We start from the raw sequence: 57671 nt of genomic DNA, 5'->3' as shown, positions 1-57671 counted from the left end.
GCCACGTCGAGGAGTACGTGCTCCGAGCCCGGCCGTGCCACGAGCTGCACGGCGCACGGAGCACCGGACGGCAGCGTCCCGAACGGGACCGACATCGCGGGCCAGCCGGTGAGGTTCCAGGGTGGGGTCAGCGGCGAGCAGGCCGTGTTGACGGCCAGGTTGCGCAGCCAGCCCCGCTCGTGCCAGGCCGCCGCCACCGGTCCGCGCCGGGCGAGCGCCGGGGTGAGCAGCACGTCGTGCTCCGCGAAGAACGGTTCCAGGCGGCGGCGCAGTTCCGTACGGCGTTCTCCGCCGCGGACGCTCCGCACGAAACGGCGTCCCACCGCCGCGTGGACACGGGTGCGGCGGGCGAGTCGCCGCGCGTCGAGATCCTCCGCGTCCACGGCGGTGCCCGCGGTCCAGTGGGCCAGTGAAGTGGTGCCGAGCCACCACGGGTACGGGGGATCCGCGGGCCGGACCGGGTGACCCGCCCCCGTCAGCAGTTCGGCGGCCTCGCGGGCGGCGGTCGTGTACGGCCGGGTGACGCCCACCCCGAGGAGGGGGCTGCGCAGGGAGAGGGCGATCCGGCAGGCCCCGGCCTCCGTCGGACCGGGGGCGTCGGCTCCCGTGCCGGGGGCGGCCCCGCCCGCGAGGACCGCCAGCATCAGGCGGGCGTCCTCGACGGTGGTCGCGAGGGGCCCGTTCTCCGACATGCCGAACCAGTCGCCGTGGCCGATACCGGCGGGGACCACGCCGTGGCCGGGCTTCAGGCCGACGAGCCCGCAGTGGGCGGCCGGGATGCGCAGCGAGCCCATCCCGTCGTTGCCGAGGGCGAGCGGCACCAGCCCGGCGGCGACCGCCGCCGCGCTGCCGCCCGACGAGCCGCCTGCCGTGCGCGAGGTGTCCCAGGGGTTGCGCGCGATGCCGTGCACCCCGTCCGTGGTCCCGAAGACGCACAGTTCCGGCACGTTCGTCACGCCCACCACGACGGCGCCCGCGGCGCGCAGCCGGGCCACCGTGACGTGGTCGTGGCCGGCGGGGGTGTCCGGGGTCGCCGCGGTGCCGTTGCGCGTGGCCTCGCCGCGTACGGGCAGGTTGTCCTTGACCGCCACCGGGACGCCGGCGAGGGGGAGTTCGGGCAGGTCCGGGCGGGCGGCCAGCTCGTCGGCCTCGGCGAGCGCCGCGTCCGCGCGCACCGTCCGGAAGGCGCCGACGCGGGAGTCGAGGTGCTCGATCCGGGCGAGGTGCGCGGCCACCACCTCGCGCGGGGTGACCCGCTTCTCGCGTACGGCGGCGGCGATCTCGGCGGCGGTCCGGCCGACCCAGGTGGTCACGGGCGCTCCTTGTCGGTGGGTGCGCCGCGCGGTGGGGCGCGGCGGGGTCCCACTCGGCGAGCGAGGGTGCGTACTCGCGAGTAGTAAAAAGCACTGTGCCCGGAGAGGAGCCCGCGCGTCGAGAGCTGCCGCCCGTTCATGTGTCCAGGGCCCCGCGACCGTCGTCACCCGGACGGGGTCCGCCCTCCGCGGGGGCCCGTGCTGTCCCGCTCGATCAGGCGCGGCACCGGCACCTGGACCGTGCGCGCCGGACCGCCGTCCAGCAGTGCGGTCAGCTCCTGCGCGGCGGTCCTGCCGAACTCCACGGTGTCGCGGGAGAGCGCGGAGAGCCACGGCTTGACCATGCGGCACAGCGCGGAGTCCTCCCAGGCCACCACCGAGACGTCGCCGGGAACCGAGAACCCCAGCTCCGCGGCGGCGGCCACCCCGGCGACCGCCATCACGTCGTTGTCGTAGACCAGAGCGGTCGGCGGAGTGTCCTGTTCCAGGACGCGGCGGGTGACGGCCGCGCCCTGCGCGTCCGAGTAGTCCGTGGTCACCGAGCGGACCTCCGACAGCCCGCGCCGGCCGGCCTCGGCGCGCAGGGTGCGGATCCGGCGCTCGGTGTGGGCGAGGCCGGGCAGGCCCGCGATGTGCACGATCCGGCGGTGCCCGAGCGCGTACAGCTCGCCGACGACCGCGGCCATCGCCCCCGCGTCGTCCGCCCACACGACGGACAGCCCGGGGTGCCCCGCGTCGGGCACCCCGCCGATGACCACGGCGGGCAGGCCCAGTTCGTCGAGGAGGTCCGGACGGGGGTCGTCGGTGCGCGGGTCGACGACCAGGACGCCGTCGACGCGGTGCTCGGCCCACCACCGCCGGTACACCGCGCATTCGGCGGCCACGTCCTCGACCACCTGGAAGAGGAGGCCGAGATGACGCTCCGCCAGCACTTCCTGGATGCCCGAGATCAGTTGGAGGAAGAACGAGTCGACGCCCAGGGTGTCCGCCGGTCGCGCCACCACCAGGCCGACGGTCGCGGCGCCCTCCCCGGACAGCTGTCGGGCCGCTGTGCTGGGCCGCCAGCCCAGTTGTTCGGCGACCCTGCGGACCCGGTCGCGGGTGACCTCGGAGACACCGGGCCGGTCGTTCAGCGCGAAGGAGACCGCGCTCTCGGAGACCCCGGCACGCTGCGCGATGTCCTTCATCGTCGGCCGGCGCGCGGGGGATCGCTTCGCTGACACACCAGGCCCCTTTCCCGTGGCTTGCGGCCGTCAGCGTACCGCAGAGGCCTCCGCACTAAAGCGCTTGAGTGAATCTCCGCTAAAGCGCATTAGTCAGGAGTCAAGATGGCATCGTAGACTGGCTCTGACCTGGTATTTCGCTTGCCTCGTGAATTTCGTGCGGGCGAATGCATTGACTTCCCGAGGAGCGTGCGTGCAAGGTCTGCGACGGCACCCGTTCATCCCCCGGCGAAGGAGCCCCATCCGTGCGTATCCCCCGCAGAGTCCTCGCTGTCGCCGCCGCCGTCGCCGTCGTCCTGCCGCTGAGCGCCTGCGGGTCCGGCGACGGCGGCAGCGGCCCGGCCGACGCCTCCGGCAAGATCGAGGGCGACATCACCTTCCAGACCTGGAACCTGCGCGCCAACTTCAAGCCGTACTTCGAGGGCGTGATCGCCGACTTCGAGAAGAAGTACCCCGGCACGCACGTGAAGTGGGTCGACCAGCCCGCCGAGGGCTACGCGGACAAGATCAGCGCGGACGCGGCGGGCGGCACCCTGCCCGACGTCGTCAACGTCTCGCCCGACCTGGTCGCCCCGCTGGCCAAGGCGGGCCTCGCGCTCGACCTCGACAAGGCCGCCGCGAAGTACCGCGAGGAGTACCTGGACGGCGCCTGGGCCAGCCACCGGATACCGGGCATGACCGGCACGTACGCCTTCCCCTGGTACCTGAACACAGGCCCGCTGTTCTACAACAAGAGCCTCTTCGAGGAGGCGGGGCTCGACGCCTCGAAGCCGCCGACGACGTACGACGAACTCTTCGCCGACGCGCTGCAGCTGGCGAGGAAGAGCAAGGGCAAGGTGGCCACGCTCGCCAACGTGCCCACCATCGAGGACTTCGGCCGGTACGGCGTCCCGCTGATGAACAAGAAGGGCACCGCCTTCGCGTTCAACGACGCCAAGGGCGTCGAACTCCTCACCAAGTACAAGGAGTTGTACGACGCCAAGGCGCTCGACCCGCAGGCGCTGACCGCGACGCCGGAGTCGTCCGGCAAGAAGTTCCTCACGGAGGCCGTCGCCATGAACCCCGGCAGCGCGCTCGATCTCGGCAACTTCAAGAAGCAGGCGCCGAACCTGTACAAGAACATCGGCATCACGGACCAGATCACCAGCACCGGCAAGGTGAACATGTACGTGATGGGCGTGATGGTCAACGCGCGGACCAAGCGGACGCCGGCCGCGGTCGCCTTCGCGCACTACGTCACCGACGCGAAGAACCAGATGGCGTTCGCCAAGAAGGTCGCGATCTTCCCGAGCACCGCCGGATCGCTCGACGACCCGTACTTCACCCGGCAGGACGGGACCGACGAGACCCGGGTGCGGGTCGCCGCGGCCCAGTCCCTGAAGAACGCGGTGAACTACACGCCGGTGCTGTTCAGCGAGCAGATGAAGACCGCGCTGCGGAACGAGGTCGCCAAGGCGCTCCAGGGCAAGCAGAGCCCGAAAGCAGCTCTTGACAACGCTGTCGAGGCCTGCGACCGGCTCCTCCAGCAGCAGGGCTGAACCGGCATGGCGAGTTCCACGGTCTCCCGGACGACCCGTCCGGCACCCCTGCCGCACCCCGCCCCCGGGGGCCGTCCGCGCCGCGTGCGACGCCATCTCCCGTTCAGCCCCTGGCTGTTCGCCGCCCCCGGGCTGCTGATCACGGGCGCGTTCATCCTCTATCCGTTCGTTTCCACGCTGGTCAACGCCTTCACCGACCGCCGGACCCTGATCCCCGGCCGGTTCGTGGGCCTGGCCAACTTCCGGGAACTGCTGCACGACGAGATGTTCTGGATCGGGCTGCGCAACAGCGCGCTGTACGTCGTCGGGGTCGTCCCCGCGCTCGTGCTGCTGCCGCTGCTGCTCGCGCTGCTCGTCCGGAAGAACATCCCCGGCATCACCTTCTTCCGGTCGGCCTTCTACACCCCCGTCGTCGCCTCCATCGTGGTGGTCGGACTGATCTGGGTGTGGCTCCTGGACGAACGCGGCCTGGTGAACTCGCTGTTGGAGGCGGTCGGGGCAGGGAAGGTCGGCTTCCTCAGCGACCAGTGGCTGCTGCTGCTCAGTGCCATGGCCGTCACGGTCTGGAAGGGCCTCGGCTACTACATGATCATTTACTTGGCCGCACTCGCCAATGTGCCGCGCGAACTGCACGAGGCCGCAGCCGTCGATGGTGCGGGCGCGGTGCGCCGCTTCCTCACGGTCACCGTGCCCGCCGTCCGCTCCACCATGGTCCTGGTCGGCGCGCTCTCCTCGGTCGCCGCCTTCAAGGTGTTCTCCGAGGTGTACCTGATGGCGGGGCCCGACGGCGGTCCGGCGGGCGAGGACACGACTCTCGTCATGCTCGTCCAGCGCACCGGTACCGGCCTCACCGGCCGGGTCGGCTACGCGTCCGCCATCTCCGTCGTCGTGTTCGTCGTCACCGTCGCGCTCATGCTCCTGGTGCTGCGCGCCGACCGGAAGGAGGACGCGTGACCACCGTCGACAAGACACCCGAGTCGGGCCGGGCACCCGCCGCCGCGCCCGCCCCGCGGCGGCGCGTCACCGACGAGCACGGGCGGCGCATCCGCTTCTGGGAACTGGCCCTGCGCTACCTGCTGCTGCTCGCCGTCCTCGCCCTCACCGTCGGCCCGTTCGTCTGGCAGCTGTCCACCTCGCTCAAGGGACCCACCGAGGACATCCTCGGCTCGCCGCCCCGGTTCCTGCCGAGCGACCCGACCCTGCACAACTACGCACGGGTCGCGGACACCATCCCGGTCTGGGACTACGCCCTCAACTCCCTCAAGGTCGCCGCCGCGAACGTCGTCACCAACTGCGTGGGCGCGGCCCTCGCCGGCTACGCGCTGGCCCGGCTGCGCTACCGGGGGCGCCGGGCCGCCACGCTCGTCTTCATTCTGGCGATGCTCGTCTCGTCGAGGGCATCATCATCGCCCAGTTCACGACCATGCGTGAACTCGGCCTGAACAACACCCTGATCGGTGTCGTCCTGCCCGGCTGCATCGGCGCGATGAACGTGCTGCTGATGCGCAACGCCTTCCTCAACCTCCCCTACGAGATCGAGGAGGCGGCCTTCGTCGACGGGGCGAACACCTGGCAGCGGTTCCTGCGCATCGCGCTGCCCTCGGTGAAGGGCACTCTCGCCGTCGTCGCGATCTTCGCGTTCATGGGTGCGTGGGACGACTTCCTGTGGCCCCTCATCGTGCTCAGCGATCCCTCCAAGTTCACCCTGACCATCGGCCTCAACTACCTCCACGGCACCTTCGCCAACGACGAACGGCTCGTCGCCGCCGGCACGATCATCGCCGTGGCACCGCTCATCGTGCTCTTCGCCTGCCTCCAGCGGTTCTTCTTCCGCGGCGTCGGCGAGGGCGCGGTGAAGGGCTGAGCCCCCTCACGCTCACGAGTGCCCGAGCCCCAGGCCGCGCCCCCACCCCCGATTCGCAAGGACCCCGTATGCCTTCTGCCGTGCGCTTCGGCGTCAACTACACGCCGAGCCAGGGGTGGTTCCACCACTGGCTCGACTTCGACCTGGACGCCGTCCGCGCCGACCTCGACTCCATCGCGCGGCTCGGCCTGGACCACGTACGGGTCTTCCCGCTGTGGCCCTACTTCCAGCCCAACCGGACCCTGATCCGCCCGCGCGCCGTCCAGCAGCTCGTCGCCCTCGCCGACGCCGCCGCCGAGCGGGGCCTGGACGTCAACGTCGACGGTCTGCAGGGCCACCTGTCGAGCTTCGACCACCTGCCGGCCTGGACCCGCACCTGGCACCGCCGGAACATCTTCACCGACCCGGACGTGGTCGAGGGCGAGGCGGAGTTCGTGCGCACCCTCGCCGCCGCGCTCGCCGACCGGCCGAACTTCATCGGCATGACCCTCGGCAACGAGATCAGTCAGTTCGCGGCGGCTCCGCACCCCGACCCCGACCGCGTCACGTCCGCGGAGGCGGAGACCTGGCTCCGGACCCTGCTGGCCGCCTGCGCGAAGGGCGCGCCGGACAAGCTCCACCTGCACGCCTCCTACGACGCCACCTGGTACCAGGACGACCAGCCCTTCACCCCCGCCCACGCGGCCCGGCTCGGCGCCGTGACCGCCGTGCACTCCTGGGTGTTCAACGGCACGGCCCAGCGGCACGGCCGTACGGGCACCGCCACCGAGCACCATGCCGCCTACCTGGTCGAACTCTCTAAGGCGTGGGCGGACGACCCCCGGCGGCCCGTCTGGCTCCAGGAGGTCGGCGCGCCCGCCCCACTGATCCCGGCCGAGCACGCGGCCGCCTTCGCGGAGGCGACCGTCGCCAACGCGCTGGACTGCCCGGACCTGTGGGGCGTCACCTGGTGGTGCTCGCACGACGTGAGCCGGAGCCTCGCGGACTTCCCCGAACTCGAATACGGGCTCGGTCTGTTGACGAACGACCGGCGGACCAAGCCCGTGGGGGAGACCATCGCGCGCATCGTCGCGGAGCGGCGGACCGGGCAGCACCCGGCGCCGCGCACGACCGCGCTCGTCGTCGACACCGGCTCGGGCCGCTCCGTCTGCGCGCCCGGGGGCCCGGTCTTCGAGGCCTTCGCCCGGCTGGCCGGCGACGGTGTCCGTCCCACCACCGTGCTGGCGAGCCGCGCCCGGGACCAGGAGCACCTCACGGCTCGCGGCATCACCGAGGTCGTCACCCCCGACCAGGTGACCGCGTAACCGGCCCGCTCCCCGCGTCGCGTCACCCCCGGCCGGGCCGCCGCGCGGGCGGCGCACCGCAGCAGCGCCGAGGGCGTCGGCCCGCGGAACCAGGTCACCGCCTCACCGGAGGCACCCCGGCACCGAAGCCGTCACCCCGCGGGACGTGGCCGCCGCACCACCGGCCGCACCGCGGCAGCACCTCCGCACGCACCGTAGTCCGTCCCCCAACGTTACGGAGCACACCGTGAACCTCAGCCGACGTACCGTCCTGCTCGCCGGCGCCGGCGCCGCCGCGGGGCTCGTCCCCGGCCTGTCCGCCCCGGCTGCCGCCGCCGCCCGGGACCTCCGGCCGTACGCCGCGTACTGGTACCCCGACTCGCTGCCCGCCGGCACCCCCGGCCCCGGCATCACCTGGCGGAGCCTGAAGGCATGGCGGGCCGAGAGCGACCCGGACCTGGCGTTCAACGCGGCCTCCGTGTCCCTCGCCCCCCGCTTCACGCCGACGCCCGCGAACCGGACGGCCCGCTCCGGCCAGGCCCGCATCCAGTCCCTCGTCTCCTTCGGCCCGACGGCGGGCAACCCTTCGCAGGGCGCGGCGACGGCCGACTACTACGCCCTCAACCACTGGTCGTACATCGACGAACTCGTCTTCTGGGGCGGCTCGTCCGGCGAGGGGCTGATCCTCGCGCCCAACGCGCCGATCGTCGACGCCGCCCACCGCCACGGCGTGCCCGTCCTCGGCAACGTCTTCCTGCCGCCCGTCGCCTACGGCGGACAGCTGCAGTGGACCCGCGACCTCGTGCAGAAGGACTCCGCCGGACACCATCCGCTGGCCGCGCAACTCGTCGCCGTCGCCGCCGCGTACGGTTTCGACGGCTGGTTCGTCAACGCCGAGACCGGCGGCGGCGACGCGGCCCTCGCCGGCGACATGCTCGGCTTCCTCCACGAACTCAAGGCACTGGGCGCCGCCCGGGGGCAGCGCGTCACCTGGTACGACTCGATGACCGTGAGCGGCGCGGTCAGCTGGCAGGGCGCGCTGAACAACCGGAACAAGGCCTTCTTCCAGTCGGCCGACTCGATGTTCGTCGACTTCCGCTGGACACCCGGCAGTCTCGCCTCCTCGGGCACCACGGCCAGGCAACTCGACCGCATCCGCTACGAGTTGTGGGCGGGCGTCGACGTCGAGGCGAACGGCACGAACACGTCCGTCGACTGGGACGCGATCGTGCCGGCCGACCGCGCCCACGTCACCTCCCTGGGCTTCTACCGGCCCGAGTGGACCCGCAACCACCTGCCCGCGAACCGCACCCCCGGTGACTTCCACCGCGCCGACGACCTCTTCTGGACGGGCGCCTCGCTCGACCCCTCGAAGCCCGCCACGGCAGCGGGCTGGCGGGCCCCGGCCGTCTCCGTCGCGGACCGCTCGACCGTCACCGTCGTTCCCTTCGCCACCACCTTCAACACCGGACACGGCCTGAAGTGGTACGACGGCGGCCAGGTCGCCTCGGACACCGCGTGGCACCACCTGGGTCTCCAGGACCGGCTGCCCTCCCGCCGCTGGGTCGTCCGCACCACGGGCCGCCGACCGTCCGTCGGCTTCGACTTCGCGGACGCCTGGCGCGGCGGAAGCAGCCTGCTCGTCGACGGCCCCCTCGACGCACCGGTCACCCTGGACCTGTACGCGACCAGGCTCCCCCTCGGCCCGGACACGGTGGTGGAGCTGACCCACCGCACGGACGCCGGCGCCGTACGGATCGAGCTGGCCGTCGCCACCGCCGAACCCGGCACGGCGGGCGGCGCGCCCCCGTACACCTGCTTCCCCGTCGAAGCGGGCGGCGGCTGGCGGACCTCCACCGTCCGGCTCTCCGGCCTCACCGGAAACGTGCGCGCCCTCGGTGTCCGGCTCACCCGGACCGGCTCGGCCCCGGTGCGGCTGCGTCTGGGCGGCCTGGCCGTCCGGAACGCGCGGGAGACCCCCGCCGCGCCCGCCGGCCTGCGTGTCACGGACGCCGAGGGCGGCAGCCTGCGCCTCGCGTGGCAGGCGGCACCCGGCGCCGTACGGCACTACGAGCTGTACCGCGCGCTTCCCGACGGCACCCGGCGCTTCCTCGGGGGCACCTGCCAGCGCGCATACCACCTCCAGGGACTCGCCCCCGAGCAGGGGGAGACCGCCGCACGGTTCGAAGTGCGCGCGGTGGGGGAGCTGTTCACCATCTCGACCGCCGCCACGACCACCCACACCTGGTAGCCCGCACCCACACCCACGGAGCACTCTCATGCATGACGACCGCACCCTGGTCGAAGCCCGACTCAAGCGCGTCCTCGACGAGCGCATCCGCCCCGCCGTGTATCCCGAGTCCGTACCGCTGGACGTGGCGGTGTGGAACGCGCCGGGCGAGCCCGTGCCGGTTGCCGAAGGCCTGGCGGCCGAGGCGGAGCCGATCGGGGTCGGAGCGCGCTGGGGTGCTCCGTGGGGCACCAGCTGGTTCCGGGTCACCGGCACCGTCCCGGACGCCTGGGCGGGCAGGACCGTCGAGGCGATCCTCGACCTCGGCTTCGACGAGAACATGCCCGGCTTCCAGTGCGAGGGCCTCGTCTACCGCCCCGACGGCACCCCGGTGAAGGGGCTCAACCCCCGCAACCAGTGGGTGCGGATCGGCGCTCCCGTCGAAGGGGGCGAGGAGGTGCGGCTGCACATCGAGGCCGCGTCCAATCCGGTGATCCTGGACTACCACCCCTTCGTACCCACCCCGCTCGGTGACAAGGAGACGGCCGGCAGCGAGCCGCAGTACACCCTCGCGCGCATGGACCTGGCCGTCTTCGACGAGACGGTGTGGCAGCTGGTGATCGACCTGGAAGTGCTCGGCGAGCTGATGGCCGAGCTGCCCGTGGAGTCCGCGCGGCGCTGGGACCTGCTGCGGGCGATCGAGCGCGCCCTGGACGCGGTCGACCTCCAGGACGTGAACGGCACGGCGGCCGCCGCACGCGAGCGGCTCGAAGGGGTGCTGGCCGACCCCGCCGTGCCCTCCGCGCACCGCATCAGCGCCGTCGGGCACGCGCACATCGACTCGGCGTGGCTGTGGCCGCTGCGCGAGACCGTGCGCAAGGTGGCCCGTACGACCTCCAACATGACCGCGCTGCTGGAGGACGAACCCGACTTCGTCTTCGCCATGTCCCAGGCGCAGCAGTGGGCCTGGGTCAAGGAGCACCGCCCCGAGGTGTGGGCGCGCGTGAAGAAGGCCGTCACCGACGGGCGGTTCGTGCCCGCCGGCGGCATGTGGGTGGAGTCCGACACGAACATGCCGGGCTCGGAGGCGATGGCCCGTCAGTTCGTGCACGGCAAGCGCTTCTTCCTCGACGAGTTCGGCATCGAGAACGAGGAGGCGTGGCTGCCCGACACCTTCGGGTTCGCCGCGGGCCTCCCGCAGATCATCAAGGCGGCGGGCTCCAAGTGGCTGCTGACGCAGAAGATCTCGTGGTCGCAGACCAACAAGTTCCCCCACCACACCTTCCAGTGGGAGGGCATCGACGGCACGCGGATCTTCACTCACTTCCCGCCCGTCGACACCTACAACTGCTCCATGAAGGGCAGCGAGATCGCGCACGCCGCGCGCAACTTCAAGGACAAGGGAGTCGCCCGGCACTCCCTCGCGCCCACCGGCTGGGGAGACGGCGGCGGTGGCACGACGCGCGAGATGGTCGCCAAGGCGGCCCGGCTGCGCGACCTGGAGGGGGCCGCGACCGTGGTCTGGGAGACCCCCGAGGCGTTCTTCGAGAAGGCGCAGGCCGAGTACCCCGCCGCACCGGTCTGGGTGGGCGAGCTGTACCTGGAGCTGCACCGGGCCACCCTCACCAGCCAGGCGAAGACCAAGCAGGGCAACCGCCGCAGCGAGCACCTGCTGCGCGAGGCCGAACTCTGGGCGGCGACCGCCGCGGTACGCACCGGCTTCGCCTACCCCTACGAGGACCTGGACCGCATCTGGAAGACGGTCCTGCTCCACCAGTTCCACGACATCCTGCCCGGCTCCTCCATCGCCTGGGTGCACCGGGAGGCGCAGAAGACGTACGAGAGGGTCGCCGAGGAGCTGAACGCGGTCGTCGAGTCCGCGCAGCGCGCGCTGGCGGGGGAGGGGTCGGCGCCGCTGGTGTTCAACTCGGCCCCGCACAGCCGCGACGGGGTTCCGGCGGGCGGTGCCCGGACCCCGGCCGTCCTCGGCGAGACGGCCCTGGAGCCGCGTCCGGACGGCGGCTACGTCCTGGACAACGGGATGCTGCGGGTCGAGATCGACGCGCGGGGGCTGGTCGTCTCCGCCTACGACCTGTCCGCGGACCGGGAGACCGTCGCGCCGGGGCTGGCGGCGAACCTGCTGCAGATCCACCCCGACTTCCCCAACATGTGGGACGCCTGGGACGTCGACGAGTTCTACCGGAACACGGTCACCGACCTGGTGGACGCCGACGAGGTGGTGCCCGGCGAGGACGGCGTCTCGGTGCGGGTCGTCCGCTCCTTCGGCGCGTCGCGGGTCACGCAGGTGCTGTCGCTGGCGCCCGGGGAGCAGCGGCTCGGCATCGACACCGAGGTCGACTGGCACGAGACCGAGAAGTTCCTCAAGCTGGCGTTCCCGATGGACGTGCACGCCGAACGGTACGCGTCCGAGACCCAGTTCGGGCACTTCCACCGGCCGACGCACACCAACACCAGCTGGGAGGCGGCGAAGTTCGAGGCCTGCAACCACCGGTTCGTGCACGTCGAGGAGCCCGGCTGGGGGGTGGCGGTGGTGAACGACTCGACGTACGGCCACGACGTGACGCGTACCGTGCGCGACGGCGACTCCGGTACGACCACGACCGTACGGGTGTCGCTGCTGCGTGCGCCGCGTTTCCCGGACCCGGAGACCGACCAGGGTGTCCACCGGTTCCGGCACGCCCTCGTACCGGGCGCGGCGATCGGCGACGCGGTGCGGGAGGGCTGGCGGATCAATCTCCCCGAGCGGCGGGTGACGGGCTCCCAGGAGGTCGTGCCGCTGGTGACCGTCGAGCAGGACGCGGTCGTGGTGACGGCGGTCAAGCTGGCCGACGACGGGAGCGGGGACGTGGTCGTCCGGTTCCACGAGTCGCGGGGCGGTCGGTCGCGGGCCACGCTCACGGTGGGCTTCCCGTTCGAGGAGGTCACGGTGACGGACCTGCTGGAGCGCCCGCTGGCCGGGGCGGCGGCGCCCGAGCGGGACGGGGGGCGGCTCCGGCTCCCGCTGCGGCCGTTCGAGCTGGTGACGCTCCGGCTGAAGCGGAGCTGACCGGCCGACGTGTGGGCCTCCGGGAGTGCCCCGGGGGCTCGTTCGCTCCCTCCGGCCCCTCTCCGTCCCAGGACGCGCGCCGTTCCGGGTCGGCTGCCGCGGGACCGGAGGGGCGAGCCGTGAGGTCGTCCGGACCAGGGTCTCGCTTACGACCTGGTGGTCCTGCCGGGTCAGCTCCCGGCCTGCGTGGCGGCGGCCGCGTCGCTCCCGGAACTGATGTGCGTGCTGGACCACTTGAGCAAGCCGATCGCCTCCGGGGAGACGGAGCCGTGGGCGTCCGCCCTTCGGGAGCTCGCCGCGCTCCCCAACACGGTGGGCAAACTCTCCGGGATGGTGACCGAGGCGGATCCGGCGACGTGGACGACGGAGAGCCTGCGCCCCTATGCCGACACCGTCCTGGACGCCTCCGGGCCCGGCCGCCTGATGTTCGGCTCGGGCTGGCCGGTGTGCACGGTCGCGGCGACGTACGCGGAAGTCGTCGCCTGCGCCGACGGGTTGACGCGTCGGCTGGGCGGCGACGAGCGCGCCGCCGTGCGCACGGACACGGCGACCCGCGTCTACCGCCTCCGAGCCACCGAGTCCAGCCGCGTCGGTGGCAGGAACTCCCGTACGCAGGTCCGCTCCCAGCACGCCCCCGTGTCCCGCAACTCCCGCCAGGTCGTGTAGCGGTAGCGGAAGAGACGGGCGCGCACGAAGCGCGGCGGGGCGTCCGCGGGGAACGGGGAGCGGCGCAGCAGCCGCAGCGTGTCGCGGTCGTTCTCCAGGAGCCGCTCCACCAGCGCGCCGAACCACGAACCGGCGTAGGCGGGGGAGAGGGCCGCGAACCACATCATCCAGTCGAGCCGCAGGTGGTACGGGGCGAACTGCCGCGGCCACCGCCGGGGATCGCCCGGTTTCCCCTTGAACTCGTACTCCCGCCAGTCCGAGTCCTCGCGTGCCGCCTCGTCCGCCGTGCCCTCGACGACCACTTCGTAGCGGACGCGGCTGACGCTGCCGAACGCCCCGTAGGTGTTGACCAGGTGCAGCGGGTCGAACGAGCGGTTCATGACCTGCCGGCGGGAGACGAGGTTGCGGGCGGGACGGTAGCTGAGGCCCACCAGGCCCGCGGCGACGGCCAGCACGACGACCTGGTACCAGAGGGGGGCGGCGGGGACCGGATCCGGTGCGGAGGCCGGCAGCCGCACGGCGGACAGCGCCAGCACGATCGTGATCCAGTTCAGCCAGGAGAAGTTGCCCGACAGGATCAGCCACAGCTGGGTGACGATCATCAGCGCCGCGGCCGCCGTCGCCACCGGCTGCGGGGTGAACAGCAGGTCCGGAACCACGAGTTGCGTGAAGTGGTTGGCGGCCACCTCGATCCGGTGCACCGGCTTCGGCAGGTGGTGGAAGAACCAGCTCAGCGGACCCGGCATCGGCTGCGTCTCGTGGTGGTGGTCCAGGCACGTCAGCTTGCGCCAGCACGCGTCGCCCCGCAGCTTGATCATGCCCGCACCGAACTCCACCCGGAACAGCACCCAGCGCAGCAGGAACAGGACGACGACCGGCGGCGCCACCTCGTCGTTGCCCAGGAACACCGCGACGAAGCCGACCTCCAGGAGCAGTGACTCCCAGCCGAAGCCGTACCAGGTCTGCCCGACGTTCACGATCGACAGGTACAGCGCCCAGGGCACCAGCCACAGCAGCATGCCGCCCCACAGGGGCAGGTATCCGTCGAGCCCCGCGAGCAGGGCCACCGACACCGCGCACCCGGTCCAGGACCAGGCGGCGAAGAACCGGTCGGAGTAATGGGCGTGGAACACGCTCGGTGCCCGGCGGAACGGCACCCGGGCGACGAAGCGCGGCACCGGCAGCATGCCGCGCTCCCCGAGCAGCGCCCGGAACTGCAGCGCCGCCGTCAGGAAGGCGATCAGGTACACACCGGCCAGGGCCCGCTGGAAGACCACCCGGCTCAGCCAGTACTCGGGTGCCGTGAACCACTCCACGTCGGCCTCCTCACTCCTTCCAGTGTGACGCTGCGTTACCGTGAGCGACACCGGCACCCGTCACCCGGACGCCGCAACCGGTCCGGCCGTCCTCCCGGGAGCTTCCCGGCGCGGCCCGCGCGGGCCCCCACGAGTCGAATAATCGGGCAAATCCTGGCAAGGTGGGCCCATGGTTGATCGGGGAGCGAGCGCCCTGTCACTCCCGGACGACTGGCCCGCCCGCCCGGATCCGATCATGGCGCTCAACCGCATGGGTAGCTTCGACTGGGACCTGGACACCGCCGTGATGTACATGGACGCCCAGGCCCTCGCCGTGTTCGACATGAGCCCGGAGGAGTACGACGGCGAGCCGCAGACCCTCGGTGCGCGCGTCCCGCCCGTCGACGCCCACGGACTCGACACCATGGTCGCCCAGGCACTCAAGGACGGCAGCGCCAACTACGGCGCCTACTTCCGCGTCCGCCACCGGGACGGCTCCCTGCGCTGGACGCACACCCAGGGCTACATCCACCGCGACGCCACCGGCCGTCCCCGCCGCATCCTCGGCATCGTCCGCGACGCCACCCAGGAGCTGAGCGAGAGCGCCGCCCGCCGTGAGCAGGCCGCCGAGGACGAGGCCCGGCGCCAGCAGACGAGCGTCGTGCAGATCACCACGGCGGCGCTCGCGCACGCCCGCACCGTCCAGGACGTCATCGACGTCCTGGAGGACACCCACGGCGTCACCCACCTCGGGGCCACCAGCCTGGTCATGGGGCTGCTGGAGGCCGGGCGGGTCCGCCTGGTCGCCGCCGGCCCCGAGTACAGCTACGTGCCCGGCACCCGGGTCACCCGCATCGACGAGCAGTTCCCGATGAACGAGGTCGTGCGGACCCTCGTACCGCACTTCATCGAGTCGCCGGAGGAGTTCGCCGAGTCCTACCCCCTGCTCTGGCCGAACATCACCGACCTGAAGATCACCTCCGCCGCCTACCTGCCGCTCATCGTGCAGGCCCGGCCCATCGGCGCGATCGGGCTCCTCTACAACGACCGGCGCGGCTTCTCGGCGGAGGAGCGCAACGTCCTGGTCGCCCTCGGCAGCAGCATCGCGCAGAGCCTCCAGCGAGCCATGTTCTTCGAACAGGAGAAGGACCTCGCCCAGGGCCTGCAGCAGGCCATGCTGCCGCGCTCCATCCCGAGCGTGCCCGGCGCCGATCTCGCCGTCCGCTACCGCTCCGCGGCCCTCGGCCGGGACATCGGCGGCGACTGGTACGACCTCATCCCGCTGCCGGGCGGACGCGTCGGCGCCGTGATCGGCGACGTCCAGGGCCACGACACGCACGCCGCGGCCGTCATGGGCCAGCTGCGCATCGTGCTGCGCGCGTACGCGGCGGAGGGGCACACCCCCGCCACCGTGATCGCCCGCGCCTCGGTCTTCCTGCACGAACTCGACACCGACCGCTTCGCGACCTGCCTGTACGCCGAGGCGGACCTGTCCACGGGAGTCGTCCAGGTGGTCAGGGCCGGCCACATCGACCCGATGGTCCGGAACACCGACGGCACCTGCCGGCGCCTCCCCGTCGAAGGCGGGCTGCCGCTCGGCCTGTCCGCGGAGTTCGGCAGCCTCGAATACCCCGTCGACACCCTCGAACTCGACCCCGGCCAGACCCTCCTGCTCTACACCGACGGACTCGTCGAGCAGCCCGGCGTCGACCTCGACGACGGCATGCAGACCCTCAGCGAGCTGGTCCGCTCGGGCCCGGACGACGTCCGCGAACTCGCCGACCGGCTCATCGACGTCGCCGAGGAGCGCGGCGGCGACGACGACGTGGCCCTCCTGCTGCTGCGCCGCCGCGGCCCCACCCAGCAGACCGGCGGGCGGCTCCAGCAGCACGTCGCGCCCGGCGACCCGGAGGCGTTGACCGAGGCCCGCCACATGATCCGCGCCGCCGTCCGCGCCTGGGGCGCCGGCGACCGCGCGGACGAGATCGAGCTGGTCGCCGACGAACTGATCACCAACGCCCTCATGCACACCGAGGGCGCCGCGGTCGTCACCCTGCGCGCGCTGACCGGTCCCGGCCGCAGGCTGCGGGTCGAGGTGGAGGACTCCTCCAGCGCACTGCCGCGCCGCCGCGAGGCCGGCGAGTCCGGTGTCTCGGGCCGCGGCCTGCTCCTGGTGGACCTGCTCACCGACGGCTGGGGCGTGGAGGCCCGGGGCGGCGGCAAGTGCCTGTGGTGCGAGTTCGCGGTCCCGGAGCGGGACTGACGGAACGGCTCTCCCCTGGCGCTGTCGGCGCCGGGTGGCACCCTGGACGTATGCCGGAACTGCCCGAGGTCGAAGCGCTCAAGGACTTCCTGGACGGCCATCTCGTGGGCCGGGAGATCGTCCGTGTCCTACCCGTCGCGATCAGCGTCCTGAAGACGTACGACCCTCCGCTCACCGCCCTGGAGGGCCGCGAGGTCACCGCCGTGCACCGCCACGGCAAGTTCCTGGACCTCGACGCGGGCGGCGTGCACCTCGTGACGCACCTGGCCCGCGCCGGCTGGCTGCACTGGAAGGACAGCCTCCCCGACGGCCCGCCCCGGCCCGGCAAGGGGCCGCTGGCCCTGCGGGTGGCCCTGGACACCGGGCAGGGCTTCGACCTGACGGAGGCGGGCACCCAGAAGCGGCTCGCCGTGTACGTCGTCCACGACCCGGCCGTGATCCCGGGCGTGGCCCGGCTCGGTCCGGACCCCCTCGCGGCCGACTTCGACGAGACCCGGTTCGCGCGGATCCTCGAAGGCGAACGGCGCCGGCTCAAGGGCGCGCTGCGCGACCAGAGCCTCATCGCGGGTGTGGGGAACGCCTACAGCGACGAGATCCTGCACGCGGCGAAGATGTCGCCCTACAAGATCGCTTCCACGCTGACGCCCGAGGAGAGCCGGCGGCTGTACGAGGCGCTGCGCAGCACGCTCACCGAGGCGGTCGAGCGCTCCCGCGGGGTGGCCGCGGGACGGCTCAAGGCCGAGAAGAAGAGCGGCCTGCGGGTGCACGGCCGCACGGGTGAGCCCTGCCCGGTGTGCGGCGACACCATCCGTGAGGTCTCCTTCAGCGACTCCTCGCTGCAGTACTGCCCGACCTGCCAGACGGGCGGCAAACCGCTCGCGGACCGCCGGTTGTCGCGGCTCCTCAAGTAGGGCGGTCCGGCCGGTCGGCGCGTCCGCCGGTTCGGCGGGCCGGCCCGTACCGGGCGGAGCGCCCGGCCGGCCCCGCGTCGCCGGGACGGGCGGGCCGGCCGCGCCGGAGTTGCGGCACGGTGTCCGGCGACCGTCGCCGAACACCGAACGCCTGTCGGCCATTCAGCGGGGGTCGAGCGTCACGAGCCGTTCGCCGTCCTTCGTGCGGACCTCGAACCGGCTGATCTCGCGCGGTTTGAGCGCGGCACCGCCGTGCAGGCTGGACGCACCGGAGGCGTGCGCGGGGACCATCCAGCTCGTCACCGTCTCCTCCGTGCCGTCCTTGCCGACCGCGACCAGCCGGCAGGCGCGCGGCCCTCCCGAGTCCTTGACCCGTACGTCGAGTTCGCTGCCCCAGAGCCGGTCCGCCCACGTGACCTGGGCCCACACGCCACTGTGCGCGTCGGTCGCCGCGACCCGGTCCGACGGCGCGTCGTGCGCCGTCACCGCCGCGACCGCGGGCCCGCCCACGGCCAGGACCACGGCCGCCGCCACCGCGTACAGCCACCGCCTGCGCCCGGTCCGGTGGCGCGCGGCGACCTCGCCGAGCAGCCGGTCCAGGAACCGGGGCCCGGGGGCCGCGAAGGGATGCACGGCACGCGGTGTCGCCCGCCTGTACAGCATCAACTGCCGTGCTGCCGGGCGGAATTCACTCACCTGTGCGGTGCAGCTCGGACACCCCATGAGGTGGTCCTCGAAGCGGAAGGCATCCGCTTCGTCCAGCACGCCGAGCGTGTAGGCGCCGACGTCGCGATGGCGTTCCAGGGACCTCATACCAAATCCTCGTGCCGGGGGGCGGGGTGGGGGTGATGCTGCTGTTGCCCACCGGTACGGACCTGGCCGCCGAATCACTCAAGACCCCCGGGGAAACGGGGAGAGATATTCGGAGCGGTGAGGCCCGCGGATTGGTCGGAGTCGGAAAACTTTCCGTCCTCAGAAGAGATGGATCGCCAGGTGCCCCAGCGGCAGCCCCAGCTGCCAGGCCGGGGTCCACACCTTGGGCCCGTCGTCCTCGCCCGGAACCGAGCCTCCCCCGGGGACCGCGTCGAGGTCGGGGGCGAGCAACTCGGTCTCCTCCAGCCAGCGCCAGGCCGCCGCCGCCAGTGCCAGGTCCGGTGCCGGGCCGCCCGCCGTGGCGGCCTCCCTCTCCAGCCCCGCCATCCGCTCGCGCACCCAGTCCTGCCACGGCTGGTCGTAGGCGGTGAGCGACATCCACGTCTCCAGCTGCGAGACGACGCGGATGCCGGAGAGTTCGCCGCCGGTGTCGGACAGGAAGATGGTCAGCGCCAGGGCGTCGCGCCCGGCCCGGAACTCGAAGGACGTCGGTGGCATCAGGTCGCCGGTTCTCAGCAGTTCGTCGGCGATGTATTCGGCGTACAACCACGCCATGGGGACGGCCAGTTCGCCGCCGCCGGTGCCGCCCGTGCTCTCTTGACCTCTGTGCAGCATCCCTTCCTGCCCTCCTCCGGTGCGTGCGCGTCGCCCGACCCCGGGTCCCAGTCCGGAAACACGGATGAGGACAGCTGATGGCCCAACCATGGTCCTCAGCAAGGCGCTTTACGGAGGCTTGACTGATCCTTCGGTTTCACCGCAGGTCGGCCGCGTATCCCGGAAGAACCCGGCGCAGGGCGCGCAGCGCGTAGTACGCGCGGGACTTCACGGTACCGGGCGGGATCCCGAGCACCTCCGCGGCCTCCGCCACACTCGCCCCCCGGAAGTACACCTGCACCAGGACTTCACGGTGCTCGGGAGTGAGTGTCTTCACAGCCTCCCGCACATCGAGCGTCGCGGCGGACCGTTCGGCGTGATCGGCGCACACCCGGGCGCTCTCCAGCACCTCGTCCCCGACCTCGGCGGGACGCGCCTGGCGCGCTCGCCGCGCGTCGATGGCGAGTCGCCGTCCGACGGTGAGCAGCCAGGGGCGCACGGAGGTGAAATCGTGCGCGCGCAGGGCCTCCGGGTGCTGCCAGGCGCGTACGAGGGTCTCCTGGAGCAGGTCCTCGGCGCGCTGGCGGTCTCCGTCGGAGAGCCGCAGCAGCAGCGCGAACAGCGGTCGGCCGTGCTCGCGCTGCAGCGCGGCCAGTTCGTGCTCCGCGGTCGTGCCGCGGGTGATGGTGGTGGTTCCGGCCGTCATGGCCTGTATGCCAGCGGGTGGGGCTCCGCGGGGACAGGGGCGGGGCATGGGTGTGCGGTGGGCGGTCGATGCGGTCGGTGAACGGTACGACGAACGGTCCACCGGGGGTGGGAGTCCTCCTACCGGCCCGGGGCCGGGATCGTGCGCGGAATGCCGGCCGGGGGTGGCCGACGCGCCCGCTCGCCCCGGCGGGCTCGTCCTCGGGGTCCGGACGGTCTGGGCGTCGTCCGCGCTCGTCCCCGGCGCCGCGGGCGGGGTCCTCCGTACCCGTCCCCGGCTGCGGGGCAGGGGCTCGCGCGTTCTTTCCGATCGGTGTGCTCCGTTCGGGCCAGCGGGTGTGGTGGGTCGTTGACTTTGGTTCGTCCCTGTATGTGCATGTGTGTCAATAAATATGATCGTCCGATTGCATCGGGGCTCGATATGACCACACGTGCGCGACTGGCCGGCATCGGTCTCGCGGCGGTACTCGTCGCCGTGGCCGCCGCCTGCCAGAACGGGGAGCCGCCGGCGTCGCGGGCCGGCCACCCGGCGGCGCCCCCGGCGTCCCGGGGGTTCACACTCGTCGCCTCCGGTGACGTCCTGCCGCACAGCTCGATCATCGCGCGGGCGCGGGCCGACGCGGGCGGCGGCGGATACGACTTCGGGCCGATGCTGTCGGGGGCCCGGCGCGTCGTGTCGGGAGCCGACCTGGCGATCTGTCACATGGAGACGGTGTACGGCGCCGACGGCGACTACAGCGGCTACCCGGCCTTCAAGTCCCCGCCCGAGGTGGCGAAAGGCCTCGCCGCCACCGGGTACGACGGCTGCTCCACCGCCTCGAACCACAGCCTGGACGACGGCGCCCCCGGCATCCACCGCACCCTCGACGCCCTGGACCGGGCGGGCGTCCGGCACGCCGGGTCGGCCCGCACCGCCGCCGAGGCGAGCAGCCCCACCGTCCTGCGGGTGGGCGCCGCCGCGGTCGCCCAACTCGCGTACACCTACGACACCAACGGCTACCCGCTGCCGGACGGACAGCCCTGGGCCGTCAACCTGATCGACCGGGACCGGATCGTGGCCGACGCGCGGGCCGCCCGGGCGGCGGGCGCCGACGTGGTCGTCGTCTCGGTGCACTGGGGGACGGAGTGGCAGGACGAGCCGGACGAGCGGCAGTTGACCCTGGCGCGGGAACTCACCGCCTCCCGGACGGGTTCGCGCCCCGACATCGACCTGATCCTCGGCACGCACGCCCACGTCCCGCAGGCGTACGAGAAGGTGAACGGCACCTGGGTGGTGTACGGCATGGGCGACCAGATCGCCGGCGAGATGTTCAATCACGACGGTGTCCGGGACCCGCGCGGAAACCAGAGCAGCGTCGGCCGCTTCACCTTCACGCCGCCCGCGCGTCCGGGCGGGCGCTGGGAGGTGGCGAAGGCCGAGTTCCTGCCCCAGTGGTTCGACGTCGCGTCCGGCCGGGTGACCGGGCTCGACGGGGAGCCGGGGCGCACCGCCGTCCGCGACCGGATCCGGGACGTCGTCCTGAGCCGGGGCGCGGCCCAGGACGGCCTCGTCATGGGGAAGTAGCCGCAGGGCAGTCGCCGACCGGGCACGCCGGTACGCCCGGACGCGGCCGACCGGACCCACGGCTCCGCAGGTCCGCCTGCGGCTACGGCACCACCGTCACCGGCCAGCGTCCCGCCTTCACCAGGCGGATCGCCACCGAGCCGACGATCCGGTGCCCCGCCTGCTCGGAGGCGCCGACCACCACGGCGTCCGCCTTGAGTTCGTCGGCCGCCGTCACGAGACCGTTGTACGGGTCGCCGCGGAAGGTGTGGAACTCCCAGCGCACGTCGAATATGTCCTTGACCCGCTCGGTGGCCTCCCTGATCTGCGCGATCAGATCCTCGGCGATCTCGTCGGTCGTCTCGCCGACCGGCACCCCCAGCGCCGCCCCCGCGGCCATCACCGGCTGGATGTAGACGACGGCGAGCAGCGCGCGCTGCCGGCGTGCGAGGCCACCGGCATATGCCGCGGCGCGCAGCGAGGAGTCGGAGCCGTCCACCCCGACGACGATGACCTTGGGGCCGTCGGTGCCCCGCTCGAAGCGATGCGAGTGCTGCTGATCCGTCACGGCGGTGAGGTTATCGGAAGCCCTTCGTCCGGAGCCGGGCGGGCACGTGCGACAGCCGTCCCCCCGGCTCGCGCGGAGCCGCTCGACGGGCGGCGCGGGCCAGGTCTTCCTACAGTCGGAAGCATGAGTGCCACCGTCCAGGCCACCAGGCCGAAGGGTGCCGCGGGCCCCGCACGGCCGTCCCGGGGCGGTCTCCTCGGCAAGGTGCCCGACGGCTTCGCCGTCTTCTTCGGCGCGCTCGGTCTGCTCTGCGCCCTGCTGGCCTTCATCGCGCCGCTGCGCCGGCTGCTGCGCCCGGTCGTCCGTTTCCTGGACCTGCTGACCGTGCCGGTCAGCGCCAACCTGGCCTACGCCGTCTTCCTCTTCCTGCTGGCCGCCGCGACCGCGGCCCGCAAGAAGGCCGCCTGGTGGCTGGTCGTCGTCTATCTCGGACTGCTGGTCCTCGCCGACGTCCTCGGGGTGGCGCTGGGCCTGTACGCCGAGTCGATCCCGTCCCTGTGCGTCTGCGGGCTGGCGCTGCTGCTGCTCCTCGCGGCCCGCCGGGAGTTCTACGCCGCTCACCGCCGCGCCGCCGCGCGGCGGGCCCTGGCGGTGCTGGTCGCGGGTCTCGCCGCGGCGATCCTGATCGGCTGGGGGCTCGTGGAGCTGGCCCCCGGCGGACTGCCGCGCGGCCAGCGCCTGCTGTGGGCGGCGAACCGGGTCTGCGGCGGCCTGGCGTCCGGACGGTCCTTCGACGGATACCCGCCCCGCTGGCTCTTCTTCCTCCTCGGCCTGCTCGGCGCGCTCGCCCTGCTCAACGCGGCCGCCACGCTCTTCCGCTCCCAGCGCATGGAGGCGGCCCTGCACGGCGACGAGGAGTCCCGCATCCGCGCCCTCCTCCGGGCCTACGGCGCCGAGGACTCGCTCGGCTACTTCGCCACCCGCCGGGACAAGGCCGTCGTCTTCTCGCCCAGCGGCAAGGCCGCCGTCACCTACCGCGTCGAGGCGGGCGTCTGCCTCGCCAGCGGTGACCCGGTCGGCGACCGCGAGGCCTGGCCGCACGCCATCGACGCCTGGCTGGACGCCGCCCGGCGCCACGCCTGGGCGCCCGCCGTGATGGGCGCCTCGGAAGAGGGTGCCAAGGCGTTCGCCCGCGCCGGGCTCGGCGCCCTCCAGCTCGGCGACGAGGCGATCCTGCACGTCGCCGACTTCGACCTCGGCGGGCGCGAGATGCGGGTCACCCGGCAGGCCGTCAACCGGGTCAGGCGCTCCGGTGCCACCTGCCGGGTGCGCCGCCACTCCGTCCTCACCGACACGGAGATGTCGGAGATCGTCGCCAAGGCCGACGCCTGGCGGGACACCGAGACCGAGCGCGGCTTCTCCATGGCCCTGGACCGCCTGGGCGACCCCGCGGACGGCGACTGCCTGCTCGTCGAAGCCCTGGACGGCGACGGCGGACTCCTCGCGCTGCTCTCCTTCGTGCCCTGGGGCCGCGACGGCGTCTCGCTCGACCTGATGCGCCGTGACCGCAACGCCCCCAACGGCGTCATGGAGTTCATGGTCGCGGAACTGTGCGCGGTCGCCGGGAAGTCCGGCGTGCGCCGCATCTCCCTCAACTTCGCGGTGTTCCGCTCCGTCTTCGAGGAAGGCGCCCGGATCGGCGCGGGCCCCGTCCTGCGGCTGTGGCGCCGGCTGCTGCTCCTGTGCTCCCGGTGGTGGCAGCTGGAGGCGCTCTACCGCTCCAACGCCAAGTACCACCCCGAGTGGTACCCGCGCTTCCTCTGCTACGGCGACGCCGGCGCCCTCGCCCGCATCGGCCTGGCGTCCGGGATCGCCGAGGGCTTCGTCTCCGTCCCCACGCTGCGCGAACTGCGGAACCGGGGGAGGCGCAGGACCGAGCCGCGGCCCGCCACGACCGAGGGACTGCCGTCGCTGCCGGCCCTCGGCCTCGACGGAGGGGACGAGGCCGGGGCCGACGATCCGGCCGCGGGCCTGCCCGAGCAGGTGCGCGTCCGGCACCGCACCCTCGACCGGCTGCGCGCCGAGGGCACCGACCCGTACCCGGTCGGCGTCCCGCCGCGCACCCACACCGCCGTCGCGGCCCGTACGGCGCCCGCGGGCGAGGAGGTCACCGTCGCCGGCCGGGTCATGCTGGTCCGCGACTTCGGCGGCATCGTGTTCGCCGTGCTGCGCGACTGGTCGGGCGACCTGCAGCTCGCCCTCACCCGCTCCGGTTCGGGACCGGCCCTCGGCCGCTTCACCGCCGACACCGACATCGGCGACCACATCACGGCCACCGGCGAGCGGGGCACCAGCGACAAGGGCGAGCCGACCGTCTTCGTCACGTCCTGGCAGCTCACCGGAAAGTGCCTGCGCCCGCTGCCGGACAAGTACCGGGGCCTGGCCGACCCGGAGGCGAAGGTGCGCCGCCGCTACGTCGACCTGGTGTCCAGCCCCGACGCACGCGACGTCGTCCGGGCCCGGTCCACCGCCGTCCAGGCCCTGCGGCAGGGGCTGCTCGACCGCGGGTACCTGGAGGTCGAGACCCCGATGCTCCAGCAGATCCACGGCGGTGCCAACGCCCGCCCCTTCACCACCCACATCAACGCCTACGACCTCGACCTCTACCTGCGCATCGCCCCCGAGCTCTATCTCAAGCGGCTGTGCGTCGGCGGCCTGGAGAAGGTCTTCGAAATGGGCCGCACCTTCCGCAACGAGGGCGTCTCCTACAAGCACAACCCCGAGTTCACGATGCTCGAGGCCTACCAGGCCTTCGCCGACTACGACGTGATGCTCGACCTCGTCCGGGAACTGATCCAGGGGGCCGCCACCGCCGCCTTCGGCACCCCCGTCGCCCGCAAGGGCGGCACCGAGTACGACATCTCCGGGCCGTGGCCGGTCAAGACGGTGTACGGGGCGATCTCCGAGGCGCTGGGGGAGGAGATCGGCGCCGGGACCCCGCTCGCCGCGCTGCACCGGCTCTGCGACCGCGCGGGCGTGCCCTGGACGGCCGACGACGGCCACGGCGACGTCGTGCTGGAGATGTACGAGCGGCTGGTCGAGGAGCGCACCGAGCTGCCCACGTTCTACAAGGACTTCCCCACCGACGTGTCCCCCCTCACCCGGCAGCACCGCACCGACCCGCGGCTCGCCGAACGCTGGGACCTGGTGGCCTTCGGTACCGAACTGGGCACCGCCTACTCGGAGTTGACCGATCCCGTGGAGCAGCGCAGGCGGCTCACCGCGCAGTCGCTCCTGGCCGCCGGGGGAGACCCCGAGGCGATGGAGCTCGACGAGGACTTCCTCGACGCGCTGGAGTACGCGATGCCCCCCACCGGCGGCCTGGGCATCGGTGTCGACCGACTCGTCATGTTCCCCACCGGGCGCACCATTCGCGAGACCTTGCCCTTCCCCCTGGTGCGTCGCCGCTGACTGGTTCCATCGGGTGCATTCGGGGGCCCGCAGCCGTGTTGCTGGGCTGCGCCGACGGTCAAATGGGCGACTGATGAGTCATGAAAAAGGATCAGCTGCTCACGCGGCGCACGGCGTTGCTCGCCGGTGCCGCGGTGCTGGGCGCGGCCGGGGCGGCGGGCTCGGCCCGGCTGCTCACCGCCGACCCGGGCGCGCACCCGGTGCCGCGTCCCGCCCCGGTCTCGGGCCCTCAGGCGCGCCGCGCGCTGAAGCCCTCCGCGTACCGCCTCCAGCCCATCACCGGCTACGGCCCGCCCCACGGGGGGCCCGCCAAGACCCTCGTCCGGCACGAGCCGTTCCTGCGCATGTCCGGACGCGGGCGCAGCATGGTGCTCACCTTCGACGACGGACCCGACCCGCGCTACACCCCCGACATCCTGCGCACGCTGCGCACGCACGACGTCCGCGCGATGTTCTTCGTGTGCGGCGAGATGGCCGCCTACAACAAGGACCTGCTGCGGGAGATGGCCGACGACGGGCACATCGTCGGCAACCACACCTGGACCCACCCGCTGCTGACCCGGCTCTCCCGCTCCGCGATCCGCTCGGAGATGGAGCGCACCAGCGAGGTCATCGACAAGGCGTACGGCGAGCCGCCCGTGTGGTTCCGCGCCCCCTACGGCGCCTGGAACCGGGCCGCCTTCCAGCTGGGCGCCGAATTGGGCATGGAGCCGCTCGCCTGGACGGTCGACACGCTCGACTGGACGACGCCGGGCACCCGGCGGATCACCGACCGGGTGGAGCAGGGTGCCGCCCCGGGGGTCGTGGTCCTCTCGCACGACGCGGGCGGCGACCGTTCGCAGAGTGTGCAGGCGCTGCGCGACTACCTGCCGCAACTGCTGGACTCCGGCTACCACGTCACCGTGCCCCGCAGGCAGTACACGTAGAAGGGGCGACCGGGCCGGGGGCGCCCGGTCCGCCGACGGGCCTCGCCCGGCCGGGGAACGCTCAGCGGACCTCGGCCAGGCGGGCGAACACCACCACGTTCCCGTTGTAGCCCTGCTGCTTGGAGAAACCGCCTCCGCAGGTGATGACGCGCAATTCGGGAGTTCCCTTGGTGCCGTAGACGCGGTCTCCGGGGAAATTGCTCTTCTCGAAGACCTCGATTCCGTAGATCTCGAATACGGCGGTCTTCCCGTCCTTGCGCTGGATTTCGACGCGGTTGCCCTTCTTCAGCGCGCCGAGCCCGTAGAAGACGGCGGGCCCGAGTTTGTTGTCGACGTGGCCGACGACCACGGCCGTGCCCTTTTCGCCGGGGGAGACCGCGCCGGTGAACCAGCCGGCGAGGTTGGGGTCCTCGGGGGGCGGCGCGTCGACCCAGCCTTCCGCGTCGAGGCCCACGGGCATGGCGGGGGCGTCGACCTGGATGGCGGGAATCCTGACCCGGTCGACCTCGGAGTAGGCGAGGGGGCCGGGCGCGGCCTTCCGGAACGTGCCGCCGTCCTTGACGTGGCTGTCCGCGGCCGCCGCCGTCGCAGGCTGCGGCGGTCCGACGTCGAACTCTCCCGAACCGTTGCGGATGAGAGCGAGGCCGGTCAGCAGCACAAGCGCTATCACGCCCCACGGCGCGCGCTTCTTCTGCCGCTCCTCCTCTTCGGCGAGCTCGGACGCGTGCATTCGCAATCCCCTCTCGACGCGGCCGTCGCCGCGTCCGTCGCGCATATGAGAACGCTAAGCGCAGCTCGCCCGGCGGGCGACGGGGAAACGTGCGAACGGGTGGTGCCCGACACCGGCGTGAGCCATCCGAGTCGCGCTGCGCAGGAAATTTCTGACGGTCCGTGACCTGCAATGACATCGCTCTGCGCGGAATTCTTCCGGCGTGTCCGCTCACCAGGACGGACCATTCCCGAAATGCGGCCGTGTGCAGGGCATCTGAGGGTCTGTCTGGGAGGCGCTTTCTCGCCGATCGACCGGGGACGGGTCCCGGGGCGTCTTCCGCGGAGGATCACATGCGTACAACTCGTGCCCTGGCGGTCTCTGCCGTCGCGGCCGCGGTCGTGGGGCTCGCCGCCCCCGCGGCCACGGCGTGGGACAGCCCCAGCAACATCGTCGCCATGCCCAGTGTCATCGCCCGGGGCGGGCAGCTGACCGTCACGGTCGACGGCTCGTCCTGCCAGATGCCGGGCAGCACCGTCTCCTCGCCGGTCTTCCCGACCACACCGCTGCACCACGTGAGCGGCAAGACCTCCACGGCGACGGTCACCATCGACCGCAACGCCCGACCGGGTTCGTACGACATCACGGCCCACTGCGGGGAGAACCGGAACCTCACCCGGCCGGCCGCCTTCACCGTCATCGGCGGTGTCCGCGGTGGTCTGGGCGGCAGCAGCTCCAGCGGGGCGACGCCCACCGACATGGCGATCGGCGGCGCGCTCGTGGCGGCGGCCGTCGTGGGCGGCGGGGTGTTCTGGATGCGCCGCCGGACCGAGAACCACATCTGACCGGCGGCCCCGCCGGAGACCGCACGTGACGGCACGTCGCCCCGGACCCCCTCGCAGGGGTCCGGGGCGACGTGCCGTACGGGGGGTCAGGAATCGTCCGTGGCACCGCGGCGGCGGGACGCGTACCAGGCGGCGCCGACCGCACCGGTGATGAGCGCGGCACCGAGGCCGATCTCCTTGAGGTCGAACCCGGCGACGCTGCCACCGACGCCGGCCTTGACGCCCCGCTGGATGGGGGCCGGGGGGCGGGTCAGGTCGGCCGGGCGCCCGGGAGCGATGCCGAGATCCGTGTGGCCGCTCACCCCGTCACAGGTGAACGTCACCTGGTAGACGGCGCCCGGCTTGGCGTCCCAGTCCACGGTGGCCGTGGCCGAGGACTGCCGGTGCGGGATGGTGACGGTGTCGAAGACGCCCGAGGAGACCGTGGCGTTGCCCTTGCACCCGCCGTCGCGCCGCAGCAGCAGCGTGACCTGGCCGCCCGCGGCCACGGTCGACGGCTGCACGCTGAAGCCGAACGGGGTGATGTTGCTTTCCTCCTCGCCGGCCGTGGCGGCCGGTGCGGACAAGGTCAGGGCGGTCACGCCCAACAGAGCGGCCGAAGCGACGCCTATCGCGCGCATGGTGAGCCTCCGGGTCCCCGAGGCGCCTGCTGCGGACCTTTTCCGCTTGCGCCGTAAATGCACCTCGATGACCGAAACGCTAGGAAGGTGTGGGCGTCGGCGCGATCCCTGTCGCGCGAATGGGGCAACCGTGTGGGCCGCTCAGGGGACGGCGTGCGTGCGGACGGGGGACGGAGACGGCGTGGCGTCCGTCCCCCGCGGCACCGCTCCCGCTGAGGCGCCGTCAGCCGGGCAGATGCGGGAACAGCGTGCGGAAGGGCTCCGCGGACGCCGCGATGCCCCGGCTGTAGGGCGCGTCCAGATCCCAGATCAGGAAGAGCAGGAAGGCGATCAGGGCGGAGAAGAGTCCCGCGAGGACGAGCTCGCGCGGTGTCCGTCTGATCTGCAGGGCGAAGATCATGCCGACGGTGACCACGGCGCCGGTGATCAGGCCGAACCACACCACGCCCGGCATGGTCGCCCCGGACGACGAACCGCGGCCCCGGCGGGCGTCGTCCGCGGCGGTGACCTGGTCGAGGAGGGGCTGGTACGCCTGGGCCTCGAAGTCCGTCCCCGGCTCGTAGTCGGTGACGTCCTGACGGATCCGTTCGAAGAGGCGGTCGCCGCGCGGGCTGAGCTTCTGCTCGTCGGCCATGCTCTTCCACTCGGTTGTGACGACATGACCGACATAGGTGTTGACGTCGTCCCGAATGCGGTCCCGGACCTCCGGCGGATAGACCCGGACCCGCTCCGAGATCTCGTGCAGCGCCTGGGCCTCCGCCTGCACGTGGTCCTGCGCGATGCCGCGCCCCTCCCAGACGCCGGCGATGGCCAGACCCAGGACGATGGCGTACACCACGCCGATCATCATCGTCATGTACTCGATCACGTCCGGGGTCTCGGACGGGTCCTCGTCCTCTCTGGCGGCGCGGTGCCGGACGAGGGTCACGACGAGGACGACGACGCACGCCGCCACCATCGCGAGGGTGAGAACAAGCCAATCCGACAAGAGTGTCTCCAGGGGGTCAGCGCGGACGCAGGGCGGCGACGGCGAGCACGGCGGGCGCGGTGATGAGCAGGGTGAGCGAGACCAGCGGCGGACCGCTGCGCCGCGGGTGCTTGCGCGGTGCGGTGCGGTACTCCGGATAGCTCACCGGGGACGGCGCGGCCTTGGGCGGCGGGCTCGGCCTCCGGGTGCGCGTCGGTGTCGGCTCCGGCGCGGGCGGCGGTTTCGGCGCCGGAGCCGCGAGGGGCGGCCTCGGAGCCGGTGCCGGAGGCGGCGGGGGCGCCGGCGGTGCGGGCCGGGGAGGAGGCGGGGGCTTCGGGGGCGGGGGCTTCGGGGGTGTGGGCGTGGGCTTCGGCGGCGTGGGCTTGGGAGGCGTGGGTTCGGGTGGGGGCGGCGGCGGTTCCGGCGTGGGCGTCGGGCAGGGCGGCGGGATCTCCGGAGGCGGGCCGCACCATCCGGCGCCGGCGACCGCCACCGCGTCCACTGCGCCGTCCGGACCGACCGAGGCGTACGCGCACGCGTCGGCGGACGCCTCCCCGGCCGGCGCGCCGCCGAGGAACCAGGTCAGCGCGAGCAGCGCCAATACCCGTACGGCGAGGGCGGATCGGGTCCGTCTGGGTGGATGCACGACCGAGATCATGGGGCGCTCCGCGGTGCGGCACGCCGGAGCGGCGGTGAATTGCCCCGAAGGAGGGACATGCGGCTTCGGCGGGTTTGCCGCACTGCGTGAAAGATCTCCCGGCGTGCGTACAACTGCACGATCTGCGGCCGCTGGGACACAGGGTCCGGAAAGAAATGTGCGAGCCGATTGAACGCCCGGCCCCCTCCCGCCCGTAATCAAGGCCATGAGCGGCGCACTAGGACGCTGCAACACCCAAGCGAACAGCGGGAGTTGACATGAAGACCTCCTGGCGGAGCGCCTCACTCGTAGCGGCAGCTGCGGCGGTACTGGCGCTCACGACGGCGTGCGGTCAGGAACAGGGCACACCGTCGACGGGAACCCAGAACGTGGGCGCCGCACCGGCCGCCGACGGTTACGGGTCCAGCTCCAGCGATGGTTACGGCGCCGATTCAAAGGACGAACAGGGCACGGCCGCCGAGGCGGAGACCGCGGGCCAGCTGTCCGTCACGGACAACGTGAAGCTCGGCAAGGTCGTCACCGACAGCGCCGGGCTCACCCTCTACCGCTTCGACAAGGACACCGCCGAGCCGCCCAAGTCGGCCTGTGACGGCGACTGCGCCAAGACCTGGCCGCCGGTCCCCGCGGACGGCGCCACGGCGGCCACCGGAGTGGACAAGTCCCTGCTCGGCGAGGTCACCCGCACCGACGGCACCAAGCAGCTGACGATCGCCGGCTGGCCGATGTACCGGTACGCCAAGGACACCAAGGCCGGTGACACCAACGGCCAGGGTGTGGGCGGGACCTGGTACGCCTCGGCCCCCGACGGCAAGAAGGCCTCCGCGGCCGATCTGCCGGGTCTGTCCGTGCGCAACGACCCCAAGCTCGGCGAGATCGTCGTCGACAAGAAGGGCATGACGGTCTACCGGTTCATGAAGGACCAGGCCTGGCCCGACTCGGTGTCGGCCTGCAAGGGCGCCTGCCTGGAGAAGTGGCCCGCGGTCGCGCCGGTCGAGGCCAACGACACCAAGGGTGTCGCCAAGAAGGGCCTCATGGCCTTCACCCGTCCGGACGGCGTCAAGCAGATGACGGTCGACTGCTGGCCCATCTACACCTTCTCCGGTGACAAGGCTCCCGGAGACACGAACGGCCAGGGCGTCGGCGGCACCTGGTACGCCGTCTCGCCCGAGGGAAAGCCGGTCGGCGCGTCGAAGTAGCGATCACCTCCCCAGGGTTGATCACCCCGCCCGCCAAGGCACGCCATCGCGAGAGGAGTTGACGCAGCAGCACCGAGTGCCGGACGAACCGAACAACGCGCGCGACCACGGTCCGCCCCCTCCGCACCGCACGGAGGGGGCGGACCGCTTCGGCGTGCGCTGCACGCTTTGGCGGGTTTCGGTTCGATTCGACGGGCCCCTCCCGGCGGTCGCCCGGGAGGGGCCCGGGACGGCACTTGCCGGAGGCAGTGACCGGTAACGGATGGTCAATTTCCGTTTTGGCTCGCCCCTTTGGCGGGCGATCAGTAGCCTCAGCTCGAACACCGGATCGCCTACGCCGTCGCCTACGCCTTGGAGAGATTGATGGAGCGTCCCGCCTGGGCCCCCCGGAGCATCGACATCTCGGTGCCGAGCGTGTCCCGCATCTACGACTACTACCTGGGCGGTTCGCACAACTTCGAGGTCGACCGGGACGCGGCCCGCAAGGCGATGGAATTCCTGCCGGGGCTTCCGAAGATCATGCAGGCGAACCGCGCGTTCATGCGCCGCGCCGTCCGGTACGCCGTCGGCGAGGGGATCACGCAGTTCCTCGACATCGGCTCCGGCATCCCGACCTTCGGCAACGTCCACGAGGTCGCCCAGGCGGCCAGTCCGGGCGCGCACGTGATGTACGTGGACCACGACCCGGTGGCCGTCGCGCACAGCCAGGCGGTGCTCCAGGGCAACGAGCACGCGGACGTCCTCGCCGCCGATCTGCGCAAGCCCCGCGACATCCTCGAGAACGCCCAAGTCGGCCGCCTGATCGACCTGAACCGTCCGGTGGCCCTGCTGCTCGTTGCCATACTTCACTTCGTGGAGGACGCGGACGACCCGTACAGTGCGGTGGCCGAGTTGCGCGACGCACTGGCGCCGGGCAGCCTGCTCGTCCTCACGCATGCCTCGTACGAGGGAATCCCGCTCCCGCCGGAGCGGGCCGAGGGTGCGGTGGACGTGTACAAGAACACCCGCAGCCCGCTGATCATGCGTTCGCGCGAGGACATCGCGCGGTTCTTCGAGGGGTACGACATGGTGGAACCCGGACTGGTGCCGATGCCGGACTGGCGGCCCGACACGGCACCCGAGGATGAGGATCCGTACTCCTATTCCGGTTTCGCGGGCGTCGGGCGCGCGGCGTGACCGCGGAACCGGACGGACCGGAGGACAGACTCCGCAGGTTCGCGACGATCTGGAGCCGGGCCGTCTTTCCGGTGACCTCCACCTCGCTGACCCGCCCCGAGTTCGAGGAACAACTCCTGCCGCTCGCACGCCGGTTGAGCGACGCGCTGCTGGCCAGGTCGTACGAGGCCGCCGAGGGCAGGGCGGTCGGCGCTGCGCTGGTCGGCACGCACTGCACCGACCCCGAGGCGCTCAGCCGGTCCCTCGACTGTGTCGACGCCTACCTGGTGCTCTACTGCGGCGGCGACGGCAACAGGGAAGCGCTGCGGACCCGTTCGGCGCGCCTGCAGCATGCGATCGCCGCCGGTTTCGCGCAGGCCCTGCGGGACCGGACACTGGCCGAGCAGGAAGCCATCTCCCACGCCGCCCTGAACGCGCGCAGTGTGGTCGCCGAGGCGCTGCACGCGAGCGAGGCACGCTTCCGGGCCGTGTTCGAGGGCGCGGCCATAGGGATCGGCATCGCCGACCTGGAAGGCAACATCCTGCAGGTCAACGGCGCGCTGCTGCGGATGTTCGGCGGGTCCGAGCAGTCGGTGCGCGGGCGTCGGGTCAGCGACTGGACCCACCCCGACGACGCCCCCCAAGTCTGGCGCCTCTACGACGAGTTGGTCCGGGGCGAGCGGGAGCACTACCACGTCGAGAAGGCCTTCTACCGCCCCGACGGCACCGCCCTGTGGACGAACCTGACGGTCTCCCTGCTGCGGGACGCGGACGGTCGTCCCCAATACCAGCTCGCGCTGATGGAGGACACCACCGAGCGCCGGCTGCTCAACCTGCGCCTGCGGTACGAGGCCACGCACGACGCCCTCACCGGGCTGCCCAACCGGACCCTGTTCTTCGAGCGACTGGAGAAGGCCCTGGCCGCGGGCGAGGGCCAGCGGTTCGGGCTCTGCTACCTCGACCTGGACGGCTTCAAGACGATCAACGACAGCCTCGGCCACGCGGCCGGCGACCGGCTGCTCGTCGAGGTCGCCGACCGGCTGCAGGCCTGCGCGACCGCTCCCGGTGAGATGGTCGCGCGGCTGGGCGGGGACGAGTTCGTGGCGCTGACCACCGGCCCGCACACCGAGCGCGAGGTCGACGAACTGGCCGGACGCATCATGAACGCCCTGGTCACCCCGGTCAGCATCGACGGCCGCGAACTCACCGTGCGCGGCAGCATCGGCGTGGTCGAGGGGCCCGCGGGGGAGCGCGGCCCCGCGGAGGTGCTGCGCAGCGCCGACATCACGATGTACCGGGCCAAGTCCGCGGGCGGCAACCGCTTCGAGCTCGCCGACCCCGAGGCCGACCTCCGTGCCATCACCCGGCACGGACTCACCACCGCGCTGCCCGCGGCCCTGGACCGGAACGAGTTCTTCATCGAGTACCAGCCGCTGGTGCACCTCGGGGACGGCAGCGTCCGGGGCGCCGAGGCCCTGGTGCGCTGGCTCCACCCGCAGCACGGTGTCCTCGGCCCGGACCGGTTCATCCCGCTCGCCGAGCACACCGGACTGATCGTCCCGCTGGGCCGCTGGGTCCTGGACCAGTCGGTCCGCCAGGCCCGCGCATGGCAGGAGCGGCACGCCGACGCCGGCCCGCTGCGGATCAACGTCAATCTCTCGCCCTGCCAGCTCACCCATCCCGGTCTCGTCTCCGACACGGTCGACATCCTGGAACGGGCGGGTCTCGAACCCGACGCGCTCTGCCTGGAGGTCACCGAGTCCGCGCTGATCGGCGCCGACGACGACCTCCTCAAGCCGCTGCGACGGCTGGCCGAGATGGGTGTCGACATCGCCCTCGACGACTTCGGCACGGGCTACTCCAACCTCGCCAATCTGCGCCGTCTGCCGGTGAGCATCCTCAAGCTGGACCGCTCCTTCACCCAGGGAATGCAGCAGTACCCGGCGGACCCCGTCGACCTCAAGATCGTCGAGGGCATCGTCTCCCTCGCCCACAGCCTCGATCTGGCGGTCACCGTCGAGGGCGTGGAGACGGGCGCCCAGGCCGAGCAGCTGCGGATACTGGGCTGCGACACCGCCCAGGGCTGGTACTACGCCCGCCCCGGTCCGCCGGAACGGCTGCACGAGCTGGCGCTGGTGGACGCGACGGGCTGACCGCGTCCCGGTGCGGGACCGAGGGGCGTCGCTCCCGTCCCGTACCGGGCCGAGGGGTGCCGCAACCGGCGTCGCTCCCGTACCAGACCGTGAGGCCGGGGCCGCTCAGCGTTCCAGCAGCATGCGCTGGAGCTCCCGGGCCGCCCGGGGCGGCGCGACGTCGCTGCGGTGGGCCAGGGCGATGGTGCGGTGCAGGCCCGGACGGGCCAGCGGGGTCACCCGCAGGCCGCGCCCCGACCGGGCCGCCACCATGCGCGGGACGACGGCCACGCCGAGACCCGCCCGGACGAAGCCCAGCACCGCGTCCATCTCGCCGCCCTCGACGGCGAAGTCCGGCTCGAAGCCCTCGGCCCGGCAGGCGGCGACGGTCAGCTCGCGCAGGTCGTAGCCGTGCCGGAACATCACCAGGCGCTCACCCTCCAGATCGCCGACCCGCACGGTGCGGCCCCGCCCCGGCGCGGGCGCCTCCGGCGACGAGACCACCACCAGGTCCTCCCGCAGCACCTCCACCGTGGTCAGCGCGGGGGAGGGCGTCGGCAGCGGCAGGACCACCAGGGCAAGATCGAGGGCACCGCGCGCCAGTTCCCGGACGAGGTCGTGCGAACCGCCCTCCTCGATCAGCAGCCGGATGCCCGGATAGCGGTCGTGGAAGGCCCGCAGGACGTCCGGGAGCAGTCCGGTGCACAGGCTCGGGGTGGCACCGAGGCGTACGCGACCGCTGCGCAGCTGGGCCAGCTCCTGCACCTCCTGCCGGGCGGTGTCCGCGTCGGCGAGGATGCGGCGGGCGAGCGGCAGCAGCGCCTCGCCCGCATCCGTCAGCGTGATGTTGCCGCGTGCCCGCTGGAACAGATCCGCCCCCAGCTCCCGCTCCAGCGCCTTGATCTGCTGGGACAGCGACGGCTGGGCGACGTGCACCAGGTCGGCGGCCCGGGTGAAGTGCCGGGTCTCGGCGACGGCGACGAAGTACTGGAGCTGGTGGAACTGCACCCCACCACGATAGGCCATGCCTATGGAAACGAGCCGGACCATGTCTTGGACCGATCGGGGTGCCCGCGCCTAGCGTTCTGAGACATGGCTCTGGCAACGCGGACGGACCGACGACCGTCCATGGCACGCACCGTGTGGGACAGCTCCGTCGGGAAGAAGACGGTGATGGCCGTCAGCGGCCTGATCATGCTGCTCTACCTGGTCGCCCACATGATCGGCAACCTGAAGATCTTCTTCGGCGAGGGGGAGTTCGACCACTACGCCCACTGGCTGCGCACCGTCGGCGAGCCGTTCATGCACTACGAGTGGACGCTCTGGCTGATCCGCGTCGTCCTCGTGGTCGCCGTCGTCGCCCACGCCACCGCCGCCTACCAGCTGAGCCGGCGCGACATCAAGGCGCGCCCCGCCAAGTACGTCCACAAGAAGCCGCGGTCCAGCTACGCCACCCGCACCATGCGCTGGGGCGGGATCATCCTGGGCCTCTTCATCGTCTGGCACCTCCTCGACCTGACGACCGGCACCGTGCACTCCGGCGGCTTCCAGTCCGGGCACCCGTACCAGAACGTCGTCGACACCTTCTCGACCTGGTACGGCGACCTCGTCTACATCGTCGCGATGCTCGCGCTCGGCCTGCACATCCGCCACGGCTTCTGGAGCGCGGCGCAGACCCTGGGTGCCGGCAGCCGCACCCGCGACCGAGCCCTGAAGGCCACCGCCAACGCCCTCGCGCTGGTGCTGACGCTGGGCTTCGTCTCCGTACCCGTGGCCGTGATGACCGGAGTGGTGAGCTGACATGACCTCCTATGCCGAGTACCGGACCGGTGAACCGGTCGTCGACCGCAAAGCCCCCCAGGGGCCGGTGAGCGAGCGCTGGGACACCCGCCGCTTCGAGGCCAGGCTGGTCAACCCCGCCAACCGCCGCAAGCACACCGTGATCGTCGTCGGCACGGGCCTCGCAGGTGGCTCGGCCGGGGCCACGCTCGCCGAACAGGGCTACCACGTCGTCCAGTTCTGCTACCAGGACTCGCCCCGCCGGGCCCACTCGATCGCCGCGCAGGGCGGCATCAACGCGGCGAAGAACTACCGCAACGACGGCGACTCCGTCCACCGGCTGTTCTACGACACCGTGAAGGGGGGCGACTTCAGGGCGCGCGAGTCCAACGTCCACCGCCTCGCGCAGATCTCGGTCGAGATCATCGACCAGTGCGTCGCCCAGGGCGTGCCGTTCGCCCGCGAGTACGGCGGCCTGCTCGACACCCGCTCCTTCGGCGGCGTCCAGGTCTCCCGGACCTTCTACGCCCGCGGCCAGACCGGACAGCAGCTCCTGCTCGGCGCCTACCAGGCGCTGTCCCGGCAGATCGCCGCGGGCAACGTGGAGATGCACCCGCGCACCGAGATGCTCGACCTGATCGTGGTCGACGGCAGGGCCCGCGGCATCGTCGCCCGCGACCTCATCACCGGCCGCATCGACACGTACTACGCGGACGCCGTCGTCCTCGCCAGCGGGGGCTACGGCAACGTCTTCTACCTGTCGACGAACGCCATGAACTCCAACGCGACCGCGGTGTGGCGGGCGCACCGGCGCGGCGCCCTCTTCGCCAACCCCTGCTTCACCCAGATCCACCCCACGTGCATCCCGCGCACCGGCGAGCACCAGTCCAAGCTGACGCTGATGAGCGAGTCGCTGCGCAACGACGGACGCATCTGGGTCCCGAAGGCCGAGGGCGACACCCGCCCGCCGAACGAGATCCCCGAGGACGAGCGCGACTACTACCTGGAGCGCATCTACCCCTCCTTCGGCAACCTCGTGCCCCGCGACATCGCCTCCCGGGCCGCGAAGAACGTGTGCGACGAGGGCCGCGGCGTGGGCCCCGGCGGCCAGGGCGTCTACCTCGACTTCGCCGACGCCATCCGGCGCATGGGCCGCGGAAAGGTCGAGGAGAAGTACGGCAACCTCTTCGACATGTACGCCCGGATCACCGCCGAGGACCCGTACACCGTGCCCATGCGGATCTACCCCGCCGTGCACTACACGATGGGCGGACTGTGGGTCGACTACGACCTGCAGACCACCGTGCCCGGGCTGTTCGCGATCGGCGAGGCCAACTTCTCCGACCACGGGGCGAACCGGCTGGGCGCCTCGGCGCTGATGCAGGGCCTGGCCGACGGGTACTTCGTCCTGCCCTCCACCATCAACGACTACCTCGCGCGCAACCCGCACCACGAGGACGTCACCGACGAACACCCCGTCGTCCAGGAGGTGCTGGCGGAGACCGAGGACCGGCTGCGGCTGCTCCTCGCCGTGGACGGGGACCGCACCCCCGACTCCTTCCACCGCGAGCTCGGCGAACTCATGTGGGAGTTCTGCGGCATGGCCCGCAGCGAGAGCGGGCTGCGCAAGGCATTGGAGCGCATCCCGCAGATCCGCGACGAGTTCTGGCGGCGCATCAAGGTGCCCGGCACCGGAGAGGAGTTCAACCAGTCGCTGGAGAAGGCCAACCGCATCGTCGACTACCTGGAGCTCGCCGAGCTGATGTGCCTCGACGCGCTGCACCGGTCCGAGTCCTGCGGCGGCCACTTCCGCGAGGAGTCCCAGACCCCCGACGGCGAGGCGGCCCGCAAGGACGACGAGTTCTCGTACGCGGCCGCCTGGGAGTTCACCGGCACCGGTGACGCGCCCGTCCTGCACAAGGAAGACCTCGTCTTCGAGTACGTCCACCCCACTCAGCGGAGCTACGCATGAAGCTCACCCTGCGCGTCTGGCGCCAGCAGAACGCCGACGCCGACGGCGCGATGTCCACGTACGAGGTGGACGGCATCTCGGCCGACATGTCCTTCCTGGAGATGCTGGACACCCTCAACGAGGAGCTCATCCTCCGGGGCGACGACCCCGTCGCCTTCGACCACGACTGCCGCGAGGGCATCTGCGGCGCCTGCTCGCTCGTCATCAACGGCGACGCGCACGGCCCGGAGCGCACCACGTCCTGCCAGCTGCACATGCGGTCCTTCCGGGACGGGGACACGATCGACGTCGAGCCGTGGCGCGCCTCGGCCTTCCCGGTCGTGAAGGACCTCGTGGTGGACCGGTCGGCGTTCGACCGGATCATCCAGTCCGGCGGCTACGTCACCGCCCCGACCGGCGCCGCACCCGAGGCCCACGCGACCCCCGTGCCCAAGCCCGACGCCGACTTCGCCTTCGAGCACGCGGAGTGCATCGGCTGCGGAGCCTGCGTGGCCGCGTGCCCGAACGGCTCGGCGATGCTGTTCACCTCGGCGAAGGTCAACCACCTCAACGTGCTGCCGCAGGGCGCCCCCGAGCGGGAGACCCGCGTGCTCGACATGGTGGCGCAGATGGACGAGGAGGGCTTCGGCGGCTGCACCCTGGCCGGCGAGTGCGCCACCGCCTGCCCGAAGGGCATCCCGCTGGTCTCCATCACCGGCATGAACAAGGAGTGGCTGCGCGCGACCCGCAAGGCGGGCAAGCGGTAGCCCTCTCTTCACAGGACGTTCGCCGAAAGGGTGCGGACGGGCGGGACCGGGAGTGGTGCTCATCCCCGGTCCCGTCTCGCCCTTCCGGCCCCGGCCGCACAGCCCGCACCGGGCGCCCCCTGGCATTCAGCATCCCCACATCCCGGCTCCTGGCGCAGGTCACGCGCACGCCAATCGGCATCGGAAGAACAGGAGCGCACAGACCGCACCCGATCCGGTCTGCCGCGCTCCGCCGAACCGGCCCCGTGACCAGGAGAGTGCCATGACCGGCGTTTCCACCCTCGACAGCCCTCCGCAGCCGACGTCCCCCGCCCGCTACACCGTCACCCTCGCCCGCGACGAAGCCGACGTCCGGGCCGCCCAGCGACTGCGCCACGAGGTCTTCGCCGGGGAGATGGGCGCCCTGCTCGCCTCTCCGCAGCCGGGCCTCGACGTCGACCCCTTCGACGCCTACTGCGACCATCTGCTGGTGCGCGACACCGACGGCGGCCGGGTCGTCGGCACCTACCGGCTGCTTCCCCCGGAGCGGGCGGCGGTGGCCGGCCGGCTCTACTCGGAGAGCGAGTTCGACCTCGGCGCGCTGGCGGCGATCCGCCCCGGACTCGTCGAGGTCGGGCGGTCCTGCGTGCACCCCGACCACCGTGACGGCACGGTCATCGGCCTCATTTGGGCGGGCATCGCCCGCTACATGGCGCGCAGCGGCCACGAGTGGCTCGCGGGCTGCTGCTCCCTCCCGCTCGCCGACGGCTGCGCGCTCGCCGCGACCGCCTGGGAGCGGGTGAGGGTCAGGCACCTGGCACCGGAGGAGTACCGCGTACGGCCCTTGCTGCCCTGGTCGCCGGACACCGTGCGCTCGGCCTCCTCGCCGTCGTCCCCGCCCGCACGCCGGGAACTGCCGCCGTTGCTGCGCGGCTATCTGCGCCTCGGCGCCTGGGTCTGCGGAGCGCCCGCGCACGACCCGGACTTCGGCGTCGCCGACCTCTACGTCCTGCTGTCGATGCGCCGGATCGATCCGCGCTATCTGCGGCACTTCCTCTCGCTGGTACCGGCGTGATCCGGGCCCCGCACCGGCCGACGCCTCGTCCGCCGGTGCCGGGACCTGCGCCCGTGGCCGCCGGGGGCTGGCTGCCCGGGGCGCCCTGCTCCCCGTCGGCCTGTATGCGGAGCGCGGGCGGCGCGGCGGGCGGGCCGCGCGCCGTGCTGCGGCTGGCCGCGGTCCTGGCGCTGACCCTCGCGGGGGCCGGGCTGATTCCGGTCCTCGCCCGGATCCCCGCCGGGCCGCGGGACCGGCTGATCCGGGGCTGGTGCCGGGGGGTGGTACGCGCCGCAGGCGTGCGCGTGCGCGTCACCGGCGCCGCCGCCCCGGCCGGCGGCCTGCTGCTCGTCGCGAACCACATCTCCTGGCTCGACATCCCGCTGCTCGCCGCCGTGCGTCCCGCCCGCATGCTGGCCAAGTCCGAGGTGCGGCGGTGGCCCCTGCTCGGCGGGCTCGCCGCGCGCGGCGGCACCCTGTTCATCGAACGCGACCGGCTGCGCGCGCTGCCGCGGACCGTCGACCGGATCGCGCAGGCCCTGCGCGAGGGCGCCGCGGTCGTCGCCTTCCCCGAGGGCAGCACCTGGTGCGGCCAAGCGCAGGGCCGGTTCCGGCGGGCCGTCTTCCAGGCCGCCCTCGACGCCGGTGCCCCCGTGCAGCCGGTCCGCCTCCGCTACCGGCTGGCCGGGGGAGCGGCCAGCACGCTGCCGGCCTTCGTCGGCGACGACACGCTGCTCGCGTCACTGTGGCGTGTGGTGTCGGCGCGCGGGCTGGTGGCGGAGGTGCGGGTGCGGACCCCGCTCGGGCCCGGCAGCGCCGCCGACCGGCGGGAGCTGGCCCTGGCAGCCCAACGGGCGGTCACGGGGAGGCCGGGCCCGGGGGGCGCCGGGACGCACCCGGGACCGGCCGCGCCGCACCACGGCCTGGACGGCCCGCGAGGGGGCCTACGGAGGGGTGGCGCGCCGTCCCTCCGTGGGACGGGCATCCCGGCGGAAGGGGTGCCGCCGGGCCGCGCGGCGGCCGGCTACGGCGTGCCCGGCCGGGCGCCGGACGGCCGGCCGGAGAGGACCGCGCCGAGATGACGCGCCGTGCGGCTCTCCCGCGCGGCCGCCACCTCCGCTGGAGGCCCCTCGGCGACGATCCGTCCGCCCGCGTCGCCGCCGCCCGGTCCGAGGTCGATCACCCAGTCCGCTCCCGCGACCACCGTCATGTCGTGCTCGACGACCACGACGGTGTGGCCCGCGTCGACGAGTCCGTGCAGCAGGCGCATCAGGACCTCGACGTCGGCCGGGTGCAGACCGGTCGTCGGCTCGTCGAGGACGTACAGCGTGCTGTCGCGCCGCACCCGCTGCAACTCGCTGGCCAGTTTGATGCGTTGGGCCTCGCCGCCGGACAGCTCCGTGGCGGGCTGGCCGAGCCGCAGATAGCCGAGGCCCACGTCGAGGAGGGTGGAGAGACTGCGGGCGACGGCCGGAGTGTCCGCGAAGAAGCCGGCGGCGGCCTCCACCGTCAGGTCGAGCACCTGCGCGATGCTGAGGCCGTGACGGGTCACCTCCAGCGTCTCGGGGTTGTAGCGTGCCCCGCCGCAGTCCGGGCACGGGGCGTACGTGCTCGGCAGGAAGAGCAGTTCGACGCTGACGAAACCCTCGCCCTGGCAGGTCTCGCAGCGCCCGCCCGCGACGTTGAAGGAGAACCGCCCGACGCCGTACCCGCGCCGCTTCGCCTCGTCGGTCCCGGCGAACACCTTGCGCACGACGTCGAACAGGCCCGTGTAGGTGGCCAGATTGGAGCGAGGTGTCCGCCCGATGGGTCGCTGGTCGACGGTGACGAGACGCTCCACACCGGGCACACCGTCCGTCAACTCGCCGATCAGCGTGGACTTTCCCGATCCGGAGACCCCGGTCACCGCCGTGAACACCCCGAGCGGGAACTCGGCGGTCACCCCGCGCAGGTTGTGCCGGTGCACCGGTCCGACCTTCACCCGCCGCCGTGCGGTCCGCACCTCCCGCGCCGGCGCGGGGGAGCGGCCGAAGAGGTGGCGGGCGGTCGCCGACTCCGCCACCTCGGCGAGCCGCGCCACCGGACCGCTGTGCAGCACCCGTCCGCCGTGCTCGCCCGCGCCCGGGCCGACCTCGACGAGCCAGTCCGCGCCGCGCACCACGTCGAGGTGGTGCTCCACCACGAACACCGAGTTGCCGGCGGCCTTCAGCCGCTCCAGAACGGTGAGCAGCGCCTCGGTGTCCGCCGGGTGCAGCCCGGCGGACGGCTCGTCCAGGACGTAGACGACCCCGAAGAGACCGGAGCGCAACTGGGTGGCCAGCCGCAGCCGTTGGAGCTCGCCGGCGGAGAGCGTGGGGGTCGCGCGGTCCAGGCTCAGATAGCCGAGGCCCAGCTCGACGACGGGGGCGATCCGCGAGGTCAGGTCCTCGGTGAGGACCCGCGCCGTCTCCCCGCGCGCCGTGAGCGCCCCGGCCAGCTCAGCCAGCGGGAGTGCGGCCAGTTCGGCGATCGTCCGGCCCCCGAACGTCACCGCGAGGGCCTCCGGCCGCAGTCGCCTGCCGTCGCAGACGGGACACGGCGCACTCTCCAGGAACCGCTCGGCCCGGGCGCGCAGCGTCGCGCTCCTGGAGTCCGAGAACGTCTTCATCACATAGCGCCGGGCGCTCATGTACGTGCCCTGGTAGGGGCGCTGGATGCGGTCCGCGTCGCGCACCGGGTGCACGGTGACGACCGGCTGCTCGTCCGTGAACAGGATCCATTCCCGTGCCTCGGGCGGCAGTTCGCGCCAGGGCCGGTCCACGTCGTACCCCAGCGCGTCGAGGACGTCGCGCAGGTTCTTGCCCTGCCAGGCCCCCGGCCACGCGGCGATCGCCCCCTCGCGGATCGACAGCGACGGGTCCGGGACCAGGGACTCCTCGGTCGTGCGGTGCACCCGGCCGAGCCCGTGGCACTCCGGGCAGGCGCCGGCCGCCGTGTTCGGGGAGAAGGCGTCCGAGTCCAGCCGCGCCGCACCGGCCGGATGGTCCCCCGCGCGGGAGAACAGCATCCGCAGGGAGTTGGAGAGGGTGGTGACGGTGCCGACCGACGAGCGCGAGCCGGGCGACGAGCGCCGCTGCTGCAGGGACACCGCCGGCGGCAGACCGGTGATCTCCCCGACCTTGGGCGCCCCGATCTGGTGGATCAGCCGACGCGCGTAGGGGGCCACCGACTCGAAGTAGCGCCGCTGCGCCTCCGCGTAGATCGTCCCGAAGGCGAGCGAGGACTTGCCGGACCCGGAGACCCCCGTGAACACCACCAGCGCGTCCCGCGGGATGTCGACGTCGACGCCTCGGAGGTTGTGCTCACGGGCACCGCGCACGCGGACGTAGGGGTCATGGGGGCTGTGCATGGGCCGGGCTCCCGGGGGCGGGGGACAAAACCCCACGATTCTAGGCCGCGCTGAGACCCGCGACCCGCGCCAGCCTCCGATGGGAGTCCAGCAGCGCCCCGCGGTCGTACGTGCTGGTCGTGACGAGCACCTCCTGCGCGCCGGTCTCCTTGACCAGCGTCTCCAATGCGTGCGCGACCTGGTCCTCGGTGCCGGCGATGTGACCGGCGAGCCCGGACTCGTAGAACCCGCGCTCCCGCGCGGTCATCGTGAGCGCCTCCACCCGCTCGGCGGGCGGGAGCGCCGGGAACGTACCGTGGGTGCGCGCGTACGCCATTGACCAGGCCTCGGGCACGAGGAGGCGGTGGGCGTCCTCCGGGCTGCCCGCCACCGCGACCGTGCCGGACACCACGACGTACGGCTCCCTCGCCCAGAAGGACGGGCGGAACGTCTCGCGGTAGTGGTCGATGCCCCGTTGCATCCGGTCGCGGTTCCTGATGTCGCCGATGACCAGGGGCAGTCCGGCGCGTGCCGCGACCGTGGCGCCCTCGCCGAGCGCCAGGACGAAGGGCGGCACCGCCAGGCCCTCCGCCGGGCGCGCGTGCACCCCGGTGGGGGACGTGCCCCGGAACCACCCCAGCAGTTCGTCCAGTTGGGCCGCGAAGTCCTCGGCGTCCTCCTTGTCCCGGCCGAGCGCCCTGCGTACGCCGTCCGTGAAGCCGACGGAGCGTCCGAGTCCCATGTCGATCCGGCCGGGGAAGAGCGCCTCCAGGACGCCGAACTGCTCCGCGACCACCAGGGGCCGGTGATTCGGCAGCATGACGCCGCCGGTGCCCACCCGGATCCGGCGGGTGGCCGCCGCGACCGCCGCGGCCAGCACCGTCGGGGCCGATCCGGCGACCCCGGGCACGCCGTGGTGCTCCGCGACCCAGATCCGGTGGTATCCGAGCCCCTCCAGCTCGCGTGCCAGCTCCACGGTGTCCCGCAGCGCCTCGGCCCCGTCGTGGCCCTCCCGGGTGCGGGAACGGTCGAGTACGGAGAAACGTGTGGCGTCCACGCGGGGTCCCTTCGCCCGATGCGCCGGCCGTGCGGCCGGCCGCGCCGCTGTCGGTCCCCCGCTACAACACCGCCGGGGCCCCGCGACTTCCGGGAACCGGCCGCCCGGATGAGCACGGACGCCCGTTCCGGCGTACTTGAGGGGAGGACATCGGCCCACGCCGCCCGCCATGCCGGAGGTACCCCGCACGTGACGACCATCAAGGAAGCGCCGGCACCCGTCGCCCGGCGCGACCCGGACGACCCTCAGGGCTGGCAGTTCAGCTCCCCCCTCGTGCTCACGATGGTGCTGCTCCTGGTGGTCGCCTTCCAGGGGCCGGTCCGCCGGGCCCTGTCCGTACCGGTGATGCAGAGCTGGATGACGGTCTTCGTCGCGGTCGTCGTCCAGGCGCTGCCCTTCCTCGTCCTCGGCGTCCTGCTGTCGGCGGTCATCGCCGTGTTCGTCCCGCCGACCTTCTTCGCCCGGGCGCTGCCCGCGCGGCCGGCCCTGGCGGTGCCGGTCGCCGGGATGGCGGGCGCCGTGCTGCCGGGGTGCGAGTGCGCGTCCGTACCGGTGGCCGGGGCGCTGGTGCGCCGCGGGGTCACCCCCGCGGCGGCGCTGGCGTTCCTGCTGTCCGCCCCGGCGATCAACCCGATCGTCCTGACGGCGACCGCCGTCGCGTTTCCGCGCGAGCCGCGGATGGTCCTGGCGCGGTTCGCGGCGAGCCTGCTCGTGGCCTGTGCGATGGGCTGGCTGTGGCAGCGGCTGGGCCGCGCCGACTGGCTCCGCCCGCCCGCCCGTCCGTCGTTCGCGGGCCGGGGCAGGGGGGCGGCCTTCTGGGGGTCCGTACGTCACGACGTCGTGCACGCCGGCGGCTTCCTGGTCGTGGGAGCGATGGCCGCGGCGACCCTGAAGGCGGTCGTGCCGGCCGGCTGGCTGCGCGCGGCGGCGGACAACCCGGTGGTGGCGGTCCTCGCCCTGGCGGTGCTCGCCGTGCTGTTGTCGATCTGCTCGGAGGCCGACGCGTTCGTGGTGGCGTCGCTGTCCCAGTTCTCGCTCACCGCCCGGCTGGCGTTCCTCGTCGTCGGACCGATGATCGACCTGAAGCTGTTCGCCATGCAGACCGCCACCTTCGGCCGCGGGTTCGCGCTGCGCTTCGCCCCGGCGACCTTCGCGCTGGCGGTCCTCATGTCGGTCCTGGTCGGGGCGGTGCTGCTGTGAACCGGCAGGCACAGGCGGCCGTGCTCCTCCTCACCGGCGCGGCGGTGCTGCACGCCGCCTTCACCGACCTCTATCTGCGCTACGTCAAGGCGGGGCTGCGTCCGCTGCTGATCGCGGCCGGGATCGTCCTGATCGCCACCGCCGTCGCCACCGTCCGGTACGAACTGCGGCGACCGCCGGTGCCCGGGGCGACGAGCGGGCACGGCGCGGGCGACGACGGCGATCCCGGGGAGGAAGGCGCGGACGAGCCCGGGGAGGAGGACCGGCACGGGCACCGGGAGGACGACGGGCACGGGCACCGGGAGCCGCGGATCGCCTGGCTGCTCGTGCTGCCGCTGCTCGCGCTCATCCTGGTCGCCCCGCCCGCCCTCGGTTCCTACAGCGCCATGCACACCGGGACCGCGCTGCAGCCGCCCTTCGGCTATCCCGGCCTTCCCGCGGGGGACCCCCTCCGGATGAGCCTCGTCGACTACGCCGGCCGTGCGGCCTACGACCACGGGCGCTCCCTCGGTGGACGCCGGGTCGAGATCACCGGATTCGTGGCCCTCGACCGCGGCGGGACGCCGTACCTGGTCCGGATGGCACTCAACTGCTGTGCCGCCGACGCACAGCCCGTCAAGGTCGGACTGACGGGCCGGATCCCGCCGGTGCTCCAGCCCGACACCTGGCTGGACGTCGTCGGCACCTACACCGGCCGACGGGGGAAGGACCCCGTCAACGGGGGAGTGATCCCGTTCATCGACGTCCGCCGGGCCACCCCCGTGCCGGCGCCGCGCGACCCGTACGACGAGAGCTGGAACAGCTGACCCGCGGCGTTCACGGCCGGTCCTTCTAAGGTGGTCGGCGTGACGAAGAGCAGCAGACCACTCGCCGTGTTCGACCTCGACGGCACCCTCGCCGACACCGCGCACCGGCAGCGCTTCCTGGAGCGCAGCCCACGGGACTGGGACGCGTTCTTCGCGGCCGCCCCCGACGACCCGCCGCTGGCCGAGGGCGTGGAGCTGGCCCGCCGGAGTGCCGAGGAGTGCGAGATCGTCTACCTCACCGGACGGCCCGAGCGGTGCCGCCGCGACACCGTCGCCTGGCTCACCGCCCAGGGTCTGCCCGAGGGGACGCTCCGGATGCGGCGCAACGACGATCGCAGGCCGGCCCGCCGCACCAAGCTGGAGATCCTCCGCCGGCTCGCCCGCGACCGGGAGATCCGGGTGCTGGTGGACGACGACGCGCTCGTCTGCGAGGACGCGGAGCGGGCCGGCTTCACGGTCGTACGGGCCCGCTGGGCGGCCACGTCCGCCGCCCTGAAGGAGGCGCAGGAACGGGAGGGGCGGACCTGAGCGGACCGTCTCCTCCCGTACGGGGCCGTCGCGGCGGCGTGCGGACCCGGGTCAGTCGCCGTCCTCCAGGCGGAAGCCGACCTTGAGGCCTACCTGGTAATGCTCGATCTGGCCGTTCTCGATCTGGCCCCTGACCTGCGTGACCTCGAACCAGTCGAGGTTGCGCAGGGTCTGCGAGGCCCGGGCGATCCCGTTGCGGACGGCCTGGTCGACGCCCTCCGTCGAGGTGCCGACGATCTCGGTGACCCGATAGGTGTGGTTGGACATGCGGGTGCTCCTCTCCGCCGTGGCGCCTGTGCCACGCGTCACTCCACGGTGCCCCAGAGAGCGGCCGTCCGCGAGATGTCGGGCACCCCGTGGGCGAAGTCGCCCGCCGTCCCGCGCCCGTCCGGCTCCGGGTCCGCACCGGCGCGGGGCGGCCCCAGCGACAGCCGCGAGACGATGCGGTAGCGGTCGCCCCGGTAGAGGGAGTGGACGTACTCCACCGGGCGGTCGGCGGTGTCCGTGGTCAGGCGTTCGATCAGCAGCGCGGGGGAGAGGACGGGTACGCCGAGGATCCTCGCCTCGGCCTCGCTGACGACGGTCGGCTCGATCGACTGGGTCGCCTCGTGGACGCGGACCCCGTGGTGTTCGCGCAGGTGGTCGTAGAGGTCGCCGGTTTCCAGCTCGGCCGGGGTCAGCGCGGGCACCAGGTCGGCGGGCAGGTGCAGGTGCTCGATCGCCATGGGGGCGCCGTCGACCAGGCGCCGGCGTGCGATGTAGAGGATCTCGGCGGCCGGTGACATCCGCAGCTTCCGCCCGACCCGGGCCCCGGCCGGAATCCTCGTCAGTTCGAGGATCTGGCTGGACCAGGTCCCGGCGGCGAGCGGGACGCCGGCCGACCGGTGTCCGGCGACGATCTCCTGGGTGATCTTGTCGGGTGCGACGAACATCCCCCGGCCGTGCTCGCGCACCAGCAGTCCGGTGGCGACGAGTTCGTCCACCGCCGCACGCAACGTGGGCCGGGAGACGCCGAGTCGGGCGCAGAGCGTGCGCTCGGAGGGGATGGCGGCCCCGGGGCCGCGCTCCTCGACCAGGCCGAGCAGGACGTCGCGTACACGTTCCCGCTTCAGCATTCCGTCCATGCGCCCGACCCTCCGTCGCCGTCCACAGCTGGTCAGGCCGATCGTAACCAGTGGGTTGACCACTTGACGAGCGGATCCCTCAACTCCCGTGACTGCGTGGGCCCTTGACGGTCCCATTGGTCTATGCCACCTTCGACCTCGCCTAAGTGGTCAGCTGACCAATTGGTAAAGCCGCGGCTTCCGGAACTCCGAAAGGAGATTCATCCATGAACCGACAAGGCACCAGACTGCGCATCGCCGTCGGCGTCGCAGCGGCGGGACTGGCGCTCGCCGGGCTGACCGCGCTTCCCGCGAACGCGGCAGGCGACGCGGTGAGCGTGCAGTACCGCACGAGCGCGACCGGCGCGAGCGCCGACCAGAGCGAACCCTGGCTGAAGGTCACCAACACCTCGAACGCGTCGGTGCCGCTGAGCGAGGTCAGGCTCCGCTACTACTTCAAGGCCGACAGCCCGAGCACCACGTACCGCTTCGCGTGCTCCTGGGCCGTGAAGGGCTGCTCGAACATCACCGGCACCTTCGGCACCCTCGCCAGTCCCACGGCCACCGCGGACCGCTACCTGGAGATCGGCTTCACCTCCGGCGCCGGTTCGCTCGCCCCGGGCGCCGACACCGGGGACATGCAACTGCGCTTCCACCGCTCCGACTGGCAGACCCTGAAGCAGAGCGACGACTACTCGTTCGGCGCCACGCAGACCTCGTACGTCGGCTGGGACAAGGTGACCGCGACGCGGGCCGGCGCCCTCGTCTGGGGCACCGCACCCGCCGGCAACGACCCCGATCCCGACCCGACGGACCCCACCGAACCGCCCCCGAACGGGGCGGCGCTCTTCGACGACTTCACCTACACCGGTCACACCGACCCGAAGATCTCCCAGCACGGCTGGAACGTGCGCTCCAACTCGGGCGGCCCCGGCGTGCCCGGAGCCACCTGGGCCCCCGAGAACGTCACCTTCGTGAACTCGGGCGGCAACTCCGTGATGAACCTGGAGACGTCGACCGCGGGGACCGGCGCGTCGACGAAGCAGACCGAAGTGCTCACCAAGGCCGTGAAGTTCAAGAACGGGACGTACGCGGCGCGTGTCAGATTCTCCGACGCGCCCCGGTCCGGCCCCGACGGCGACCACCTCGTGCAGACGTTCTTCACCATCAACGACCTCACCGCCCCGATGGCCGACGACTACGCGGAGTACGACTTCGAGTACCTCCCCAACGGCGGCTGGGGCGAGCCGTCGAACATCCTCTACACGACGTCCTGGGAGACCTACCGCCCCGATCCCTGGGAGGCGGTCAACCAGCACAGCGAGGCACGGCAGAGCTACGCGGGCTGGCACGACCTGGTGCTGACCATCGACGGCAGCAGCATCACGTACTACGTCGACGGGCAGGTCTTCGGCACCCACGGTGCCGCCTACCTGCCGGAGCGGCCCATGTCGATCAACTTCAACCAGTGGCTGATCGATCTCGCGGGCCAGACCGGCACCACGCCGCGCGCCTACGACGAGCAGGTGGACTACGTCCTGCACGTCAAGGACCAGGTCCTCACTCCGGCGCAGGTGGCGGCGAAGGTCGCCGCGTACCGGAGTGCAGGGACCGCCTTCCAGGACACCGTTCCGGGCAGCTGACCCGAGGCGGCACCGGTGCGCTCGGCGACCGGTGCCGCCGGCCTCCGGTGGCCGGATCCGGTCTTGACGGTTCTATTGGTCCATACCAAAATCCAGCACACCCGTGCGAGCGAAGCGCTCGTCCCCCCATGTCGGGCTCCCTTCCCCTGTCCGCAAGACAGAACAGGACCCCCTCGTGAGACGTCGCCCCGCTGTCGCACTCCTCGCCTCCACCCTCGCTGCCGCCTTCCTGCTCACCTCGTGCGGAACCCTGCCGGAGGGCGGGAGCGAACGGCGGACCGTCACGGTGTGGCTGATGAAGGACAGTGCCTCCAAGGAGTTCCTCGCCCGGTTCACCGAGGACTTCGAGCGCAGACACGGCGACATCGAGCTCGACATCCGCATCCAGGAGTGGACCGGGATCGGCGACAAGGTGCAGACCGCGCTCAAGAAGCGGGCGCGGAACGCCCCCGATGTGATCGAGGTCGGCAACACCCAGGTCGCGCAGTACGTCGCCGGGGACGGGCTGCTCGACCTGACGCTGGAGTCCATGCGCGACTGGGGCATGGACGACTGGCTGCCGGGCCTCGCCGAACCGGGCAGGCACATATCCCGCCAGTACGGCATCCCGTGGTACGCCGCGAACCGGGTCGTGATCTACCGCAAGGACCTCTTCGCCCGGGCCGGCATCAAGAAGCCGCCGAAGACGCGGGACGAGTGGCTGGAGGACACCCGCAGGCTCAACTCCGGCGGCACGCAGGGCATCTATCTGGCCGGGCAGGACTGGTACACCCTCGCCGGATTCGTCTGGGACGAGGGCGGCGACCTGGCCGAGGAGTCCGACGGGACCTGGCGCGGCTCGCTGCAGACGCCCGCCGCACTGCGCGGCATGGACTTCTACAAGCGTCTGCAGTCGCTCGGCGACGGCCCGGTGGACGCGGACGAGGAACACCCGCCGCAGTCCGGGGTGTTCGCCAAGGAGCGGATCGCACAGATCGTGGCCGTGCCCGGCCTGGCCCAGGCCGTGGTGCGGGCGAATCCCGAACTCGACGGCAAACTCGGCTACTTCCCGGTCCCCGGCCCGACGGCGGCCCGGGCCGGGTCCGTCTTCACGGGCGGCTCCGACCTCGTGGTGCCCAAGTACACCGACGACCGGCGCGGCGCCACCGCCGTCATCGCCGCGCTGGCCGGCGCCAAGTGGCAGACGGAGCTGGCCCGCGCGATGGACTACGTGCCCAACAAGACCACACTCGCCGGCGCGGTCGCGGGCGAGGAGGGAGTCGCGGCCATGGCGGCGGGCGCCGCGCAGGGCCGGGCGACCCCTCCCTCGCCCGAGTGGGCGGCCGTCGAGGCGGACAACCCGATCAAGGACTACATGACCAAGGTCCTCACCGGCTCCGACCCCGGGACCGAGGCCGCCCGCGCCTCGCGCCGGATCACCAGGACCCTGGCCGCCGGAGAGGAGTGATCCCCCCCCCGCGGCGGTGCGGGATCCGCTCGGGACCGTGGGGGAATCCGCCGCGGGGCCGGGGCGATCCGGTCCCGCGGCGGCGCCCTCAGCGCGCGACGCTCAGGGAGAGCGCGAACCGCCCCTGCTCGTCCGTCCACCAGTGGGTCAGCTCCAGCCCGGCCGCGGCGAGATCCCCGCGCACCTTCTCCTGCCGGAACTTCGCGGAGACCTCGGTGCGCAGTTCCTCCCCGTCCGCGAAGTCGACGGCGAGGCCGAGCGAGGGGATCTTCACGGTCTGCGCCGTCCGGGAGCGCAGCCGCATCTCGATCCACTCGTTCGCGGCGTCCCAGAGCGCGACGTGCTCGAAGGCGTCGAGGTCGAAGTCCGCGCCGAGCTCACGGTTGACGACGGACAGCACGTTCTTGTTGAACGCGGCCGTCACGCCCGCCGCGTCGTCGTACGCGGCCACCAGCACCGACGGGTCCTTGACCAGGTCGGTGCCCAGCAGCAGCGCGTCGCCCGGCGCCAGCAGGGAGCGCACGGACGACAGGAACGACGCGCGCTCGTCGGGCAGCAGATTGCCGATCGTGCCGCCGAGGAACACGACGAGACGCGGCCCCGGTGTGTCCGGCAGCGTGAGGCCCCCGGTGAAGTCGGCGATGAGCGCGTGCACGTCGAGATCCGGATGCTCGGCGACCAGCGCCTGTCCGGCCTGGGTGAGGGCGCTCTCGCTCACGTCGACCGGCACGTACGTGTGGAGTCCGGACAGCGCGTCGAGCAGGTGCCGGGTCTTCTCCGAGGAGCCGGACCCCAGCTCCACGACCGTACGGGCACCGGTCGCCGCGGCGATCTCCCCGGCCCGGGCGCTCAGGATCTCGCGCTCGGCCCGCGTCGGGTAGTACTCGGGCAGTTCGGTGATCTTCTCGAAGAGTTCGCTGCCGTGCGCGTCGTAGAACCACTTCGGAGGCAGTGTCCTCGGGGTGCGGGTGAGGCCGTGCAGGACGTCGGCGCGCAGCGCCGCCTCCGTGGCGTCCTCGGGAAGGGTGCGGGTGAGAAGGAACGGGCTCACGTGCGGGGCTCCTTGAGTGGGGCGGGTGCCATGTGTCCTTGCGGCGCGCTCTGTTCCTGCGGGTCCTTGAGGGGGGTGAGCAGCACGTCGGTGCGGCTCGCCGCCAGCAGCGTGCGGTCCGGCACCTCCTGCCAGTGCGGATCGTCGTCGTACGGCTCGGACGCCACGACGGTGCGGCGGCCCGGTTCGGCGAGATACCAGAGGGTGTCGCCCCAGGCCGTCGCGGTGATCGTCTCGCCGTTGGTGAGCAGCAGGTTGAGCCGTGATCCGGGGGCCGCCGCCGCGACCTCCAGTACGGTGTCGGACAGGGCCTGGCTCTCGTCGTCGCCGCCGGTCAGCCGGTTGAGCACCAGCGCCCAGACCAGCGCCGAGTCGCAGCGCGCCTCCATCGACAGCAGGGCGGCGGCCGGCAGGGTCGTCGCGAGGCGGGCCAGGGAGTGCGGCCATCCGGCGACGGCCCCGTTGTGGCTGAACAGCCAGCGTCCGGCGGCGAACGGCGCCGCAGCGGCCTCCCCGTCGGCGCCCGCCACGGTCGCGTCGCGGACGGCCGCGAGCACGGCCTCCGAGCGCACCACCCGGGCGAGGTCCGTGAAGGACTGGTCGCCCCAGATGGGACCGGGACGGCGGTAACGGGCGGGCACGGGGTCCCCGTCGGCGTACCAGCCCACGCCGAAACCGTCGGCGTTGACCGTCCCGTGACGCTGCCTGCGCGGGGCCCAGGACTGGCGGTACAGACCGTGCGGCGGTGCCACGAGAAGCGCGCCCAGCGGCTCCGACGGTCCCAGGTAGGCGACATGACGGCACATCAGGCGGCCCCGTCGCGGGCGGTGCGGAACCCGGAGAAGATCTGCCGCCGGATCGGGTAGTCCCAGTTGCGGAACGTGCCCCGGCAGGCCACCGGGTCCACGGCGAACGAACCGCCCCGCAGCACCTTGTGGTCCGGCCCGAAGAAGACCTCCGAGTACTCCTTGTACGGGAACGGGCTGAACCCGGGGTACGGCAGGAAGTCGCTCGCCGTCCACTCCCACACATCGCCGATCAGCTGGCGCACGCCGAGCGGGGACGCACCCGCCGGATAGCTGCCGGCCGGTGCCGGGCGCAGATGGCGCTGGCCCAGATTGGCGTGTTCGGGCGTCGGGTCGGCGTCGCCCCACGGATAGCGGGTGGAGCGGCCCGACGCCGGATCGTGGCGGGCCGCCTTCTCCCACTCGGCCTCCGTGGGCAGCCGCCGCCCCGCCCAGCGGGCGTACGCGTCGGCCTCGTACCAGCACACGTGCAGCACCGGCTCGTCGGGCGGGACGGCCTCCGTGACGCCGAACCGCCGCCGCAGCCACTGCCCGGCCTCCCGGCGCCAGTACAGCGGGGCCTCGATGGAGTGCTTGCGGATGTGGTCCCAGCCCTCGGCCGTCCACCAGCGGGGGTCGCCGTAGCCGCCGTCCTCGATGAAAGCCTGGTAGGCGGCGTTGGTGACGGGCGTGGTGTCGATGTGGAACGCGGCCGTCTCACGCCGGTGCGCCGGGCGTTCGTTGTCCAGCGACCAGGGTTCGGCGGACGTGCCCATCGTGAACGGGCCCGCGGGGACCAGGACTTCGGCCGGGCCGGTGAACGGCGGCGCCGGTGCGGGGTCGGGCGCGGTGAGCACCGCGGGGCCCCGGCGCAGCTGATGGGTGATCAGCATCGTCTCGTCGTGCTGCTGTTCGTGCTGGGCGATCATGCCGAACGCGAAACCGGCCTCCGTCAGACGCGTGCCCCGGAAGGTGCTGCTCTCCAGCACGTCGAGCGCCCGCCCGCGCACGTCGGCGGCGTACCGGCGGGCCTCCTCCGGGGGAAGCAGCGGCAGCGAGGGCCGCTCGGCGCGCGGGTGCTCGAAGGCGTCGTACAGCCCGTCGATCTCGGGCCGCATCGGCTCCCGTCCCGCGACCGCGCGCAGCAGCCACAGCTCCTCCTGGTTGCCGATGTGGGCCAGGTCCCACACCAGCGGGGACATCAGCGGCGAGTGCTGCGCCGTGAGGTCCGGCTCCTCCACGCAGGAGGTCAGCAGCGCGGTGCGGTCACGGGCCGTCACCAGCGCGTCCAGGGCGCGCTCCCTGAGCGACTCCGGGTCCGTGAGGGATTCGGGGGCGGTCATGTGCGGATGTCCTTCCCGTGGAACTGGCTCAGCAGATCGTCGGCGGGGCAGCGCCCCCGGGCCACGTAGCGCTCGGTGAACTCCGCCACCGCCTGCTGTACCTCGCGGGTGGCGCCCAGGCGCGGCAGTGCCTCGGCCGCCGCCGCGAAGCAGACGACGGCCGCCTCGTGCAGCTCGGGGTCCGTGAGCCCGCCACGCGCCGCCTCAGCCCACAGCGGATTGCACGGAGCGGGCCGCGACCCCGCGCGCTCCGCCAGCGGCTTCACGGTCCGGTACGCCGTCTCGGCGGCCTCCGCGTCGTCGAACAGCGCGGCCGTGACGGCGAGCGGCACGATCCATCCGTCGTCACCCGGCTGGGCGTCGATCATGCGCAGCTCCAGGTGCCCGCGCGGGCGCACCGGCGGGAACAGGGTGGTCAGGTGGTAGTCCAGGTCCGTCCGGTCCGGCGGGGTGCCGGAGCGGATCCACTCACGGAGGCTGAGACCCTCCGGCGTCGGCCACGGGCCGCCGGAGCGCCGTACGCACATCACGGGTGCGTCCAGGACGTGCCGGGCCCAGGCGGCGCGCGGGTCCCCGCCCAGGGCGGGGGCGCTGGACCGGCCCGGGTCCATCGCCGCCCACAGGGACTGGCGCGTGGAGCGCTGCCCGGTGGGGCGGCCGACCGCCAGCGGCGAGTTCGCGAACGCCGCCACGAGGATCGCGCCCAGCTGGTGCGCAAGCCACCAGCGCCGCCCGTGCCCGAGCGGCCCCGGCTCCTCGTGCCCGGCGTCCAGGCACACCTGGACGGAGGCGGAGGAGCACATCATGGCGCGCCCCTCGGGACCCGTGCGGTCGAGGCAGCGCTCCATGGCGTCGTAGCGCGGCTCGTGGAGGAAGCGCCTCGGGGGGTTCCAGGGGTCCTGGCCGTAGCCGCTGAGGCCCAGATCCGCCTCGCGCAGCACCGCGCGTACGGCGGCGAGGTCGGCGGAGACGGACTCGATGCACTCCATCAGGGAGGCGGCGGGGAGGGAGCTGAGCTCCAGCTGGCCACCCGGTTCGACGGTGAGCGCCGAACGGAGCGGCAGGGGCCGCAGTGCGGCGTAGGCCGCTTCGAGTCGTGCGGGTGTTGCCGGGAGCTGCGGCCGGCGCAGCTCGTGGACGAGCCATTCCACTTCGACGCCGAGGAGGCGAGGTGGTCCGGTCTTGAAGCAGATGCCTCGGACCAGCGCCTCCACCTCGGCTTCGGTGACCACGGAGCGGTGCTCCGTACAGTCACTCACCGAATCGGACATGTCGGGATCCTCCTGAGATTCCATCATGCCGCCGGTCCGGCTTCCGATGGGCCGGACCGGCATCGCTCGTACCACCCAAGACCACCCGGGCGGGTTCGCACAAGAGTGCAGATCCCCGCATTCGGGACGGGAGGGCAGCGTCCGAGCGCCCGGAAAACTCTGTTGCGTCGCACGACCAGCATCGCTCACGATGCGTTCATGAGCACGACGGGGGAGATCGCGCGGGGCGCTTTCGTGGCGCGTACGGGGGTCGCGCAGTGAGCGCGCGGTTGCGCGGGGTCGCGCATCAGACGGAGGAGATCGTCGCGGCGGGCTGGTACCGCGCGTCCGACGGACGCACGGTGTCGATCGCCGCGGCGGTCGAGGCCGCCCGGGAGGGCACCCGCCTGTACGGGCCCGGCCCGGTGCAGACACCGTCGGTCGTGCCGGCCGACACGGTGCTCGAGGTCACCGGGGAGAGCAGCCTGGAGGCGGCGCGGCGTCTGGCGGGCCCCGTCGCGGTGCTGAACTTCGCCTCGGCCCGCAATCCCGGGGGCGGCTATCTGAACGGCGCGCAGGCGCAGGAGGAAGCCCTCTGCCGGGCCTCCGCGCTGTACACGTGCGTCCTGCGGGCCCGCGCGTTCTACGACCACCACCGCGCCCACCGCGATCCGTTCTACACGGACCGGGTCATCCACTCACCCGGCGTGCCCGTCTTCCGCGACGATGGCGGCCGCCTGCTGGACGAGCCGTTCGAGGCCGGGTTCCTCACCGCGGCGGCGCCGAACGCGGGAGTCGTGCTGCGGACGGCACCGGAGCGCGCCACCGGGCTGCCGACCGCCCTCGCCGTCCGGGCCGAGCGCGTGCTGGAGACGGCTGTGGCGCACGGATACCGCCGACTGGTGCTGGGCGCCTGGGGCTGCGGAGTCTTCCGGAACGATCCGGCGCAGGTGGCGGCCGCGTTCCGGGGCCTGTTGACCGGCGGGGGCCGGTTCGCCGGGGCGTTCGAGCACGTCGTCTTCGGTGTGCTGGACCGGACCCGGGGCTCCGTGACCCGGCGGGCGTTCGAAGAGGCGTTCGCCCTCGCGGACGGTGTCCGGCAGCCGTGACGGGAGTGCCCCGACTCCACCGGGTCCGAGTTCGTCCTGAACCGTAGCTGTCCCACAGCAGCTGCGCGCGGGCGTGCTCCCCATGCCGTACGGGGCCGAGCCGAGCGTCGGCCGTACCGCTCCCGCCGTCTTGACGGGGCGTGCCTCCGGCGCCGAACGGCCGGAGCGGTGCCGCGGCGGTGGCGGTGCGGCCCGGGGCCGGGCGGAGGGGGCCGGTGTGCCCCGGTCCGGCGGAGGGGGCGGCGCCGGCCGGAGCGGTCGCGGCTGTGACCGGTGCGCCCCCGGCGCCGTGGGGAGTGCGTTCAGTGCCAGCCGTAGCGTTCCCGCAGCCGGTGCACCACCAGGTTGAACCGCATCCGGTCCAGCGCGCACGCCTCCCGGCGCATCCCTTCCTCGTGCAGGCGCAGAACACGCTCCACGGCCACCCACGAGTCGCGCCCGGTCCGGTCCCAGGGTCCGCTGCCGATCGGCACCCAGGCGCGGTCGCCGTCGTGTCGTTTGCTGGAGAGCTGGACGGCGAGGAACGTGCCCGTCGCCTCCCGGGCGACCACGAGCACCGGGCGGTCCTTGCCCCGGCCGTCGTTCTCCTCGTAGGGCACCCAGGTCCACACGATCTCGCCGGGATCGGGGTCCCCGTCGTGCGCGGGCGAGTACTCGGTCCGGACCCGGCCCACCTCGCGGGGCTCGGCCTCGGTGGTCGCCGACGGCCCGTAGCGGCCGGGGACTTCGTCGATGTTGGCAGTCACAGGGAGCACGGTAGAGGCCGCCCGTCCCCGCTCGCCGTCCGGGTCCGGACGGCACGGCCGCGGCCCCTCCCCGGGAGAGGGCGCGGCCGTGGGGGGGGGGGGGGGGGGGGCGGCTAGCGAGCGGGTTGTTCCCCTTCCCTCTTCCTCCCTA

General features: G+C 72.7%; 46 protein-coding genes and 2 pseudogenes (1 of these 48 cut by a window edge). 27 read left to right on the top strand and 21 right to left on the bottom strand.

The features are described 5' to 3' along the window. Together ACZ4NT_RS32380 and ACZ4NT_RS32375 are read right to left on the bottom strand one after the other, a co-directional pair. A protein-coding gene (locus ACZ4NT_RS32380; protein WP_467728610.1) for an amidase crosses the window boundary here: on the bottom strand, nt 1-1313 show its 5' portion. It extends 55 nt beyond the left edge of the window; the window shows 1313 of its 1368 coding nt (coding positions 1-1313); its start codon is at nt 1311-1313; its stop codon lies off the left edge, out of view. A gap of 164 nt (nt 1314-1477) precedes the next feature. Then, complete coding sequence (locus tag ACZ4NT_RS32375; RefSeq protein ID WP_121407350.1) at nt 1478-2536, bottom strand: LacI family DNA-binding transcriptional regulator; 1059 nt, start codon at nt 2534-2536, stop codon at nt 1478-1480. 245 nt (nt 2537-2781) lie between these two features. Between ACZ4NT_RS32375 and ACZ4NT_RS32370 the strand changes: the two genes are divergently transcribed. The 7 genes and pseudogenes from ACZ4NT_RS32370 to ACZ4NT_RS32340 form a co-directional block, all read left to right on the top strand. Beyond that, nucleotides 2782-4074, top strand: a complete 1293-nt coding sequence (locus ACZ4NT_RS32370) for an ABC transporter substrate-binding protein (RefSeq protein ID WP_467728609.1) — start codon at nt 2782-2784, stop codon at nt 4072-4074. Between the two features lie 6 nt (nt 4075-4080). After that, the gene (locus ACZ4NT_RS32365) at nt 4081-5028 is read left to right on the top strand and encodes a carbohydrate ABC transporter permease (RefSeq protein WP_467728608.1); all 948 of its coding nucleotides are present in this window, start codon (nt 4081-4083) and stop codon (nt 5026-5028) included. Continuing rightward, nucleotides 5025-5938 (top strand): annotated as a pseudogene (locus tag ACZ4NT_RS32360) (carbohydrate ABC transporter permease). The gene ACZ4NT_RS32365 and the pseudogene ACZ4NT_RS32360 overlap by 4 nt, the downstream one beginning before the upstream one ends. 68 nt (nt 5939-6006) lie before the next feature. Next, on the top strand, nt 6007-7242 hold the full coding sequence (locus tag ACZ4NT_RS32355) for a glycoside hydrolase 5 family protein (protein WP_467728607.1): 1236 nt from the start codon (nt 6007-6009) through the stop codon (nt 7240-7242). 226 nt (nt 7243-7468) lie between these two features. Further along, nucleotides 7469-9472, top strand: coding sequence for an endo-beta-N-acetylglucosaminidase (locus ACZ4NT_RS32350; RefSeq protein ID WP_467728606.1), 2004 nt, complete (start codon nt 7469-7471; stop codon nt 9470-9472). A 28-nt stretch (nt 9473-9500) separates the two neighbouring features. Beyond that, nucleotides 9501-12518 carry a glycoside hydrolase family 38 N-terminal domain-containing protein gene (locus ACZ4NT_RS32345; RefSeq protein ID WP_121407355.1) on the top strand — a complete coding sequence of 1006 codons (3018 nt, stop codon included), beginning with the start codon at nt 9501-9503 and terminating at the stop codon, nt 12516-12518. Between the two features lie 132 nt (nt 12519-12650). Further along, a pseudogene (locus tag ACZ4NT_RS32340) lies at nt 12651-13184 on the top strand (amidohydrolase family protein); the annotation flags it as partial. On the opposite strand, the gene ACZ4NT_RS32335 reads toward ACZ4NT_RS32340, so the two are convergent. Then, nucleotides 13076-14500, bottom strand: a complete 1425-nt coding sequence (locus ACZ4NT_RS32335) for a lipase maturation factor family protein (protein WP_467728605.1) — start codon at nt 14498-14500, stop codon at nt 13076-13078. The pseudogene ACZ4NT_RS32340 and the gene ACZ4NT_RS32335 overlap by 109 nt on opposite strands. Nucleotides 14501-14669: 169 nt before the next feature. On the opposite strand from ACZ4NT_RS32335, the gene ACZ4NT_RS32330 reads away from it, so the two are divergent. Further along, nucleotides 14670-16742, top strand: coding sequence for a SpoIIE family protein phosphatase (locus ACZ4NT_RS32330; RefSeq protein ID WP_121407357.1), 2073 nt, complete (start codon nt 14670-14672; stop codon nt 16740-16742). A gap of 50 nt (nt 16743-16792) precedes the next feature. Further along, entirely contained in the window at nt 16793-17653 is an 861-nt protein-coding gene (locus ACZ4NT_RS32325) for an Fpg/Nei family DNA glycosylase (RefSeq protein ID WP_467728604.1), read from the top strand. Nucleotides 17654-17815: 162 nt separating this feature from the next. Here the strand turns inward: ACZ4NT_RS32325 and ACZ4NT_RS32320 are convergent, their stop codons facing one another. From ACZ4NT_RS32320 to ACZ4NT_RS32310, 3 genes are all read right to left on the bottom strand, one after another. After that, on the bottom strand, nt 17816-18466 hold the full coding sequence (locus ACZ4NT_RS32320; RefSeq protein ID WP_121407359.1) for a zf-HC2 domain-containing protein: 651 nt from the start codon (nt 18464-18466) through the stop codon (nt 17816-17818). 159 nt (nt 18467-18625) lie between these two features. Beyond that, nucleotides 18626-19141: a hypothetical protein gene (locus ACZ4NT_RS32315; RefSeq protein ID WP_121407360.1), complete on the bottom strand. Its 516-nt coding sequence runs from the start codon at nt 19139-19141 to the stop codon at nt 18626-18628. A 136-nt stretch (nt 19142-19277) separates the two neighbouring features. Then, on the bottom strand, nt 19278-19826 hold the full coding sequence (locus ACZ4NT_RS32310) for a sigma-70 family RNA polymerase sigma factor (protein WP_467728603.1): 549 nt from the start codon (nt 19824-19826) through the stop codon (nt 19278-19280). A 420-nt stretch (nt 19827-20246) separates the two neighbouring features. Between ACZ4NT_RS32310 and ACZ4NT_RS32305 the strand changes: the two genes are divergently transcribed. Next, on the top strand, nt 20247-21389 hold the full coding sequence (locus ACZ4NT_RS32305; RefSeq protein WP_467728602.1) for a CapA family protein: 1143 nt from the start codon (nt 20247-20249) through the stop codon (nt 21387-21389). An 82-nt stretch (nt 21390-21471) separates the two neighbouring features. Here ACZ4NT_RS32305 and ACZ4NT_RS32300 read toward each other — a convergent pair whose 3' ends face one another. After that, nucleotides 21472-21936, bottom strand: a complete 465-nt coding sequence (locus ACZ4NT_RS32300) for a universal stress protein (RefSeq protein WP_121407363.1) — start codon at nt 21934-21936, stop codon at nt 21472-21474. A 123-nt stretch (nt 21937-22059) separates the two neighbouring features. Here ACZ4NT_RS32300 and lysX point away from each other — a divergent pair, with 123 nt between their 5' ends. Then, complete coding sequence (gene lysX / locus ACZ4NT_RS32295) at nt 22060-25347, top strand: bifunctional lysylphosphatidylglycerol synthetase/lysine--tRNA ligase LysX (protein ID WP_467728601.1); 3288 nt, start codon at nt 22060-22062, stop codon at nt 25345-25347. Between the two features lie 80 nt (nt 25348-25427). Then, on the top strand, nt 25428-26273 hold the full coding sequence (locus ACZ4NT_RS32290; RefSeq protein WP_121407365.1) for a polysaccharide deacetylase family protein: 846 nt from the start codon (nt 25428-25430) through the stop codon (nt 26271-26273). Nucleotides 26274-26334: 61 nt separating this feature from the next. On the opposite strand, the gene ACZ4NT_RS32285 is transcribed toward ACZ4NT_RS32290, so the two are convergent. Continuing rightward, complete coding sequence (locus ACZ4NT_RS32285; RefSeq protein ID WP_121407366.1) at nt 26335-27003, bottom strand: class F sortase; 669 nt, start codon at nt 27001-27003, stop codon at nt 26335-26337. Between the two features lie 332 nt (nt 27004-27335). Here ACZ4NT_RS32285 and ACZ4NT_RS32280 point away from each other — a divergent pair, with 332 nt between their 5' ends. Next, nucleotides 27336-27827 carry a hypothetical protein gene (locus ACZ4NT_RS32280; RefSeq protein WP_183117096.1) on the top strand — a complete coding sequence of 164 codons (492 nt, stop codon included), beginning with the start codon at nt 27336-27338 and terminating at the stop codon, nt 27825-27827. 86 nt (nt 27828-27913) lie between these two features. Here ACZ4NT_RS32280 and ACZ4NT_RS32275 read toward each other — a convergent pair whose 3' ends face one another. From ACZ4NT_RS32275 to ACZ4NT_RS32265, 3 genes are all read right to left on the bottom strand, one after another. Beyond that, nucleotides 27914-28447 (bottom strand): hypothetical protein, encoded by a 534-nt coding sequence (locus tag ACZ4NT_RS32275; RefSeq protein WP_121407367.1) that lies wholly within the window; start codon nt 28445-28447, stop codon nt 27914-27916. Nucleotides 28448-28670: 223 nt separating this feature from the next. Next, nucleotides 28671-29435 carry a bestrophin-like domain gene (locus tag ACZ4NT_RS32270; RefSeq protein WP_121407368.1) on the bottom strand — a complete coding sequence of 255 codons (765 nt, stop codon included), beginning with the start codon at nt 29433-29435 and terminating at the stop codon, nt 28671-28673. Nucleotides 29436-29451: 16 nt separating this feature from the next. Beyond that, nucleotides 29452-29580, bottom strand: a complete 129-nt coding sequence (locus tag ACZ4NT_RS32265) for a hypothetical protein (RefSeq protein WP_467728600.1) — start codon at nt 29578-29580, stop codon at nt 29452-29454. A 749-nt stretch (nt 29581-30329) separates the two neighbouring features. Between ACZ4NT_RS32265 and ACZ4NT_RS32260 the strand changes: the two genes are divergently transcribed. From ACZ4NT_RS32260 to ACZ4NT_RS32250, 3 genes are all read left to right on the top strand, one after another. Continuing rightward, a complete protein-coding gene (locus tag ACZ4NT_RS32260; protein WP_121407369.1) occupies nt 30330-31268 on the top strand; it encodes an SCO0930 family lipoprotein in 939 nt (312 codons plus the stop codon). 363 nt (nt 31269-31631) lie between these two features. Continuing rightward, a complete protein-coding gene (locus ACZ4NT_RS32255) occupies nt 31632-32444 on the top strand; it encodes an SAM-dependent methyltransferase (RefSeq protein ID WP_121407370.1) in 813 nt (270 codons plus the stop codon). Next, nucleotides 32441-34576, top strand: a complete 2136-nt coding sequence (locus ACZ4NT_RS32250) for an EAL domain-containing protein (protein ID WP_121407371.1) — start codon at nt 32441-32443, stop codon at nt 34574-34576. Before ACZ4NT_RS32255 ends, ACZ4NT_RS32250 begins: the two co-directional genes overlap by 4 nt. A gap of 105 nt (nt 34577-34681) precedes the next feature. Here the strand turns inward: ACZ4NT_RS32250 and ACZ4NT_RS32245 are convergent, their stop codons facing one another. Further along, the gene (locus ACZ4NT_RS32245; protein ID WP_121407372.1) at nt 34682-35563 is read right to left on the bottom strand and encodes a LysR substrate-binding domain-containing protein; all 882 of its coding nucleotides are present in this window, start codon (nt 35561-35563) and stop codon (nt 34682-34684) included. 120 nt (nt 35564-35683) lie between these two features. Here ACZ4NT_RS32245 and ACZ4NT_RS32240 point away from each other — a divergent pair, with 120 nt between their 5' ends. The 5 genes from ACZ4NT_RS32240 (at nt 35684) to ACZ4NT_RS32220 (ending at nt 41167) form a co-directional block, all read left to right on the top strand. Continuing rightward, the gene (locus ACZ4NT_RS32240) at nt 35684-36355 is read left to right on the top strand and encodes a succinate dehydrogenase (RefSeq protein ID WP_467728599.1); all 672 of its coding nucleotides are present in this window, start codon (nt 35684-35686) and stop codon (nt 36353-36355) included. A gap of 1 nt (nt 36356) precedes the next feature. Next, a complete protein-coding gene (locus ACZ4NT_RS32235; RefSeq protein ID WP_467728598.1) occupies nt 36357-38306 on the top strand; it encodes a fumarate reductase/succinate dehydrogenase flavoprotein subunit in 1950 nt (649 codons plus the stop codon). Then, the gene (locus ACZ4NT_RS32230; protein WP_121407375.1) at nt 38303-39052 is read left to right on the top strand and encodes a succinate dehydrogenase/fumarate reductase iron-sulfur subunit; all 750 of its coding nucleotides are present in this window, start codon (nt 38303-38305) and stop codon (nt 39050-39052) included. The genes ACZ4NT_RS32235 and ACZ4NT_RS32230 overlap by 4 nt, the downstream gene beginning before the upstream one ends. A 262-nt stretch (nt 39053-39314) precedes the next feature. After that, nucleotides 39315-40106, top strand: a complete 792-nt coding sequence (locus tag ACZ4NT_RS32225; protein ID WP_467728597.1) for a GNAT family N-acetyltransferase — start codon at nt 39315-39317, stop codon at nt 40104-40106. 104 nt (nt 40107-40210) lie between these two features. After that, nucleotides 40211-41167, top strand: coding sequence for a lysophospholipid acyltransferase family protein (locus tag ACZ4NT_RS32220; RefSeq protein WP_467728614.1), 957 nt, complete (start codon nt 40211-40213; stop codon nt 41165-41167). Here ACZ4NT_RS32220 and ACZ4NT_RS32215 read toward each other — a convergent pair. Beyond that, nucleotides 41110-43473, bottom strand: a complete 2364-nt coding sequence (locus ACZ4NT_RS32215) for an ATP-binding cassette domain-containing protein (protein ID WP_467728596.1) — start codon at nt 43471-43473, stop codon at nt 41110-41112. The two genes, ACZ4NT_RS32220 and ACZ4NT_RS32215, sit on opposite strands and share 58 nt — an antisense overlap. 40 nt (nt 43474-43513) lie before the next feature. Beyond that, a complete protein-coding gene (locus ACZ4NT_RS32210) occupies nt 43514-44509 on the bottom strand; it encodes an LLM class flavin-dependent oxidoreductase (RefSeq protein WP_467728595.1) in 996 nt (331 codons plus the stop codon). Nucleotides 44510-44698: 189 nt separating this feature from the next. Between ACZ4NT_RS32210 and ACZ4NT_RS32205 the strand changes: the two genes are divergently transcribed. The 3 genes from ACZ4NT_RS32205 to ACZ4NT_RS32195 are packed head-to-tail and all read left to right on the top strand — an operon-like array spanning nt 44699 to nt 47043. Continuing rightward, nucleotides 44699-45709 (top strand): permease, encoded by a 1011-nt coding sequence (locus ACZ4NT_RS32205; RefSeq protein ID WP_467728594.1) that lies wholly within the window; start codon nt 44699-44701, stop codon nt 45707-45709. After that, nucleotides 45706-46515, top strand: a complete 810-nt coding sequence (locus tag ACZ4NT_RS32200) for a TIGR03943 family putative permease subunit (protein WP_467728593.1) — start codon at nt 45706-45708, stop codon at nt 46513-46515. Before ACZ4NT_RS32205 ends, ACZ4NT_RS32200 begins: the two co-directional genes overlap by 4 nt. Nucleotides 46516-46554: 39 nt before the next feature. Further along, nucleotides 46555-47043: a phosphatase domain-containing protein gene (locus ACZ4NT_RS32195; protein WP_467728592.1), complete on the top strand. Its 489-nt coding sequence runs from the start codon at nt 46555-46557 to the stop codon at nt 47041-47043. Between the two features lie 51 nt (nt 47044-47094). Here the strand turns inward: ACZ4NT_RS32195 and ACZ4NT_RS32190 are convergent, their stop codons facing one another. Then, entirely contained in the window at nt 47095-47310 is a 216-nt protein-coding gene (locus tag ACZ4NT_RS32190) for a dodecin (protein ID WP_121407380.1), read from the bottom strand. A 38-nt stretch (nt 47311-47348) separates the two neighbouring features. Further along, nucleotides 47349-48167, bottom strand: coding sequence for a GntR family transcriptional regulator (locus ACZ4NT_RS32185; protein WP_467728591.1), 819 nt, complete (start codon nt 48165-48167; stop codon nt 47349-47351). Between the two features lie 206 nt (nt 48168-48373). Here ACZ4NT_RS32185 and ACZ4NT_RS32180 point away from each other — a divergent pair, with 206 nt between their 5' ends. Both ACZ4NT_RS32180 and ACZ4NT_RS32175 read left to right on the top strand, forming a co-directional pair. Next, nucleotides 48374-49789 carry a cellulose binding domain-containing protein gene (locus ACZ4NT_RS32180; RefSeq protein ID WP_467728590.1) on the top strand — a complete coding sequence of 472 codons (1416 nt, stop codon included), beginning with the start codon at nt 48374-48376 and terminating at the stop codon, nt 49787-49789. Between the two features lie 175 nt (nt 49790-49964). Next, nucleotides 49965-51236: an extracellular solute-binding protein gene (locus tag ACZ4NT_RS32175; protein ID WP_467728589.1), complete on the top strand. Its 1272-nt coding sequence runs from the start codon at nt 49965-49967 to the stop codon at nt 51234-51236. 88 nt (nt 51237-51324) lie between these two features. On the opposite strand, the gene egtD is transcribed toward ACZ4NT_RS32175, so the two are convergent. Genes egtD through egtA form a run of 4 tightly spaced genes read right to left on the bottom strand, consistent with a single transcriptional unit; the run spans nt 51325 to nt 55686 of the window. Further along, nucleotides 51325-52287 (bottom strand): L-histidine N(alpha)-methyltransferase, encoded by a 963-nt coding sequence (gene egtD / locus ACZ4NT_RS32170; protein ID WP_121407384.1) that lies wholly within the window; start codon nt 52285-52287, stop codon nt 51325-51327. Continuing rightward, the gene (gene egtC / locus ACZ4NT_RS32165; protein ID WP_121407385.1) at nt 52284-53093 is read right to left on the bottom strand and encodes an ergothioneine biosynthesis protein EgtC; all 810 of its coding nucleotides are present in this window, start codon (nt 53091-53093) and stop codon (nt 52284-52286) included. The genes egtD and egtC overlap by 4 nt, the downstream gene beginning before the upstream one ends. After that, on the bottom strand, nt 53093-54415 hold the full coding sequence (gene egtB, locus ACZ4NT_RS32160; RefSeq protein ID WP_121407386.1) for an ergothioneine biosynthesis protein EgtB: 1323 nt from the start codon (nt 54413-54415) through the stop codon (nt 53093-53095). Before egtB ends, egtC begins: the two co-directional genes overlap by 1 nt. Next, a complete protein-coding gene (gene egtA / locus ACZ4NT_RS32155) occupies nt 54412-55686 on the bottom strand; it encodes an ergothioneine biosynthesis glutamate--cysteine ligase EgtA (protein ID WP_467728588.1) in 1275 nt (424 codons plus the stop codon). Before egtA ends, egtB begins: the two co-directional genes overlap by 4 nt. Before the next feature lie 257 nt (nt 55687-55943). Between egtA and ACZ4NT_RS32150 the strand changes: the two genes are divergently transcribed. Then, nucleotides 55944-56774: a TIGR02452 family protein gene (locus ACZ4NT_RS32150; protein WP_467728587.1), complete on the top strand. Its 831-nt coding sequence runs from the start codon at nt 55944-55946 to the stop codon at nt 56772-56774. A 302-nt stretch (nt 56775-57076) separates the two neighbouring features. Here ACZ4NT_RS32150 and ACZ4NT_RS32145 read toward each other — a convergent pair whose 3' ends face one another. Beyond that, nucleotides 57077-57520: a type II toxin-antitoxin system PemK/MazF family toxin gene (locus ACZ4NT_RS32145; RefSeq protein WP_121407599.1), complete on the bottom strand. Its 444-nt coding sequence runs from the start codon at nt 57518-57520 to the stop codon at nt 57077-57079. Nucleotides 57521-57671 lie beyond the last annotated feature (151 nt).

Source organism: Streptomyces sp. NPDC026417, assembly GCF_055567695.1.
The sequence above is the reverse complement of the archived record's forward strand: the minus strand, read 5'-3'. Positions and strand labels throughout refer to the sequence as shown.

Coding starts and splice junctions, on each gene's coding strand:
- ACZ4NT_RS32365 (WP_467728608.1), top strand. CDS start 4,081: ATGGCGAGTTCCACGGTCTCCCGGACGACCCGTCCGGCACCCCTGCCG.
- ACZ4NT_RS32355 (WP_467728607.1), top strand. CDS start 6,007: ATGCCTTCTGCCGTGCGCTTCGGCGTCAACTACACGCCGAGCCAGGGG.
- ACZ4NT_RS32345 (WP_121407355.1), top strand. CDS start 9,501: ATGCATGACGACCGCACCCTGGTCGAAGCCCGACTCAAGCGCGTCCTC.
- ACZ4NT_RS32330 (WP_121407357.1), top strand. CDS start 14,670: ATGGTTGATCGGGGAGCGAGCGCCCTGTCACTCCCGGACGACTGGCCC.
- ACZ4NT_RS32325 (WP_467728604.1), top strand. CDS start 16,793: ATGCCGGAACTGCCCGAGGTCGAAGCGCTCAAGGACTTCCTGGACGGC.
- ACZ4NT_RS32320 (WP_121407359.1), bottom strand. CDS start 18,466: ATGAGGTCCCTGGAACGCCATCGCGACGTCGGCGCCTACACGCTCGGC.
- ACZ4NT_RS32315 (WP_121407360.1), bottom strand. CDS start 19,141: ATGCTGCACAGAGGTCAAGAGAGCACGGGCGGCACCGGCGGCGGCGAA.
- ACZ4NT_RS32310 (WP_467728603.1), bottom strand. CDS start 19,826: ATGACGGCCGGAACCACCACCATCACCCGCGGCACGACCGCGGAGCAC.
- ACZ4NT_RS32305 (WP_467728602.1), top strand. CDS start 20,247: ATGACCACACGTGCGCGACTGGCCGGCATCGGTCTCGCGGCGGTACTC.
- lysX (WP_467728601.1), top strand. CDS start 22,060: ATGAGTGCCACCGTCCAGGCCACCAGGCCGAAGGGTGCCGCGGGCCCC.
- ACZ4NT_RS32290 (WP_121407365.1), top strand. CDS start 25,428: ATGAAAAAGGATCAGCTGCTCACGCGGCGCACGGCGTTGCTCGCCGGT.
- ACZ4NT_RS32285 (WP_121407366.1), bottom strand. CDS start 27,003: ATGCACGCGTCCGAGCTCGCCGAAGAGGAGGAGCGGCAGAAGAAGCGC.
- ACZ4NT_RS32280 (WP_183117096.1), top strand. CDS start 27,336: ATGCGTACAACTCGTGCCCTGGCGGTCTCTGCCGTCGCGGCCGCGGTC.
- ACZ4NT_RS32275 (WP_121407367.1), bottom strand. CDS start 28,447: ATGCGCGCGATAGGCGTCGCTTCGGCCGCTCTGTTGGGCGTGACCGCC.
- ACZ4NT_RS32260 (WP_121407369.1), top strand. CDS start 30,330: ATGAAGACCTCCTGGCGGAGCGCCTCACTCGTAGCGGCAGCTGCGGCG.
- ACZ4NT_RS32255 (WP_121407370.1), top strand. CDS start 31,632: ATGGAGCGTCCCGCCTGGGCCCCCCGGAGCATCGACATCTCGGTGCCG.
- ACZ4NT_RS32240 (WP_467728599.1), top strand. CDS start 35,684: ATGGCACGCACCGTGTGGGACAGCTCCGTCGGGAAGAAGACGGTGATG.
- ACZ4NT_RS32235 (WP_467728598.1), top strand. CDS start 36,357: ATGACCTCCTATGCCGAGTACCGGACCGGTGAACCGGTCGTCGACCGC.
- ACZ4NT_RS32230 (WP_121407375.1), top strand. CDS start 38,303: ATGAAGCTCACCCTGCGCGTCTGGCGCCAGCAGAACGCCGACGCCGAC.
- ACZ4NT_RS32225 (WP_467728597.1), top strand. CDS start 39,315: ATGACCGGCGTTTCCACCCTCGACAGCCCTCCGCAGCCGACGTCCCCC.
- ACZ4NT_RS32220 (WP_467728614.1), top strand. CDS start 40,211: ATGCGGAGCGCGGGCGGCGCGGCGGGCGGGCCGCGCGCCGTGCTGCGG.
- ACZ4NT_RS32215 (WP_467728596.1), bottom strand. CDS start 43,473: ATGCACAGCCCCCATGACCCCTACGTCCGCGTGCGCGGTGCCCGTGAG.
- ACZ4NT_RS32190 (WP_121407380.1), bottom strand. CDS start 47,310: ATGTCCAACCACACCTATCGGGTCACCGAGATCGTCGGCACCTCGACG.
- ACZ4NT_RS32185 (WP_467728591.1), bottom strand. CDS start 48,167: ATGGACGGAATGCTGAAGCGGGAACGTGTACGCGACGTCCTGCTCGGC.
- ACZ4NT_RS32180 (WP_467728590.1), top strand. CDS start 48,374: ATGAACCGACAAGGCACCAGACTGCGCATCGCCGTCGGCGTCGCAGCG.
- egtC (WP_121407385.1), bottom strand. CDS start 53,093: ATGTGCCGTCATGTCGCCTACCTGGGACCGTCGGAGCCGCTGGGCGCG.
- egtB (WP_121407386.1), bottom strand. CDS start 54,415: ATGACCGCCCCCGAATCCCTCACGGACCCGGAGTCGCTCAGGGAGCGC.
- egtA (WP_467728588.1), bottom strand. CDS start 55,686: ATGTCCGATTCGGTGAGTGACTGTACGGAGCACCGCTCCGTGGTCACC.